The 54847-nt window shown below is 67.4% G+C and carries 61 protein-coding genes (1 of these 61 cut by a window edge); 31 read left to right on the top strand and 30 right to left on the bottom strand.

Going from position 1 to position 54847, the window contains the following annotated elements; all coding sequences use genetic code 11:
* Window positions 1-257, top strand: the 3' portion of a protein-coding gene (locus LC066_RS07325) for an AMP-binding protein (protein WP_224897615.1). It extends 1375 nt beyond the left edge of the window; only the last 257 of its 1632 coding nucleotides appear in the window; the start codon falls outside the window, past its left edge; it ends in the stop codon at window positions 255-257.
* 75 nt (window positions 258-332) lie between these two features.
* Here LC066_RS07325 and LC066_RS07320 read toward each other — a convergent pair whose 3' ends face one another.
* Window positions 333-1121 (bottom strand): exodeoxyribonuclease III, encoded by a 789-nt coding sequence (locus tag LC066_RS07320; RefSeq protein ID WP_222477219.1) that lies wholly within the window; start codon window positions 1119-1121, stop codon window positions 333-335.
* An 81-nt stretch (window positions 1122-1202) separates the two neighbouring features.
* Between LC066_RS07320 and LC066_RS07315 the strand changes: the two genes are divergently transcribed.
* From LC066_RS07315 to LC066_RS07305, 3 genes are all read left to right on the top strand, one after another.
* Complete coding sequence (locus tag LC066_RS07315; protein ID WP_224897613.1) at window positions 1203-2066, top strand: DUF995 domain-containing protein; 864 nt, start codon at window positions 1203-1205, stop codon at window positions 2064-2066.
* 78 nt (window positions 2067-2144) lie between these two features.
* A complete protein-coding gene (locus LC066_RS07310) occupies window positions 2145-2444 on the top strand; it encodes a hypothetical protein (protein ID WP_222477216.1) in 300 nt (99 codons plus the stop codon).
* On the top strand, window positions 2441-4081 hold the full coding sequence (locus LC066_RS07305; RefSeq protein ID WP_224897611.1) for a methyl-accepting chemotaxis protein: 1641 nt from the start codon (window positions 2441-2443) through the stop codon (window positions 4079-4081). The genes LC066_RS07310 and LC066_RS07305 overlap by 4 nt, the downstream gene beginning before the upstream one ends.
* Before the next feature lie 328 nt (window positions 4082-4409).
* Here LC066_RS07305 and LC066_RS07300 read toward each other — a convergent pair whose 3' ends face one another.
* Window positions 4410-5096, bottom strand: coding sequence for a response regulator transcription factor (locus tag LC066_RS07300; RefSeq protein WP_222477214.1), 687 nt, complete (start codon window positions 5094-5096; stop codon window positions 4410-4412).
* 171 nt (window positions 5097-5267) lie between these two features.
* Here LC066_RS07300 and ribA point away from each other — a divergent pair, with 171 nt between their 5' ends.
* The 3 genes from ribA (at window position 5268) to trpA (ending at window position 7745) form a co-directional block, all read left to right on the top strand.
* Window positions 5268-6359, top strand: a complete 1092-nt coding sequence (gene ribA, locus LC066_RS07295; RefSeq protein WP_224897609.1) for a GTP cyclohydrolase II — start codon at window positions 5268-5270, stop codon at window positions 6357-6359.
* On the top strand, window positions 6356-6862 hold the full coding sequence (locus LC066_RS07290) for a L,D-transpeptidase family protein (RefSeq protein WP_224897607.1): 507 nt from the start codon (window positions 6356-6358) through the stop codon (window positions 6860-6862). The genes ribA and LC066_RS07290 overlap by 4 nt, the downstream gene beginning before the upstream one ends.
* Before the next feature lie 91 nt (window positions 6863-6953).
* Window positions 6954-7745 (top strand): tryptophan synthase subunit alpha, encoded by a 792-nt coding sequence (trpA, locus tag LC066_RS07285; RefSeq protein ID WP_222477211.1) that lies wholly within the window; start codon window positions 6954-6956, stop codon window positions 7743-7745.
* Window positions 7746-7820: 75 nt separating this feature from the next.
* Here the strand turns inward: trpA and LC066_RS07280 are convergent, their stop codons facing one another.
* Together LC066_RS07280 and LC066_RS07275 are read right to left on the bottom strand one after the other, a co-directional pair.
* Complete coding sequence (locus tag LC066_RS07280) at window positions 7821-8537, bottom strand: hypothetical protein (RefSeq protein ID WP_224897605.1); 717 nt, start codon at window positions 8535-8537, stop codon at window positions 7821-7823.
* A 184-nt stretch (window positions 8538-8721) separates the two neighbouring features.
* Complete coding sequence (locus tag LC066_RS07275; protein WP_224897603.1) at window positions 8722-9693, bottom strand: bile acid:sodium symporter family protein; 972 nt, start codon at window positions 9691-9693, stop codon at window positions 8722-8724.
* Window positions 9694-9859: 166 nt separating this feature from the next.
* On the opposite strand from LC066_RS07275, the gene LC066_RS07270 reads away from it, so the two are divergent.
* Window positions 9860-11026 carry an alpha-hydroxy acid oxidase gene (locus LC066_RS07270; RefSeq protein WP_224897601.1) on the top strand — a complete coding sequence of 389 codons (1167 nt, stop codon included), beginning with the start codon at window positions 9860-9862 and terminating at the stop codon, window positions 11024-11026.
* 124 nt (window positions 11027-11150) lie between these two features.
* Here the strand turns inward: LC066_RS07270 and LC066_RS07265 are convergent, their stop codons facing one another.
* The 4 genes from LC066_RS07265 to LC066_RS07250 form a co-directional block, all read right to left on the bottom strand.
* On the bottom strand, window positions 11151-11546 hold the full coding sequence (locus LC066_RS07265) for a DUF2237 family protein (protein WP_085889295.1): 396 nt from the start codon (window positions 11544-11546) through the stop codon (window positions 11151-11153).
* Window positions 11547-11617: 71 nt separating this feature from the next.
* Entirely contained in the window at window positions 11618-12655 is a 1038-nt protein-coding gene (locus LC066_RS07260; RefSeq protein WP_224897599.1) for a DUF2332 domain-containing protein, read from the bottom strand.
* Window positions 12652-13380 (bottom strand): aminoacyl-tRNA hydrolase, encoded by a 729-nt coding sequence (gene pth / locus LC066_RS07255; RefSeq protein WP_224897597.1) that lies wholly within the window; start codon window positions 13378-13380, stop codon window positions 12652-12654. Before pth ends, LC066_RS07260 begins: the two co-directional genes overlap by 4 nt.
* A 147-nt stretch (window positions 13381-13527) precedes the next feature.
* Window positions 13528-14157: a 50S ribosomal protein L25/general stress protein Ctc gene (locus LC066_RS07250; protein ID WP_085889296.1), complete on the bottom strand. Its 630-nt coding sequence runs from the start codon at window positions 14155-14157 to the stop codon at window positions 13528-13530.
* A gap of 292 nt (window positions 14158-14449) precedes the next feature.
* Here LC066_RS07250 and LC066_RS07245 point away from each other — a divergent pair, with 292 nt between their 5' ends.
* Window positions 14450-14770 carry an antibiotic biosynthesis monooxygenase family protein gene (locus LC066_RS07245; RefSeq protein ID WP_222477205.1) on the top strand — a complete coding sequence of 107 codons (321 nt, stop codon included), beginning with the start codon at window positions 14450-14452 and terminating at the stop codon, window positions 14768-14770.
* Between the two features lie 45 nt (window positions 14771-14815).
* Here the strand turns inward: LC066_RS07245 and LC066_RS07240 are convergent, their stop codons facing one another.
* On the bottom strand, window positions 14816-15577 hold the full coding sequence (locus LC066_RS07240; RefSeq protein ID WP_224897595.1) for a potassium channel family protein: 762 nt from the start codon (window positions 15575-15577) through the stop codon (window positions 14816-14818).
* A gap of 144 nt (window positions 15578-15721) precedes the next feature.
* The gene (trpB, locus tag LC066_RS07235; protein WP_222477203.1) at window positions 15722-16984 is read right to left on the bottom strand and encodes a tryptophan synthase subunit beta; all 1263 of its coding nucleotides are present in this window, start codon (window positions 16982-16984) and stop codon (window positions 15722-15724) included.
* 275 nt (window positions 16985-17259) lie between these two features.
* On the opposite strand from trpB, the gene LC066_RS07230 reads away from it, so the two are divergent.
* Complete coding sequence (locus LC066_RS07230) at window positions 17260-18018, top strand: Stf0 family sulfotransferase (protein WP_224897593.1); 759 nt, start codon at window positions 17260-17262, stop codon at window positions 18016-18018.
* Between the two features lie 16 nt (window positions 18019-18034).
* Here LC066_RS07230 and LC066_RS07225 read toward each other — a convergent pair whose 3' ends face one another.
* The 4 genes from LC066_RS07225 to rpsA form a co-directional block, all read right to left on the bottom strand.
* The gene (locus LC066_RS07225) at window positions 18035-18709 is read right to left on the bottom strand and encodes a phosphoribosylanthranilate isomerase (protein WP_224897591.1); all 675 of its coding nucleotides are present in this window, start codon (window positions 18707-18709) and stop codon (window positions 18035-18037) included.
* 111 nt (window positions 18710-18820) lie between these two features.
* Window positions 18821-19159, bottom strand: a complete 339-nt coding sequence (locus LC066_RS07220; RefSeq protein ID WP_222477200.1) for a lipopolysaccharide assembly protein LapA domain-containing protein — start codon at window positions 19157-19159, stop codon at window positions 18821-18823.
* Window positions 19156-19446 (bottom strand): integration host factor subunit beta, encoded by a 291-nt coding sequence (gene ihfB / locus LC066_RS07215; RefSeq protein ID WP_222477199.1) that lies wholly within the window; start codon window positions 19444-19446, stop codon window positions 19156-19158. The genes LC066_RS07220 and ihfB overlap by 4 nt, the downstream gene beginning before the upstream one ends.
* 367 nt (window positions 19447-19813) lie before the next feature.
* Window positions 19814-21496, bottom strand: a complete 1683-nt coding sequence (gene rpsA, locus LC066_RS07210) for a 30S ribosomal protein S1 (protein ID WP_222477198.1) — start codon at window positions 21494-21496, stop codon at window positions 19814-19816.
* 336 nt (window positions 21497-21832) lie between these two features.
* Between rpsA and LC066_RS07205 the strand changes: the two genes are divergently transcribed.
* Both LC066_RS07205 and LC066_RS07200 read left to right on the top strand, forming a co-directional pair.
* Window positions 21833-22909, top strand: a complete 1077-nt coding sequence (locus LC066_RS07205; protein ID WP_224897589.1) for a GSCFA domain-containing protein — start codon at window positions 21833-21835, stop codon at window positions 22907-22909.
* Window positions 22906-23739 carry a hypothetical protein gene (locus tag LC066_RS07200; protein ID WP_224897588.1) on the top strand — a complete coding sequence of 278 codons (834 nt, stop codon included), beginning with the start codon at window positions 22906-22908 and terminating at the stop codon, window positions 23737-23739. Before LC066_RS07205 ends, LC066_RS07200 begins: the two co-directional genes overlap by 4 nt.
* Window positions 23740-23819: 80 nt before the next feature.
* On the opposite strand, the gene LC066_RS07195 is transcribed toward LC066_RS07200, so the two are convergent.
* Complete coding sequence (locus tag LC066_RS07195) at window positions 23820-24104, bottom strand: DUF6525 family protein (RefSeq protein ID WP_224897586.1); 285 nt, start codon at window positions 24102-24104, stop codon at window positions 23820-23822.
* Window positions 24105-24118: 14 nt separating this feature from the next.
* The gene (locus tag LC066_RS07190; protein WP_224897584.1) at window positions 24119-25351 is read right to left on the bottom strand and encodes a GTP-binding protein; all 1233 of its coding nucleotides are present in this window, start codon (window positions 25349-25351) and stop codon (window positions 24119-24121) included.
* Window positions 25352-25456: 105 nt separating this feature from the next.
* Here LC066_RS07190 and LC066_RS07185 point away from each other — a divergent pair, with 105 nt between their 5' ends.
* From LC066_RS07185 to LC066_RS07160, 6 genes are all read left to right on the top strand, one after another.
* A complete protein-coding gene (locus LC066_RS07185; protein ID WP_224897582.1) occupies window positions 25457-26122 on the top strand; it encodes an SDR family NAD(P)-dependent oxidoreductase in 666 nt (221 codons plus the stop codon).
* Window positions 26123-26205: 83 nt separating this feature from the next.
* Window positions 26206-27546 carry a 3-phosphoshikimate 1-carboxyvinyltransferase gene (gene aroA, locus LC066_RS07180; protein WP_224897580.1) on the top strand — a complete coding sequence of 447 codons (1341 nt, stop codon included), beginning with the start codon at window positions 26206-26208 and terminating at the stop codon, window positions 27544-27546.
* The gene (locus LC066_RS07175) at window positions 27543-28034 is read left to right on the top strand and encodes a hypothetical protein (protein ID WP_224897578.1); all 492 of its coding nucleotides are present in this window, start codon (window positions 27543-27545) and stop codon (window positions 28032-28034) included. Before aroA ends, LC066_RS07175 begins: the two co-directional genes overlap by 4 nt.
* A gap of 79 nt (window positions 28035-28113) precedes the next feature.
* Window positions 28114-28725 carry a (d)CMP kinase gene (locus tag LC066_RS07170; RefSeq protein WP_224897576.1) on the top strand — a complete coding sequence of 204 codons (612 nt, stop codon included), beginning with the start codon at window positions 28114-28116 and terminating at the stop codon, window positions 28723-28725.
* A gap of 333 nt (window positions 28726-29058) precedes the next feature.
* Window positions 29059-29691, top strand: a complete 633-nt coding sequence (locus LC066_RS07165) for an NAD(P)H-dependent oxidoreductase (protein ID WP_224897574.1) — start codon at window positions 29059-29061, stop codon at window positions 29689-29691.
* Between the two features lie 418 nt (window positions 29692-30109).
* Complete coding sequence (locus LC066_RS07160; RefSeq protein WP_224897563.1) at window positions 30110-31690, top strand: 2-isopropylmalate synthase; 1581 nt, start codon at window positions 30110-30112, stop codon at window positions 31688-31690.
* Between the two features lie 81 nt (window positions 31691-31771).
* Here LC066_RS07160 and LC066_RS07155 read toward each other — a convergent pair whose 3' ends face one another.
* From LC066_RS07155 to LC066_RS07145, 3 genes are read right to left on the bottom strand one after another with little or no spacing between them, the layout of a single operon-like run.
* Window positions 31772-31951 (bottom strand): hypothetical protein, encoded by a 180-nt coding sequence (locus LC066_RS07155; RefSeq protein WP_224897561.1) that lies wholly within the window; start codon window positions 31949-31951, stop codon window positions 31772-31774.
* Window positions 31952-31975: 24 nt separating this feature from the next.
* Window positions 31976-32404, bottom strand: coding sequence for a hypothetical protein (locus LC066_RS07150; protein ID WP_224897559.1), 429 nt, complete (start codon window positions 32402-32404; stop codon window positions 31976-31978).
* A gap of 8 nt (window positions 32405-32412) precedes the next feature.
* Window positions 32413-33375, bottom strand: a complete 963-nt coding sequence (locus tag LC066_RS07145; RefSeq protein WP_224897557.1) for a DUF808 domain-containing protein — start codon at window positions 33373-33375, stop codon at window positions 32413-32415.
* 234 nt (window positions 33376-33609) lie between these two features.
* Here LC066_RS07145 and LC066_RS07140 point away from each other — a divergent pair, with 234 nt between their 5' ends.
* Window positions 33610-33996, top strand: a complete 387-nt coding sequence (locus LC066_RS07140; RefSeq protein ID WP_224897555.1) for an acyl-CoA thioesterase — start codon at window positions 33610-33612, stop codon at window positions 33994-33996.
* Between the two features lie 28 nt (window positions 33997-34024).
* Here the strand turns inward: LC066_RS07140 and LC066_RS07135 are convergent, their stop codons facing one another.
* The gene (locus tag LC066_RS07135) at window positions 34025-34597 is read right to left on the bottom strand and encodes a sugar O-acetyltransferase (protein ID WP_224897553.1); all 573 of its coding nucleotides are present in this window, start codon (window positions 34595-34597) and stop codon (window positions 34025-34027) included.
* On the bottom strand, window positions 34594-35373 hold the full coding sequence (rlmJ, locus tag LC066_RS07130) for a 23S rRNA (adenine(2030)-N(6))-methyltransferase RlmJ (protein WP_224897551.1): 780 nt from the start codon (window positions 35371-35373) through the stop codon (window positions 34594-34596). The genes LC066_RS07135 and rlmJ overlap by 4 nt, the downstream gene beginning before the upstream one ends.
* A 220-nt stretch (window positions 35374-35593) precedes the next feature.
* Here rlmJ and LC066_RS07125 point away from each other — a divergent pair, with 220 nt between their 5' ends.
* From LC066_RS07125 to LC066_RS07080, 10 genes are all read left to right on the top strand, one after another.
* On the top strand, window positions 35594-36640 hold the full coding sequence (locus LC066_RS07125; RefSeq protein ID WP_224897549.1) for a rod shape-determining protein: 1047 nt from the start codon (window positions 35594-35596) through the stop codon (window positions 36638-36640).
* 68 nt (window positions 36641-36708) lie between these two features.
* Complete coding sequence (gene mreC / locus LC066_RS07120) at window positions 36709-37677, top strand: rod shape-determining protein MreC (protein ID WP_224897548.1); 969 nt, start codon at window positions 36709-36711, stop codon at window positions 37675-37677.
* The gene (locus tag LC066_RS07115; RefSeq protein WP_222477180.1) at window positions 37670-38218 is read left to right on the top strand and encodes a hypothetical protein; all 549 of its coding nucleotides are present in this window, start codon (window positions 37670-37672) and stop codon (window positions 38216-38218) included. Before mreC ends, LC066_RS07115 begins: the two co-directional genes overlap by 8 nt.
* A complete protein-coding gene (mrdA, locus tag LC066_RS07110; protein ID WP_224897545.1) occupies window positions 38215-40164 on the top strand; it encodes a penicillin-binding protein 2 in 1950 nt (649 codons plus the stop codon). Before LC066_RS07115 ends, mrdA begins: the two co-directional genes overlap by 4 nt.
* Window positions 40161-41300 carry a rod shape-determining protein RodA gene (rodA, locus tag LC066_RS07105; protein WP_222477176.1) on the top strand — a complete coding sequence of 380 codons (1140 nt, stop codon included), beginning with the start codon at window positions 40161-40163 and terminating at the stop codon, window positions 41298-41300. The genes mrdA and rodA overlap by 4 nt, the downstream gene beginning before the upstream one ends.
* Window positions 41301-41616: 316 nt before the next feature.
* Entirely contained in the window at window positions 41617-41994 is a 378-nt protein-coding gene (gene rplS, locus LC066_RS07100; RefSeq protein WP_085889247.1) for a 50S ribosomal protein L19, read from the top strand.
* Window positions 41995-42005: 11 nt separating this feature from the next.
* Window positions 42006-42227, top strand: coding sequence for a 50S ribosomal protein L31 (gene rpmE / locus LC066_RS07095; RefSeq protein ID WP_085889248.1), 222 nt, complete (start codon window positions 42006-42008; stop codon window positions 42225-42227).
* 240 nt (window positions 42228-42467) lie between these two features.
* Window positions 42468-43550 (top strand): hypothetical protein, encoded by a 1083-nt coding sequence (locus tag LC066_RS07090; protein WP_224897544.1) that lies wholly within the window; start codon window positions 42468-42470, stop codon window positions 43548-43550.
* Between the two features lie 188 nt (window positions 43551-43738).
* Complete coding sequence (locus LC066_RS07085) at window positions 43739-44548, top strand: division plane positioning ATPase MipZ (RefSeq protein ID WP_222477175.1); 810 nt, start codon at window positions 43739-43741, stop codon at window positions 44546-44548.
* 34 nt (window positions 44549-44582) lie between these two features.
* A complete protein-coding gene (locus LC066_RS07080) occupies window positions 44583-45107 on the top strand; it encodes a DinB family protein (RefSeq protein WP_224897542.1) in 525 nt (174 codons plus the stop codon).
* A gap of 17 nt (window positions 45108-45124) precedes the next feature.
* On the opposite strand, the gene LC066_RS07075 is transcribed toward LC066_RS07080, so the two are convergent.
* From LC066_RS07075 to LC066_RS07065, 3 genes are read right to left on the bottom strand one after another with little or no spacing between them, the layout of a single operon-like run.
* Window positions 45125-45949: a metal ABC transporter permease gene (locus tag LC066_RS07075; protein WP_224897540.1), complete on the bottom strand. Its 825-nt coding sequence runs from the start codon at window positions 45947-45949 to the stop codon at window positions 45125-45127.
* Window positions 45949-46749 (bottom strand): ATP-binding cassette domain-containing protein, encoded by an 801-nt coding sequence (locus LC066_RS07070; protein ID WP_224897538.1) that lies wholly within the window; start codon window positions 46747-46749, stop codon window positions 45949-45951. Before LC066_RS07070 ends, LC066_RS07075 begins: the two co-directional genes overlap by 1 nt.
* Entirely contained in the window at window positions 46746-47225 is a 480-nt protein-coding gene (locus LC066_RS07065; RefSeq protein ID WP_085889254.1) for a Fur family transcriptional regulator, read from the bottom strand. The genes LC066_RS07070 and LC066_RS07065 overlap by 4 nt, the downstream gene beginning before the upstream one ends.
* 98 nt (window positions 47226-47323) lie before the next feature.
* On the opposite strand from LC066_RS07065, the gene LC066_RS07060 reads away from it, so the two are divergent.
* Window positions 47324-48463, top strand: coding sequence for a zinc ABC transporter substrate-binding protein (locus LC066_RS07060; protein ID WP_224897536.1), 1140 nt, complete (start codon window positions 47324-47326; stop codon window positions 48461-48463).
* Window positions 48464-48604: 141 nt separating this feature from the next.
* Here LC066_RS07060 and LC066_RS07055 read toward each other — a convergent pair whose 3' ends face one another.
* The 4 genes from LC066_RS07055 to ectA all read right to left on the bottom strand — a co-directional run bounded on the left by LC066_RS07055 (window position 48605) and on the right by ectA (window position 52454).
* Complete coding sequence (locus LC066_RS07055) at window positions 48605-50086, bottom strand: aspartate kinase (protein WP_222477171.1); 1482 nt, start codon at window positions 50084-50086, stop codon at window positions 48605-48607.
* A gap of 89 nt (window positions 50087-50175) precedes the next feature.
* The gene (locus LC066_RS07050; RefSeq protein ID WP_085889257.1) at window positions 50176-50568 is read right to left on the bottom strand and encodes an ectoine synthase; all 393 of its coding nucleotides are present in this window, start codon (window positions 50566-50568) and stop codon (window positions 50176-50178) included.
* Between the two features lie 5 nt (window positions 50569-50573).
* On the bottom strand, window positions 50574-51860 hold the full coding sequence (gene ectB, locus LC066_RS07045) for a diaminobutyrate--2-oxoglutarate transaminase (RefSeq protein WP_224897533.1): 1287 nt from the start codon (window positions 51858-51860) through the stop codon (window positions 50574-50576).
* 54 nt (window positions 51861-51914) lie between these two features.
* Entirely contained in the window at window positions 51915-52454 is a 540-nt protein-coding gene (gene ectA / locus LC066_RS07040; RefSeq protein WP_222477168.1) for a diaminobutyrate acetyltransferase, read from the bottom strand.
* Between the two features lie 237 nt (window positions 52455-52691).
* Between ectA and LC066_RS07035 the strand changes: the two genes are divergently transcribed.
* Complete coding sequence (locus LC066_RS07035; protein ID WP_085889260.1) at window positions 52692-53171, top strand: MarR family winged helix-turn-helix transcriptional regulator; 480 nt, start codon at window positions 52692-52694, stop codon at window positions 53169-53171.
* Window positions 53172-53219: 48 nt separating this feature from the next.
* Here the strand turns inward: LC066_RS07035 and LC066_RS07030 are convergent, their stop codons facing one another.
* Both LC066_RS07030 and LC066_RS07025 read right to left on the bottom strand, forming a co-directional pair.
* The gene (locus LC066_RS07030) at window positions 53220-53729 is read right to left on the bottom strand and encodes an acyloxyacyl hydrolase (protein WP_224897531.1); all 510 of its coding nucleotides are present in this window, start codon (window positions 53727-53729) and stop codon (window positions 53220-53222) included.
* 71 nt (window positions 53730-53800) lie between these two features.
* Window positions 53801-54652, bottom strand: coding sequence for a hypothetical protein (locus LC066_RS07025; protein WP_224897530.1), 852 nt, complete (start codon window positions 54650-54652; stop codon window positions 53801-53803).
* Window positions 54653-54847: the final 195 nt, after the last annotated feature.

The raw sequence follows: 54847 nt of genomic DNA, 5'->3' as shown, positions 1-54847 counted from the left end.
GCGTGCTGATGGCCCACCCGGCGGTGATGCTCTGTGCGGTGGTCGCCATGCCGGACGAGAAATGGGGCGAGGTGCCCTGTGCCTTCGTCGAGTTGAAGGATGGCAAGCAGGTAACGGAAGAGGCGCTGATCGCCTATGCCCGCGACCACCTTGCCGGATTCAAGACGCCGAAGGCCGTGCGCTTCGGCGAGTTGCCGAAGACCCCGACGGGCAAGATCCAGAAGTTCCAGCTGCGCCGCAGCCTGCGCGAGGGCTGAGGCGCCCGGGAACCCAAAGGGCCGGCCCCGTCAGGCGCCGGCCCTTGAAACAGGGGGGATGCCCCCTGCCCGTGATCACAGATCGAAGGTGGCGAAGACCGGTACGTGGTCCGAAGGTTTTTCCCAGCCGCGGGCCTCGCGCAGAATGCGCGAGCCATGGGCCGCGTTCGAGATGTCCGGCGTGGCCCAGACGTGATCCAGGCGCCGGCCCTTGTCGGCGGCATTCCAGTCGGGGCTGCGGTAGGACCACCAGGAGTAGAGGTTGCCCTCCGGGATGTCGGCGCGCGTCACGTCCACCCAGGCCCCGGCCTCCTGCGCCGCGCCCAGATGCTCGACCTCGACCGGCGTGTGGCTGACGATCTTCAGCAGCTTCTTGTGATCCCAGACGTCATCCTCGCGCGGCGCAATGTTCAGATCGCCCACCAGGATCGCCTTCTCGGGGCGTTCGCTGTGGAACCAGTCCCGCATCTCGGTGAGATAGTCGAGCTTCTGGCCGAACTTCTCGTTGATCTCGCGGTCCGGCTTGTCGCCGCCGGCGGGGACGTAGAAGTTGTGGATGGTCACGCCGTTTTCCAGCCGCGCCGCCACATGGCGGGCATGGCCCAGCTGCGCGAAATCCCGGTCGCCCGCATCCTCCAGCGGCAGTTTCGACAGGATGGCCACGCCGTTGTAGCCCTTCTGCCCGCGCGCCACGATGTGCTGGTAGCCCAGCTCGCGGAACCGCTCCATCGGGATCTTGTCGACGGGGGATTTGCATTCCTGCAGGCAGAGCACGTCGGGCCCCTCAGCCTCCAGCAGCTGGCAGACCAGCGGTTCGCGCAGGCGGACGGAATTGATGTTCCAGGTGGCCAGGGTAAATGACATCTTCTTTCACTTGCCTCGTTCAAGGGGGGACGCGTAGCCTTTCGCTAGCATCTGACGCCAGCCAATGAAAGCGATCCGACCATGAAGGCCGCCCTTTTTGTTCTCGCGATGTTCCTGGCCCTGCCCGGAGCCGCGCGGGCCACCGACTGGATCGCCTTCAACGATCACGACGGCGCCGGCGTCAGCACCTGTCAGCCCGAGGCGGGGGGCAGGGATCCCTTCTTCTGCCTCTTCCTGACCTGCGCACAGCCCGGCGCCGCGATGGAATGGATCATCCGCTACGAAGGCACGGCCCTGGGCCAGGGGGTGCTGCCCATGACGCTGGCGGTGGATCACGGTCCGGCGCAGGAGATCGCCCTGCACCGGCGCGACGAGGGCACCGGGATGCAAGTCTACGCCGGGTCCTTCGACCGCAAGGCTCATGGCCTGCTGCTGACCCGGCTGGCCAAGGGGCTGCGCGCCCGGCTGACCCTTGGCGAAGGGGCCGGGGCGGTCACACATCACCTCGGTCTTGCGGGCTCGAACAAGGCGATCTCCCAGCTTGGCACGCTCTGCCCCGATCCGCTGACCCGCGGCACCGCCATGCCAGAGGCCACACCGCGCCCCTACCACCCGCAACCCCCTGAAGAACCGGCGAATTACACGCTGACCGCGGCCCAGGTACAAGAGCGGCTGATCGGGCGCACGCTGAGTTGGTCGAATGGCGCGGGGACCAGCCGGATGCTCTTCCGCCCCGACGGCACGCTGGTGGGAGCCACGACCCTGAACGGCACGGAAACCGCTCTGCACGGGCAGTGGCAGTTGCACACGGGCGGGCAGCTTTGCTGGACGACACATGCGGCGGGCTGCTTCACCTTCCACGAGACGCCTCTGGGCCTGCGCGTCTATCGCAGCGACGGCGGCCGCGCCCTGGATCTGGGCGCGGTGCAGATCGCCCCGATGTAGCGGGCAAAGACCGCAGGCGTTAACGCGGCAGCAAGGGGAATCCCCTTATCGGCTGAACCGGTAAGGAGGACATGCCCCGTGCAGGTCATGCAGATCACCCTGACAGTCCTGATGCTGGCCCTCGGCGGCCCGGCGGTTGCGCTGATGTCGCTGCCACCGGCGGACAACGGGCTGGTGCTGGTCGTTTCGCCCCCCTGGGTGGACCGCGACAGGGCGATCGCCCGCGCGGGTGCCCGGGGTCTGGGGACGACGGTCAGCCTGCTGGGCACGCTGGTCCAGGCCGACAGCCCCGGCTTCGGGGCCAGCCTGCGTGCGGCGGGACCGTTCCTCGTCCTTGACGGGGGCGCCCTTGCGTCCCTCTGCGGAGACAGCGGATGACACCCAAGAACACAGAGTTCAAGGAGGCCCAGGTTCGGGCCATGACGCGCCTGGCGCAACTGACCGTCGCGCTGGTGCCGCTGGCGCCGGGGGCGGCGCTTGTGGTGGGCAACGCCTGGTTCCCGGTGGGCGTCTTCGCCGTGCTCATGGCCGCCGTCGCCATCTTCGGCACGATGACCGGCGGGCGGCACGGGCGGGTGCTGATCGGGCTGGGCCTGACCGGCCAGGCCATGGCGTTCTCCGCATCGCTGACCGGCCATCCCTGGCAGATGGACAGCCACATGCTCTATTTCGCGCTGCTGGCGGTGACGATGTCGCTGTCGGATGCGCGGGTCATCCTGACCTCCGCCGCGGCCATCGCGGTGCAGCACGTCGTCCTGACGGTGGCGATGCCGGCGCTGATCTACCCCTCCGTCGACCTGGTGGAAAACCTCGCCCGCACCGGGTTGCACGGCACCATCGTCGCGCTGGAGGCGGCCGTGCTCTACCTGTCGATCCGCGAACGCCATCGGCTGGACGCCCATGTGGCCGAGGCGACGGAGGCCAGCGCCCGCGCCGCCGAGCGCGAACAGAAGATGCAGCGCGACGCGGTGCGCGTGCAGGAACAGGTGGTGCAACAGCTGGGCGATGCCCTGACCCGCCTGGCGCGGCGCGACCTGTCGGTTTCCATCCAGACGGCCTTCGATCCGGCCCACGACAGCCTGCGCCAGAACTTCAACGACGCCATCGCGGAACTGCGGGGCACCGTGCAGCAAGTGATCCGCAACGCCCGATCGGTGTCCGAGGATGCGGATTCCATCGCCAATGCCTCGGATTCTCTGGCCCACCGGACGGAACGCCAGGCCCACTCCCTGCAGGAAACCGCCAACGCCATCCAGGAGATCAACCAAAACGTCCGCTCCACCGCTGAGGCCGCGCGCAGCGCCTCCGGCGTGGCGGAGGAAGCGCGCTCGCGCTCGGCGGCTTCGGACACGGTGGTGCAACGCACGGTCAACGCCATGGCCGCCATCGAAACCTCTTCGTCGGAGATCCACAAGATCATCCAGGTGATCGAGGACATCGCTTTCCAGACCAACCTGCTGGCCCTGAACGCCGGGGTCGAGGCCGCCCGCGCGGGCGAGGCCGGGCGCGGGTTCTCTGTCGTGGCAACCGAGGTGCGGGCTCTCGCCGCGCGCTCCTCCACCTCCGCCCGCGAAATCTCGCAGCTGATCGCCAGATCCTCGGAGCAGGTGCAGAACGGCGTCGACCTTGTGAACGAAACCGGCGAGGCACTGCGCAGCATCGCCGAGGCGGTCTCGGACGTGGCCGAACTGGTGGCGCAAATCGCCTCCTCCGCAAATGAACAGTCCGGCTCAATCGCGCTGATCGATCAGACCATGAAGGAGTTGGACCAGGTCACGCAACAGAACGCCGCCATGTTCGAGGAAACCAACGCCGCCTCCTCGGCCCTGAACCGCGAGGCGGAGGCCCTGTCGACCCTGATGCTGCGGTTCCAGACCGGCGAAGACCATGCAACGGGCGACGAGAGCATGGGAATCTTTACGCCAATGGACAGCGCTCCCCGCGCCCCCATGGCGCAGAAGAAGGTGGTCAACGCCCCGCCTCCCGCGGCCAGCGACGAATGGAGCGAATTCTGACGCGCCCCCCGATTTTCTGACGCGCCAACCTAGCCCGGGCATCGCCCTGCGCCTATCCGGTCGGACCACCAGGCGAGGGCACCGGTTTGCTGATCCCCACCCCGCGGATCCACGAGATATCACGGCCCTGCGCCCAGGCATCAAGAGCGGTGCGAGACGGTCTGCGCGGGGGCCGGGCAAGAAAAAGCCCGGGCAAAGCCCGGGCCAGTCCAACAGGGAGGTACATATCTAACCCGGATATGTGCGGGTTGGTTCCCGGGAGCCTTTCTCTTGTTACGCGGCACAACCTAAAGAAGAAAGTCCGGAATCCCTTACATTCGAAGCGATATCACGCCACAAGCCGATATCCGCCGCTTTCGGTCACCAGAAGGCGGGCATTTGAGGGATCGGGCTCAATTTTCTGGCGCAGGCGATAGATATGCGTCTCCAGCGTGTGGGTTGTAACCCCGGCGTTGTAGCCCCAGACCTCATGCAGCAGCACATCGCGCGGCACCACGCTCTCGGTCGAGCGGTAGAGGAACTTCAGGATATTGGTTTCCTTCTCGGTCAGGCGGATCTTCTTGTCCTCCTCGGTCACCAGCAGCTTCATCGCCGGGCGGAAGGAATACGGGCCCAGCTGGAACACCGCGTCCTCGCTCTGCTCATGCTGGCGCAGCTGCGCCCGGATGCGGGCCAGCAGGACCGGGAACTTGAAGGGCTTGGTGACGTAGTCATTGGCGCCGGAATCCAGGCCCAGGATCGTGTCGGCGTCGCTGTCATGCCCCGTAAGCATCAGCACCGGGCTCTTCACGCCCTGCTTGCGCATCAGCCGGCACAGCTCTCGCCCGTCGGTGTCGGGCAGGCCCACGTCGAGGATGATCAGCTCGAACAGGCCTTCCTTGACCTTCTGCATCGCCTCGGCGCCCGACCCGGCCTCGAAGACGTCGAAATCCTCGGTCATCACCAGCTGTTCGCTCAGCGCCTCGCGCAGGTCATCATCATCGTCGACCAGCAGGATCTTCTTCAGTTGTGCCATGGCGCGCGCCTCCGCTGCAATTTCATCTGTCCTGTCAGGCAGATGGACGGGGGTAGCAAGGGTGACAAGATTTGCTGCAAATATCTCACGCATCCGTGTCCCCCACGCGGGGATTGTTTCAAAGCCCGTCAAGTCAGGCTATGACAACCGCCAGTTTCAAGGAAGCGCCCGATGAGTCTCGCCCCCGACATCACCGAATGCCTGGCCCGCGCACGCACCGACCTGCGCCTGGGCGTGCCGGTGGTGCTGGCGGCCCATGGCGGCGGGGCGCTGGTGCTGGCGGCGGAAACCCTGACACCGGCCCGACTGGCCGAGGTGCAGGGCCTGCCCGGCACCGCCGACCTGGCCCTGACCGCCCGCCGCGCCGAGACGCTGAAGGCCCGCCCCTATGACGGCGACCTGGCCCGCCTGCCCCTGCCGAAGGGCGCCGAAACCAGCTGGGTCCGGGCGCTGGCCGATCCGGCGGATGACCTGCGCCACCCGATGAAGGGCCCGCTGATGGCGCGCCGCGACGGCGAGGCGGCGCTGCACCGCATCGCGCTGAAGCTGGCGAAGACCGCGCGCCTGCTGCCCGCCGCCCTGCTGCTGCCGCTGGACGCGCCCGAGGCCTTCGCCCGCAACTGGAACCTGACCCTGCTGGCGGCCGATGACGCGGCGCTGCACCTCGACCGGTTCAGCCCGATGCGCCCGGTGGTCTCCGCCCGGCTGCCGATCGAGGTTTCGGAGGCCGGGCGCCTGCACATCTTCCGCCCAGAAGACGGCGGCGAGGAACACTACGCAGTGGAAATCGGCCGCCCTGCCCGCGACACCCCCGTGCTGGCGCGGCTGCATTCGGCCTGTTTCACCGGCGACGTCCTGGGATCGCTGAAATGCGACTGCGGCCCGCAGCTGCACGCGGCCCTGGCCCAGATGGGCCAGGAAGGCGCGGGCGTGCTGCTCTACCTCAACCAGGAGGGACGCGGCATCGGCCTTGCCAACAAGATGCGCGCCTATTCGCTGCAGGATCAGGGCTTTGACACGGTGGAGGCCAACCACCGGCTGGGCTTCGAGGATGACGAGCGGGACTTCCGCCTGGGGGCGGAACTGCTTGACCGGCTGGGCTTCTCCTCCGTCCGGCTGCTGACGAACAACCCGCGCAAGATCGCGATGATGGAAAAGAACGGCATCGAGGTGGTCGACCGCGTGGCCCTGAAGGTCGGCGAAAACGCCCACAACCGCGGCTACCTGGCCACCAAGGCCTCGAAATCGGGGCACCTTCTGTGAACCTTCGCGCGCGCCTCACCCCGCAGGGCCTGCGGATCGGCAACTGCACCTTCCCCTGCGCCATCGGCCGCGGCGGGCTGAGCGACGCAAAGCACGAAGGCGACGGCGCCACCCCGATCGACACACTGCGCGTGGGCGAGCTGTGGTATCGCGCCGACCGCCTGGCCCGCCCGGCCCCCTGGGCCCGAGCCATCGGACCGGGCGACCTGTGGTGCGACGCGCCCGACCACCCCGACTACAACCACCACGTCCGCGCGCCCTTCGCCGCCAGCCACGAACGGCTGCGCCGTGCCGATCCGCTTTACGACCTGATCTTCGTGCTGGACTGGAACTGGCCCGAAGCGACGCCGGGCCGGGGCTCGGCCATCTTTCTGCACCAGTGGCGCCGTCCGCGCTTTCCGACCGAAGGCTGCCTGGCCCTGCGACGCGACCACCTGCACGCCCTGGCCCGCGCCCTGCCCCCGGGCACGGAAATCACCATCCCGCCCCTGTCCGGTCTCTGACACCTCATCGGGGCAGGGACTCCCCAGCTACCACCCTTGCCAGAGCAAAGGTTTTCCGCCAAACCCGACGGGACGAAACAAGGGGGCCGGAATGAGCCGTATCGACGCGAAATTCGCCGATCTGAAGGCGCAGGGGAAGAAGGGCTTCGTCGCCTACATCATGGCCGGCGACCCGGACGAGGCACGCTCGCTCGCGGTGATGAAGGGGATGCCCGCCGCAGGGGTCGACGTGATCGAACTGGGCCTGCCCTTCACCGATCCCATGGCCGACGGCCCGACGATCCAGCTGGCCGGTCAGCGCGCGCTGGAAGCGGGGATGACCCTGGACAAGACCTTGGCGATGGCCAAGGCCTTCCGCGAGGAGGACGACACCACCCCGATCGTCCTGATGGGCTACTACAACCCGATCTACTCGCGTGGCGTGGACACCTTCCTGGACGAGGCCAAGGCCGCCGGCATCGACGGGCTGATCATCGTCGACCTGCCGCCCGAGGAAGATGACGAGCTTTGCCTGCCGGCCCAGGCCAAGGGGCTGAACTTCATCCGCCTGGCGACGCCCACCACCGACGACAAACGTCTGCCGAAGGTGCTGACCAATACCTCGGGCTTCGTCTACTACGTGTCGATCACCGGGATCACCGGCTCGGCCGAGGCCTCCGCCGAGATGGTCGCGCCGGAAGTGCAGCGGATCAAGGCGGGCACCGACCTGCCGATCATCGTGGGCTTCGGCGTGAAATCCCCGGAAACCGCGAAGAACATCGCGGGCGTGGCCGATGGCTGCGTCGTGGGCTCCGCCATCGTGAACGAGATCGCCTCCGGCAAGCCGGTCGAGGATGTGCTGGCCTTCATCAAGGGCCTGGCAGACGGCGCCCACAGCGCCTGAGCGTCGGTGGCCTCATTGCCGGACAGACCGAAGGCCGCCCCAGGGGCGGCCTTTTTCATGACATCCGAGGCGCGTCTAGTTGCAGGTGCAATACTGCTGGTACGACGGGCCTTCGGGATTCAGGTGCCGGCACAGCAAGCTGTTGTCGACGACCTTGGAACAGGCATCCATGCCGCCCAAGACCAGCGGCCCCTGCGGCAGGGTGCCCGGCACCTGCGACGGCACGCCGGGCGTGCCCGGGTCGGGATTGCCCATGCCGCGCCGATAGAGCTCCTGCATCTCGGCCAGCTGGTCGAAGGTCAGCGTGGATACGCCCCGTGACAGCTCCTCGTAACGCAGCAGCTCCGCCGGCGAGAGGTTCAGCAAGGGTTCGTTCCCGCCCAGCTCCGCCACGTTGCCCGACAGGGAGGTCAGCGGGTTGCTCTGCAGGCGATAATCATCGACCACCGCGCGCGCCTCGGCGGTCAGGGACCCCGGGTAGCCCGCGCCGAGCGGCCCCGGCGTACTGTCGCGCTGTGCCCGCAGGACGGCCGTGCGCCGATAGGGATCGACCTCGCCCGAGGTCAGACCGTGGCCCGTGACCTCCGGCGGCAGGATGCTGTGACCCGACAGGGCCCGCACCGAACCGATCACCGCGGCGCCATAGTCGCGCTGCGTGACGGCGGAGGGATCAAAACGGATGTCGACCCCCTGGGGCACCATGATCTCCACCCCCAGTTGGGCCCGCGCCGCGCCCGTGCCGAAAAGCGCAAGAGAGACACCCAGTAGAAACGCCGCAATTCTGCCCATCATTCGACCCCTCGTATCTGACACCTGTTCGGCCGCAGCCTAGCACGGCCCGGGCGCCCGGTCAGCGCCGCAGTGGCCCCGAAGGCACCCCCTAATCAGGTGAAAATGCAGGTTTTTCGAGTGATTCCGGCCCAATCTCGGCCCGCCAACGGGGCGCGCCCCCCGCCGGGCGCGCGCCGAATGCGCCTCAGTCACGCAGCGGGGAGCGCGCCCAGCGTTGCGCCAGGATGGAGCTCAGCAGCAGCTGCGACAGGTGGAACAGCATCGTCGGCAGGACAATGGCGCCCACGGCCGCCGCCGGGAACAGGGCCGAGGCAATGGGCAGCCCGCTGGCCAGGCTCTTGGTCGAGCCGCAGAACAGCAGCACGATCCGGTCCTCCCCCGGCAGGCCGAAGCGCCGGCCCATCCCCGCCATCAGCCCGAAGGCCAGCGCGAGGAAAAGCCAGACCACCGCCAGCAGGATCACCAGGCTGAGCGCCGGGATCTGCGTCCACAGCCCCGCCACGGTGCCCGCGCTGAAGGCGGAATAGACGATCAACAGGATCGCGCCCCGGTCCACCAGCATCGTCAGGAATTTGTGACGCGCGACGAAACCGCCGATCCAGCGGCGCAGCAACTGGCCGATGACGAAGGGCAGGACGATCTGTTCGCCAATGCGGATCACCGCGTCCAGCGACACGCCGCCGCCCTCCTGGTGCAGCACCAGCGCCGCCAGCAGGGGCGTCAGCACGACCCCCACCATGTTCGACACCGAGGCGGCACAGATGGCGGCGGGCACGTTGCCCCCGGCGATGGAGGTGAAGGCGATGGAGCTTTGCACCGTGGAGGGCAGGATCGACAGGAACAGCAGCCCGGTCGTCATCTGCGGCCCCAGAACCCCGCCGAAAAGCGCGGCCATCAGCAGCCCGAGCGCCGGGAACAGCAGGTAGGTGGCAGCGAAGGTCAGCCCCTGCAGCCGCCAGTTCAGGAACCCCGCCCGGACCGACCCCGGGTCCAGCTTCGCCCCGTAGAGGAAGAACAGCAGCGTGACCGCCCAGTAGCTGGCGATGCCCAGCCCTTCGGCGGCGATCCCGCGCGCGGGCAGCAGGGCGCCGGCCAGCACCATGACGAACAGCAGGATCATGTAGGTGTCGATCCCGATACGTTTCAGAAAGCTCACGCGCCTCTCCCCATCTTTGGTCCGGCTCTCGCCTGCGGCATCGGCGCGGCCAAGTCAATCTCTGCCGCTCTTGCGGGGGTGTCCGGGCCTGTGCGCCCCTGTCACCTTGCCGCGTCGCGGCAGGATTGGTAAGAAAACCTGACCACCTATCCCGGGGAGCCTGCCCATGCCCGTCATCACCTGCATCGACGACCTGAAACGCCTGCACAAGCGGCGCACGCCGAAGATGTTCTACGACTACTGCGAAAGCGGCTCCTGGACGGAACAGACCTTCCGCGAGAACACCACCGACTTCCAGAAGATCCGCCTGAAACAGCGGGTCGCGGTGGACATGACGAACCGCAGCCTGGAGACCGAGATGATCGGTCAGAAGGTCGCCATGCCCGTGGCCCTGGCCCCTGTCGGCCTGACGGGGATGCAGCACGCCGATGGCGAGATCCTGGCCGCGCAGGCGGCCGAGAAGTTCGGCGTGCCCTTCACCCTCTCCACCATGTCGATCTGTTCAATTGAGGACGTGGCCGAGAACACCTCGGCCCCCTTCTGGTTCCAGCTCTACACGATGAAGGACGAGGATTACCTGCGCCGCCTGATCGAACGGGCCAAGGCGGCGAAATGTTCGGCGCTGGTCATCACGCTGGACCTGCAGATCCTGGGCCAGCGGCACATGGACCTGAAGAACGGCCTCTCGGCCCCACCGAAGCTGACCCCGAAATCCATGGCCGACCTGGCGACCCGCTGGTCCTGGGGGCTGAAGATGCTGCAGACGAAACGGCGCGGCTTCGGCAATATCGTCGGCCACGTGGACGGGATCACCGATCCCTCGTCGCTGATGTCCTGGACCTCGGAACAGTTCGATCCGCGGCTCGACTGGAAGAAGATCGAACAGATCAAGGAGATGTGGGGCGGCAAGGTGATCCTGAAGGGGATCCTGGACCCCGAGGATGCGAAGATGGCCGCCAAGGTGGGCTGCGACGCGATTCTGGTGTCGAACCACGGCGGACGGCAGCAGGATGGCGCGCTCAGCTCGATCCGGGCGCTGGACCCGATCCTGCAGGCCGTAGGCGGCGAGGTCGAGGTGCATCTGGATAGCGGCATCCGGTCAGGCCAGGACGTGCTGAAGGCCGTGTCGATGGGCGCCACGGGGACCTTCATCGGCCGCGCCTTCGTCCACGGGCTGGGCGCCATGGGCCGCGAGGGGGTGGAAAAGGCGCTGCAGGTGATCGCCAAGGAGATGGACATCTCCATGGCACTGTGCGGCAAGCGCCGCATCACCGACATGACCCGCGACGACCTGCTGATCCCGGAAGATTTCTCGGGCCGCTGGACGGCCTGAGCGCCGGGGCCCAAGGCGAAGCGAGCGAGGGGGGCTCTGCCCCCGCCTCAGCTGGCTGAGCCTTCCCCCCGGGATATTTCCTGCAAAGAGAAGACAGAGGCGGAGGGCGCCGCCACGCGGGGCGTTACCGGTCAGACGCGGATCCGGCGCCGGTGTCGTCGTAGAGCTGCAGCACCTCCAGGGGCACGACTTCCAGCGCGCGGATATGCGTGGCCTCCAGCCGGACCTGGGGGGCGCAGCCCTCGTCATGGGCCTGCAGGAACCGCGCGGCGCAAAGGCACCAGCGGTCGCCGGGGCGCAAGCCGGGGAAATTGAACTGCGGGATGGGCGTCGAGAGGTCGTTGCCGACGTATTTCGAATAGGCCAGGAATTCCGCGGTCATCACCGCGCAGACCGTGTGGCTGCCCTGGTCCTGGGCGCAGGTGTCGCACTGGCCGTTGCGGAAGAAGCCCGTCATCGGATGGGTCGAGCAGGGTTCGAGCACGCCGCCCAAGGCGTTGATCGAGGGGTCCTTGTCCATGGCCATGGCGCTGCTCCTTTCCGGATTCCGACCCAGTTTAACAGCATGAGCGGCCTGCGGCGAGGGGGCGCTCAGGCCGCGTGCAACCAGCGGCCGTGGAAATCCATCCGCCCCAGCACCTGCACCGTGCCGTCGGGCCAGGTTGTCAGCCGCAGAAGCGCCCCGGGGCGGTTGCCGTCCGCCTCGAAGGACAGGCGCGCCAGGGGCGCCGCCTCGGTCGCCCGGGCGCCGGCGGCCTCCAGCGCGGCGAGGCAGGCGGCCTTGGTCACCTCGGGGAAATACTGCCAGGCGATGGTGTGATAGACCAGATGCAGCCGGCCTTCCGCCGGGGGCGCCAGCCGTTCGGCCAGCCAGGCGGCCGCATCGCCCCGGTCGACGCGGGGCGCCGCCACGGCCAGCGCCGCGTCGAGCAAGGCGCGCCGCCCGGGCTGATCGGGCCAGAGGTAGCTGCGCAGGCGCAGCACGTCCTCCGGTTTGCCGGGATCAAGCGGATTCAGATCGACCCCCCGGGCATCGGCCACCTGGAACCTGCCCTCGGGCGGCAGCGCCCCCTCCCAGTCGGGTGAGAGCGTCAGCACCGGATCACGCGCGCCCCAGCTTTGACCGCCGACCTGCAAGGCGTAGCGGTCGAAGGCCAGATTCAGACCCGCCGAAGCGCCCAGTTCGGACAGTTTCAGCGGCAGGCCCGGAAAACGTGCCGCGAGGACCTGTGCGCCGAGGATCAGCCCGGCGGCGCGGCGGATCTCATTGGTCTGCGGCGCGCTGTCGAGCCAGTGCAGCAGATGCGCCTCATGGGTCATGAGCGCCGGGGCCAGAGCCTCCCAAAGCGCTTCATCCGCCACGCGATACGGCGGGTACACCGCCGCCAGCGCCCGGTCGCGGCCCATCAGGACCAGTGCGTGCAGGCCACCGGCCAGCCGCAGGGCCACCGCGTCGGGCCCCAGCCGGTCGGGCGCCCAGTGGGCCACCCGCCGGGCCACGGCGCCGCCGCGCATCCGCTGTGACAGCAGGCGCAGCAGCCCGGCGGTGAAATCGGATCCCAGCCCCTCGCAGGCCTCGGCCTGGTGCAGGAAATGCGCCTGCCACGGGGCCGGGGCCGCGCCGGTCACCGGAACTTGTCCTTCAGCTTCTGCAGAGGCGTGCGGCGGTCCCTGGCATCGGCGGCGGCCTTCATCTGCTGCGCCTTCTGGGCGGCAGCGGCCTGGCTGCCGGAGGCCGGGGCCGGCTTGTCGGACGCCTTGCCGGTCGCACTGTCCTTGTTGCGCGGCGGGTTCACCCGCAGGGCCACGGCATTCTGGAACTTGCCGCCCTCGCCCGCCGCCAGCTCCGGCGCGCCATCGGCGCAGCCGCGCAGCACGTCGTCCAGCCAGCCCTGATCGGCCTTGGCGAAATCCGACAGCACGTAGGGCGCCACCTTGTCCTTGTGCCCTGGATGGCCCACGCCCATACGCACCCGCTGGTACTCCGCCCCGATGTGCTGATGGATGGAGCGCAGGCCGTTATGCCCCGCGTGCCCGCCGCCCTGTTTCAGCCGCAGCTTGCCCGGCGCCAAATCCAGCTCGTCATGGAAGACGGTCACATCCGCCGGCGTCAGCTTGTAGAAGCGCATGGCCTCGCCCACCGACTGGCCGGAGTTGTTCATGAAGGTCATCGGCTTCAGCAGCAGCACCTTCTCGCGCCCCAGCAGGCCCTCGGTGATCTCGCCCTGGAACTTGCCCTTCCATGGCCCGAACCCGTGATCTTCGGCGATCCGGTCCAGCGCCATGAAACCGATGTTGTGGCGGTTGCCGGCGTATTTGCCCCCGGGATTTCCGAGGCCGACGAAAAGCTGCATGGGAACCCTCCTTCTGCCCGGCAATATCTAGTGGAAGGGTGGGGGCGGGTCCAGCCGGGCGCGGCGGGCGGCCCCCTGAAACGCAAGACCCCCGCCGGGACTGCGCCGGGCGGGGGTCTGTCATCAGGTCCCGATGGGAGGGGAGGATTACTCCTCGCCGCCCTCTTCGGTTTCCGCTTCGTCCTCTGCATCGTCCTGGGCGGCCAGGCCGGAGGGGGCGGTGATGTTGGCGATCACGAAGTCACGCTCGATGGTGGGCTTCACGCCTTCGGGCAGGGTCACTTCGCTGATGGTGATGGTGTCACCGATCTGCTTGCCCGTCAGGTCGACGGTGATGTGATCGGGGATGTCACCGGCGATGACCGACAGGTCGACGTCGGCACGCACCACGGTCAGCACGCCACCACGCTTCAGGCCGGGGGCCGCTTCGTGGCCGACGAACTCGACGGGGATGTGCAGGTTGACGCGGGTGGTGCGACGCAGACGCAGGAAGTCGACGTGGGTCGGCAGGTCCTTCACGACGTCACGCTGAACGGCGCGGCAGATCACGCGCACGTCTTCCTGGCCCTCAACCTTCAGGTTGTAGAGGGTCGCCAGGAAGCGGCCTTTCTTCAGGCGGGTCAGCAGGTCGTTGAAGGGCAGTTCGATTGCCAGGGGCTCAACATCGCCACCGTAAACGACACCAGGAACCATGCCAGCGCGACGCGCTGCGCGAGCGGCGCCCTTGCCCGTCCCCGCACGTTCCTGGGCCACGAGATCAGGAATTTCTCCAGCCATTTTCATTCTCCTAATGGGGCGGGTATCCTCCAAGGCTGTATACCCGCGTTCAAGTTCCGCGCGCTTACACGGATTCCTGCGCGAAGGGAAGCGGGATTCGCCCCTTGGTACGTTCTGCGCCGCACATGGCGCGTTTTGGCCCCTCTCCCCCGTCCCTGCGCCCGGGTGGCAGCGGGCCGCACCCCCTGCCCTTGACCCTGCGGCGCGCCTGGGTCCATATCGCAGCTGATGCCAGCCCGGCGCCCTGTCGCGTCCTGCCCGCTCCTCCCCCCATATCAGCGAAAGACACGACATGACCTTCATTGCCATGAACCGATTCAAGGTGCGCCCCGGCCACGAAGCCGCCTTCGAGGACATCTGGGCCACCCGCGAAAGCCGCCTGAAGGAGATGCCCGGCTTCGTCGAATTCCGCATGCTGCGCGGCCCCGAGGCCGAGGATCACCGGCTCTATTCCTCCCACACCGTCTGGGACAGCAAGGAGGCCTTCGAGGCCTGGACCAAGTCCGAGCAGTTCCGCGATGCGCACAAGAACGCCGGCAACAGCAAGACCAAGGACGCCCTGATGGGCCCGCCCAGCTTCGAGGGCTTCGAGAGCTTCCTCGAAGAGAGCTGATCCCGCGTCCGGGCGGCAGATCCTGTCGCCCGGGTCCCGGCGCGCCTAGACCTCTCCGTCGGTGCGGATATGGACCAGGGCGCCGCAATGCTTGCAATGCACCGCGTCCGGGTCATGCAGCAGCAGCCCGCACTGGGCGCACTCGTGACGCACCTTCGTGGGGCGGAACAGCACCTGCAACAGGCGCAGGAACAGCGACACGCCGAAGATCATCACCCCCACGGCCAGCATCCGCCCCCAGGTGCCCATCGGGGTGATGTCGCCGAAGCCCGTCGTGGTCAGCGTGGTCACGGTGAAGTACAGCGCATCGGCATAGTTGCCGATGTCCGGGTTCACCCCGTATTGCGAGGCATAGATCAGCCCGGTCATCACGAAGAGGAAGACCGTCAGGTTGACGATGGCCAGCACCACTTCCTCGTTGGCGCGGAAGAAGGGCAGATCCTGGCGCAGGCGGATCAGCGTCTGATAGGCATGCAGCAGCCGCAGGGTGCGCAGGATCCGCAGGAAACCCAGCCCCTCGCCGGCGATCGGCGCCAGGAAGGACACCAGCGCCGCGATGTCGGCCCAGGTGGCCGGGCGCAGGAACATCCGCCCGCGCCGACGCTCCAGCCAGACCCGCACCAGGAAATCCGCCAGGATCAGCACGCCGAAGACCGCATCGGCGATCTCCACCGCCCGCGCATGGTGGAAGAAGGAGGTGACGATGACGAAGAGGATCGTCACCGCATCGAAGGCCAGAAGGGCATAGCGGAACCGATGCGCCGCCGCGCTGTGGCCTTCGTATAGCTCGCGGATCTTCGCCTTCATCGCCCCTCCGTCCTCTCGGGTCCGGCCAGTCTGCCGCCCCGCCTGCCCCTTGGCCAGTCCTGCCTTGGCGGAAGAGGGACGGGCCGAAACGAAACGACCCCGCCGGGGCGGGGTCGCAGTGGTTTCAGGCAGGCCGGCGTCGCTTCACTCGACCTTGCGACCCTCGGCGGCCCCGCCGGTGTCGGTCATGTCGAAGCCCAGGTAGTCGGCCACCGTGAAGATGTCCTTGTCGCCACGGCCCGACAGGTTGATGACGATGATGTGGTCCTTGGGCAGATCGCCCGCGATCTTCATCACATGGGCCACGGCGTGGGAGCTTTCCAGCGCCGGGATGATCCCTTCCGTCCGACAGCACATCTGGAAGGCGTCCAGCGCCTCCTTGTCGGTGACGGGGACGTATTGCGCCCGACCGATGTCGTGCAGCCAGCTGTGCTCAGGCCCGATGCCGGGATAATCCAGACCGGCGGAGATCGAGTAGCCTTCCAGGATCTGCCCGTCGTCATCCTGCAGCAGGTAGGTCCGGTTGCCGTGCAGAACGCCCGGACGCCCGCCGGTCAGCGAGGCGCAATGCTCCATCCGGTCGTCGACACCCTTGCCGCCGGCCTCGACACCGATGATCGCCACCTCCTTGTCGTCGAGGAAGGGGTAGAAGAGGCCCATGGCATTGGACCCGCCGCCGACCGAGGCGATGACGGTATCGGGCAGGCGGCCCTTGCCTTCCTGCTCTTCCAGCTGCCAGCGGGTCTCGCGGCCGATCACGGACTGGAAATCGCGGACCATGGCCGGATAGGGGTGCGGCCCGGCGACGGTGCCGATGCAGTAAAAGGTGTCATGCACGTTGGTCACCCAGTCGCGCAACGCGTCGTTCATCGCGTCCTTCAGGGTGCCGCGGCCGGATTTGACGGGCACCACCTCGGCGCCCAGCAGGCGCATGCGGAAGACGTTGGGCGCCTGACGCTTCACGTCGTGGGCGCCCATGTAGACGATGCACTTCAGCCCGAACTTGGCGCAGACGGTGGCGGTGGCCACGCCGTGCTGGCCCGCACCGGTTTCCGCGATGATCCGGGTCTTGCCCATGCGCCGCGCCAGCAGGATCTGCCCCAGCACGTTGTTGATCTTGTGCGCGCCGGTGTGGTTCAGCTCCTCGCGCTTCATGTAGATCTTGGCGCCGCCCAGCTCCTCGGTCATCCGCTCGGCGTAATACAGCGGCGAGGGACGGCCCACGTAATGGGTCCAGAGTTCCCGCATCTCCGCCCAGAAATCGTCGTCGGTCTTGGCCTTCTCGTACTCGGCCTCCAGGTCGAGGATCAGCGGCATCAGGGTCTCGCTGACGAAGCGTCCGCCATGCAGGCCGAAGCGCCCCTTCTCGTCCGGGCCGGTCATGAAGCTGTTGATGAGATCGTCCATGGAAAGCTCCTGTTTCCGGGCTGCGGGGTTTCGCCTGATGTAGCCGGAAGGACCCCACCGGGCAAGGGAAACGCCACGCTGACGGCCCTTCGGCGCCGCACGGGGACCAGCGCCCGGCCTTCTCCTTGCCGGACAAATCCTGCGCGCAAGGGGCCAGCGCCCCCGCCCCTCCGACCAGCCCATTGCGTCCGACCCCGTGCCACAAAACCGCCACAAGACGCCCTCAGGTTGATTCAAATACGAGCTGAGATGTTACGAGTAACGAGGTTAGGGTGATGATTGACGGCTATATCCTGTGCTCCTCCCCGCGCAGCGGCGCGACCCTGCTGACCAACATGCTGCGTGACAGCGGCGTCGCGGGATGGCCCGGCGCCTACGTGCGGGGTGCGGGCATGCGGGCGCGGCTGCACAGCATGGAGGCCGAGGTGCCGGGCGATGTCACCGCGGCCGAGCTGGCCCGTGACGGCTATCGCCTGGCGCGCGCGAAGGGGACCCGCGACGGGATCTTCGCCCTGCGCCTGCAACCCAGCAGCCTGGCAACCTTCCGCCTTGCCCTGAAGGCCCTGCAACCCGACCAGCCAAACGACGCCGCCCGCATCGCGGCGGACATGGGGCGCCACCGGGTCATCTACCTGAGGCGCGCCGACCTTCTGGGCCGCGCGGTGTCGATGCTGCGCACGCTGCAGACCGGCTACTGGTACGAGGATGCCGAGGGCAACGAAACCGACGGCACCGCCCCGGACAGCATCCCCGTCTACGACCGCATCGCGATCGCCGAGAAGATGGAACAGTTCGCCGAGATGGATGCCGCATGGGAGAGCTGGTTCGCCTCCGAGGGCATCGAGCCGATTCTGCTGGAGTATGACGACCTGGCGGCCGATCCCGAAGGAGTCCTCGCCCGGCTGCTGACAGACCTGGGCCTTGACCCCGCTGCGGCGGAAGGGGCGGCCCCTGCCCCGGAAGACGTCCCCGACGCGGGCGACGACGAAAGCCGCGACTGGATCCGGCGCTTCCAGCAGGACACGTTGGCCTGAGCCAAGCCCAGACGGCTTAGACGGCGGCGAGGGCCGCGGCGGTGAAGGCGGCGATCTTCTTCGCGTCCTTCTCGCCCGGGGCGGCTTCGACACCGGAACTGACATCAACCTGGCGCGCGCCGGTCAGGCGGATCGCCTCGGCCACGTTGTCGGGGTTCAGGCCCCCGGCCAGCATCCAGGGCGCCTTCCAGGTGCGGCCCGCGATCAGGCGCCAGTCGAAGGACAAGCCGTTGCCGCCGGGCAGGTCGGCACCCTTGGGGGCCTTGGCATCGACCAGCACCTGGTCGGCGACCTCCTCGTAATCCGCCAGGGCGGCAAGGTCGGCCTCCTCGGCCACGCCCACGGCCTTCATCACCGGCAGGCCGGTCCGGGCACGCACCTCGGCCACCCGTTCGGGGCTTTCCTTGCCGTGAAGCTGAATCATGTCCAGCGGCACCGCGTCGGTGACGGCCTGCAGCAGCGCATCGTCGGGGTTCACCATCAGCGCAACCTTCGCCAGCCCCAGAGGCGCCTCGACAGCCAGGGCACGGGCGGTCTCGATCTCGACGTGGCGGGGGCTCTTGGGGAAGAAGACGAAGCCACCGTAGACGGCGCCGGCGCGCGCCGCGGCCTCGACATCGGCAGGGCGCGTCAGCCCGCAGATCTTCACGCGGACGGCAGGGGCACGGTTGGGCTGGACGAGCACGGGCATGGGGCACCTCGGAAACGAAAGACCGCCGGGCGCACAAGCGCCGGCGGTCCGGTCCTACACCTGACGGCGGGGCGTGACCAGCGCGAGGGGAACGCCCTCACGCCGCGTGGATCACTCCAGCAGCGCCAGGACATCGTCCTGGCCGTGCTTCTCGCCCTTCAGCTTCTTCACTTCGCGCTTCAGCTTGTGGGCCTCGCGCGACTGGCGACGGGCCTCGGCGCGGTGCTTGTGCTCGCGCATCCATTCCCAGAGGAAACCGATCAGCAGGCCCACGACGATACCGCCGAAGATCACCGCGTAGAGCGGCAGCGTGATCCCGGTGTTGAAGGCAAAGATGTCGGCCAGACCTTCGGGCAGAAGCGTCAGCTCCACCGGCTGGCGGTTCCCCAGGGCGACGGCGACCAGCGCGATGGCGATCACGGCCCAGATGGCGTAGCGGATGTATTTCATTCGTCGGCATTCCCGTTCAGGCGATCGCGCAGCAGCTTGCCGGTCTTGAAGAACGGCACGTGCTTCTCCTCGACCTCAACGGCGTCACCCGTTCGCGGGTTCCGCCCGGTGCGCGCCTCGCGCTTCTTCACCGAGAAGGCGCCGAAGCCGCGCAGTTCCACGCGGTTGCCGCGCGCCATGGCCTCGGTGATCTCCTCGAAGATCGTGTTCACGATCCGCTCCACGTCCCGTTGATACAGGTGCGGATTCTCATCTGCGATTTTCTGGATCAGTTCAGAACGGATCATCTGGTTATGTCTCCCCGAGCGATGGTCTTTTTTTCACACCATGTTCCGGGAATATAAGAGCTTTCCGGCGACACGGGAACAAGAGAGACGTCTTGTGAGGGGGCAATTTCCGCAGAAATCCGGCGGTTCGGCGCCTTTCCCCGCGCTCGCGGCGCGGCTTTTTCCGGCAAAGGCGGCGCGGGCGCGATGCTGCGCTGCAGCCAAGAGATTGATTCGCCAAGGTTTATGACCCCCTTCGAATCCCTGCCTCGGCAGTCAAATCTAACTCCGAAAATCGAAGACGGTCAGGCACGCCCCGATCCGGCCACGAAAAAGGCCCCGCGCAAAACGCGGGGCCTTCCTGTCTTTCGCACGGTGGGTGCGATCCTTACTCGTCGTCGCCTTTCAGCGCGGCGCCCAGGATGTCGCCCAGCGATGCACCGGAGTCGGAGGAACCGTACTGTTCCACGGCCTCTTTCTCTTCGGCGATCTCGCGCGCCTTGATCGACAGACCAAGACGACGGGACTTGCTGTCCACGTTGGTCACGCGCACGTCGACGTGGTCACCGACCGAGAAGCGCTCGGGGCGCTGTTCGGCACGGTCACGCGACAGGTCGGAGCGGCGGATGAAGGACTTCATGCCTTCATATTCCACTTCGATGCCGCCGTCTTCGATCGCCGTCACGTTGACCGTGATGATCGAACCGCGCTTCACGCCACCAACGGCTTCGGCGAACTTGTCGCCGCCGACGTTCTTGATGGACAGCGAGATGCGTTCCTTGTCGATGTCGACTTCGGAAACCACGGCCTGGACCATGTCGCCCTTGCGGTAGTTCTGGATGGCGTCTTCGCCACGCTCGTCCCAGCTGAGGTCGGACAGGTGAACCATGCCGTCGATGTCGCCCGGCAGGCCGACGAACAGACCGAATTCGGTGATGTTCTTGACTTCGCCTTCGACAACGGTGCCCTCGGGGTGGGTCTCGGAGAAGACTTCCCACGGGTTACGCATGGTCTGCTTGAGACCCAGCGAAACGCGGCGCTTGGCCTGGTCGATTTCCAGCACCATGACGTCCACTTCCTGCGAGGTGGAGACGATCTTGCCGGGGTGCACGTTCTTCTTGGTCCAGGACATTTCGGACACGTGAACCAGACCTTCGACGCCCGGCTCCAGCTCGACGAATGCACCGTAGTCGGTGATGTTCGTCACGCGGCCGGCGTGGACGGAACCCAGCGGGTACTTGGCGGCGACCAGATCCCACGGATCTTCCTGCAGCTGCTTCATGCCCAGGCTGATACGGTGGGTTTCCTTGTTGATCTTGATGACCTGGACCTTGACGGTCTCGCCGATCGACAGGATCTCCGAGGGGTGGTTGACGCGGCGCCATGCCATGTCGGTGACGTGCAGCAGGCCGTCCACACCGCCCAGGTCGACGAAGGCGCCGTACTCGGTGATGTTCTTGACCACGCCTTCCACGGCCTGACCTTCCTGCAGGTTCGAGATGACCTCGGCACGCTGCTCGGCACGGGACTCTTCGAGGATCGCACGACGCGACACCACGATGTTGCCGCGACGGCGGTCCATCTTCAGGATCTGGAACGGCTGCTTCAGACCCATCAGCGGGCCGGCATCGCGCACGGGGCGCACATCGACTTGGGAGCCGGGCAGGAAGGCCACGGCACCGCCCAGGTCGACGGTGAAGCCACCCTTGACGCGACCGAAGATCGCACCTTCGACGCGCTGGTCGTCGGCATAGGCTTTTTCCAGACGGTCCCAGGCTTCTTCGCGGCGGGCCATCTCGCGGGAGATGACGGCTTCGCCACGGGCGTTCTCGGCAGCGCGCAGGTAGACCTCGACCTCGTCACCGACGGAGATCTCGGGCGCTTCACCGGGGTTCGCGAATTCTTTCAGCTCGACGCGGCCTTCCATCTTGTAGCCGACGTCGATGATGGCCTGGCCCGCTTCGATCGCGATGACCTTGCCTTTGACAACCGAACCTTCGTTCGGGGTGTCCATTTCGAAGCTTTCGTTCAGGAGGGCTTCGAATTCCTCCATCGATGTGTTCTGAGCCATGTGGTCTCTGGTGTCCTAACGTATATCGCTATGCTGGCCGAGCGGTTGTCTCCGCCGGTCTTGGGGTTGGTCATTTGGGTCACCGCAAAACAAAGAGGGCCGGTTTAGTCCCGACCCCTGCTCGATCCTTCGTTGCGCGGCGTTTACGCCTGTCGACGCCGGGGGAGGTAGCCAAGACGGGCCTGCAAATCAAGGGAAAAGCGACTCCATGCCCGCTCTGGGCGGGTTTTACCGGGCCTTCATGGCGCTGGCAGCAGTCGCGGCCCGAGCCGTGTTAACCCGATTGAAACCGATTCCCCGCTTGGCTTGGGACAGATCCCAGCGAAGGGCGACGAGATGACATCCCCCTATGACCAGGCTCCTCCCTCGGCCTTCTGGAGCCGGACCGCCGCCCGGCGCGCGGCCGACGAGGTGGCAGATTTCTACCAGCCCCGGCATCGGATCACCCGGGCCGACCCCATCGCCACCGCCGGATCCTGCTTCGCCCAGCACGTCGGGCGCACCCTGCGCGAGCAGGGGTTCAAGGTGCTGGATGCCGAACCGCTGCCGCCCATCGTGCCGCGCGACATCGCACAGACCTGGGGCTACGGCCTCTATTCCGGGCGCTACGGCAACATCTACACGATCCGCCAGATGCGACAGCTGCTGGAGGAGGCCTTTGCCGACCGGCGGCCCGCCGAGCGGGTCTGGTCCGGCTTCGGCGCCGCCGAGGGGCGGTTCTTCGATGCGCAGCGCCCGGGCGTCGATCCCGGGGGCATGCCCGATGCGGCAACGGTGCTGCGGCACCGCGCCTTCCACCTGTCCCGGCTGCGAGACCTGTTTACAAAGGCACGGCTGCTGGTCTTCACCTTCGGCCTGACCGAGGCCTGGATGAGCGCCGATGGCGCCACCGTCTTTCCCACCGCGCCAGGCACGCTGGCCGGCGAATACGACCCCGCGCGCTACCGCTTCCACAACTTCCGCTTTGCCGAGATGGTGGAGGATTTCCTCGCCGTCCGCAGCCTTCTGCGCGGGCTGGCGCCCGATTACCGCTTTCTGGTCACCGTCTCGCCCGTGCCGCTGACGGCCACCGCGACCGACCAGCACGTCGAGGTCGCCACCAGCCGCTCGAAGTCCCTGCTGCGCGCCGTCTGTGCCGAACTTTACGAGACGCTGGAGGATGTCGACTACTTCCCCAGCTACGAGATCATCACCGCCCAGGCGGCGCGCGGCAGTTTCTACCGGCCCAACCTGCGCTCGGTCTCCGAGGAAGGGGTGGCCACCGCCATGGGCGCCTTCCTGGCCGCCCAGACCGGCGAGGCGGCCGCCCCGGCGGTTCAGCGCACCCCGGGCATTTCGCCCAGCCCGGCCCCGGCCAGCGAGGAAGATGTGATCTGCGAGGAGATGCTGCTGGAAAGGTTCGCCGGACAATGACCCAACCGACCGTCCCGCCGCGCATCCTGGTGCTGGGATCCTCCCATACCGTCGCCCTGAAGGAGGGGCATGCCCGCCTGCCCGCGGATCTGCGGGCGGCGCTGGACGTGACCTTCTTCGCGCTCGGCGGCAGCCTGATTTCCCACTATACCGTCGATGCCACCGGCCGCTTTCGCCTGCGCGACGACGTGGCCCCGGCGCTGGCCTCGCAATGTCGCGAACAGGCCCGGGCGATCAATGACGGCGCCGAGGAGGTCGACCTGGCCCCCTTCGACGTGATCTGCCTCGCGGGCACCTTCAACGGGCTGGACCCGATGATCCGCCTGCTGCCCCAGGTGGGGGTCGACGGCATGCACGACCCCGACACGGCCGCCGCGCGCGGCACCCTGCTGTCACCAGAGGCCCTGGAGGGGATCGCCGCGCGGATGATCGACCGGGCGATCCCGGCCTGGGATTTCACCGCGCTGGCGGGCAAGCGGCTGTTCGTCATGTCCCCGCCCCAGCCCTTCGAGAAGGTCCTGCGGCCGGAGGTCGGCGGACGCCTCGGCGCCCAGATCGCGGAAGAGATCCAGTCCAACCCCGCCTATGTGCCCTGCATCCAGGCCTACCTGGCCGATCTGACCGAGGCCCTGCAGGCGCGCGCCGGGATGACCCTCCTGCCGCAGCCGCCCGAGACCCTCTCTCCGCATGGCATCCTGTCTGCGGACAGCTATGCCGACGGGGCGAAGCGGATCGGCGGCGGCGACCAGCCCGACCGCGACTTCCTGCACGGCAATGCCCGTTGGGGAGAGCTGTTCTGGACCCGCTTCGCCCCGCTCTGCGCCGCCTGAGATCAAGGTGCATCGGGGCCAAGCCTGCGCGCCCGGCCCCGTCCGGGCACCCCGGTCCCGGGACGGCGCCCGCTGAGGCCTCACCCCGGCGCGATCCCGTCCCGGGTCAGGCGCTGCTGCTCGACCGCCGAAAGGCGCGCCAGGGCGGCGGCCTCATCCCCGCCGTTTTCCGCCAGGGCACGGGTGTAGACGCGCCGCACCGAGCGGGCCGACCAGGGCAGCGCGGCCTCGGCCAGCCAACCGCGCAGGACAGGAGGCAGTTGGTCAAACTCCGCCATCGGATCCGCCGCCCGTCGGCGCCGCGCCAGCCCCGTGCGCAGGTTGCCATCCGCGCGCTGCCGCATGTCCGTCTGTCGTCCGCCCATGGGTGCCCCCGGTCTCATCCGGCCCGGCGCCAGCCGGGGAAGGGATCGGGAAGGCTCGCCCAGGCCTTCGGGGTGAAATCCTCATCCGGCATCAACGCCGCGTCCAACGCCGCGGTGATTGCCGCGCGGTCCAGACCCGCCCCGATGAAGACCAGTTCCTGCCGGCGATCGCCCCAGGGCTCGGCCCAGTGCTGCGCCAGATAGGCGCGAGCCTGGGGATGATCGGGCCGCCGTGCCTCGGGCACCGTGGCCCACCACTGACCAAGCGGCGCCACGCGGCTGAGCGCGCCCGCCAGAGAGAACTCCGCCAGCCAGTCGGGGCGCGTGGCGATCCAGAAATGCCCCTTGGCGCGGATCACCCCGGGCAGCGGCCCATTCAGCACCGCGTGCAGCCTTTCCGGGTGGAAGGGCCGCCGGGCCCGGTAAACGAAGGAGCTGACGCCGTACTCCTCCGTCTCGGGCACATGGTCGGTGAAACCGTAAAGCTCCTTCGCCCAGAGCGGATGGTCGTGGGCCGTCTCGAAATCAAACAGCCCGGTGTCGAAGATCCGTCCCTGGTCGACCCGGCCGAAATCCGTTTCCAGGATCTGCGCATCGGGGTTCAGGGCGGTGACGATGGCCCGCGCCGCCCCCAGCCGGTCGGGACCGGCATCGCTGACCTTGTTCAGCACCACCACATCCGCGAACTCGATCTGATCGACCAGCAGATCGACCAGCGTGCGATCGTCCGCCTCGCCCAGGCTTTCACCCCGGTCGCGAATGAAATCATGGCTGGAATAGTCGTTCAGCAGGTTCACCGTATCGACCACGGTCACCATCGTATCCAGCCGCGCCACGTCCGACAGGCTGTCCCCGGCCTCGTCGCGAAACTCGAAGGTGGCGGCGACGGGCAGCGGCTCGGCAATGCCGGTGGATTCGATCAGCAGGTAGTCGAACCGCCCCTCGGCGGCCAGGCGGCGGACCTCGGTCAGCAGATCATCCCGCAGGGTGCAGCAGATGCAGCCGTTGGTCATCTCGACCAGCTTCTCGTCCGTATGGCTCAGCGCCGCCTCGCCGCCGCGCACCAGGTCGGCGTCGATGTTCACCTCGGACATATCGTTGACGATGACCGCCACGCGTCGCCCCTCGCGGTTGGTCAGCACGTCGTTCAGAAGGGTGGTCTTGCCCGCCCCGAGAAAGCCCGACAGCACGGTAACGGGCAGGCGCGGGTCGGTGGGGGCGGAGGTATTGGAGGGGCCGCGCGGCATTTGGATCTCCCGATTTACGTTACTGTATAACATTACATATCCAAATCCTCCCCCGGACTGCAATCCCTCATTGATCCGCTCGGCCCTGCGGGGCGTACCCTTGCCATGGAAAACGCACTTATCCTCGGCGCCTCGGGCGGGATCGGCGCGGCGCTGGCCGCGGCACTGGAAACGACCGGCACCCGCGTCACCTGCCTGTCGCGCAGCGCGGACGGCTTCGACGTGACCGACGAGGCCTCGGTTGCGGCACACCTCGGCGCGCTCGACCCCGGCTTCGACCTGATCTTCTGCGCCACCGGCGGGCTGCAGATCGGCGACCATGGGCCGGAAAAGGCCCTGTCGCAGCTCACGCCGGAGGCGATGGCGGCGCAATACGCGCTGAATTGCATCGGCCCGGCGATGATGCTGAAACACTCCACACGGCTGCTGCCCCGCGACCGGCCTGCGCGTTTCGCCGCGCTGTCGGCCCGGATCGGGTCCATCGGGGACAACCGGCTGGGTGGCTGGACCAGCTACCGCGCGGCGAAGGCGGCGCTGAACCAGGTGATCCGCTGCGGCGCGGTGGAACTGGGCCGCACCCACCCCCAGGCGACCTGTGTGGCGCTGCATCCGGGCACCGTGGCCACGGACCTGACGCGGAAATACCTGGGCCGCCATCCCTCGGTTTCGCCCGAAGAGGCCGCCCAGCGCCTGCTGTCGGTGCTGGCGGGACTGACCGCCGCCGACTCGGGAGGCTTCTTCGACCAGCACGGCACACCCGTGCCCTTCTGAGCCCGCGCCGCGTGCCCTCTGAATTGGCGTGACCCGCTTCCTCGCTTGCGCTATCAGACCCGCGCAAGATGCGAGGAGTTCCCATGTCCGCCCACGGCGCCCCCAAACCGATGACCGCCCGCGCCTCCGGCCCGCTGCAAGGCGAGGCCCATGTGCCCGGCGACAAGTCCATCAGCCACCGCGCGCTGATCTTCGGCGCCATGGCCGTGGGGGAAACAAACATCTCCGGCCTGCTGGAAGGTCAGGACGTGCTGGACACTGCCAAGGCGATGCAGAGCTTCGGGGCCACCGTGGAAAACCTCGGCGACGGCAACTGGCGGGTGCATGGCGTGGGCACCGGCGGCTTTGCCGAGCCCGATCACGTGATCGACTGCGGCAACTCGGGCACCGGGGTGCGGCTGATCATGGGCGCGGTCGCCACCTGCCCGATCTCGGTCACCTTCACCGGCGATGCCTCGCTGAACGCGCGCCCCATGGCGCGGGTCACCGATCCGCTGGCGCTTTTTGGCACGCGGGCCGTCGGCCGCGCGGGCGGGCGCCTTCCGCTGACCCTCGTGGGTGCGCAGAACCCGGTGCCGGTGCGCTACACCACCCCCGTCCCCTCGGCCCAGGTGAAATCCGCCGTGTTGCTGGCGGGCCTCAACACCCCCGGCGAAACCGTGGTGATCGAGAAGGAGGCCACCCGCGACCATACGGAGCGGATGCTGGCGGGTTTCGGTGCCGAGATCACCACCGAAGAGACCGACGAAGGTCACGTCATCACCCTGACGGGCCAGCCGGAGCTGAAACCGCAGACCATCGTGGTCCCCCGCGACCCAAGCTCTGCCGCCTTCCCGGTCTGTGCCGCGCTGATCACGCCAGGTTCCGACGTGCTGGTGCCCAACATCGGGTTGAACCCGACCCGCGCGGGCCTCTTCACCACGCTGAAGGAGATGGGCGCCGACCTGACCTACGAGAACCTGCGCGAAGAGGGGGGCGAGCCTGTGGCCGATCTGCGCGCCCGTTATTCGCCCGCGATACAGGGGATCGACGTGCCCCCCGCCCGCGCCGCCTCGATGATCGACGAATACCCGGTGCTGTCGGTCGTGGCCGCCAATGCCACGGGCACCACCCGGATGACCGGGGTGAAGGAGCTGCGGGTGAAGGAAAGCGACCGCATCGACGCCATGGCGCGCGGGCTGCGCGGCAACGGCGTGACCGTGCGCGACGGCGAGGACTGGTGGGAGGTCGACGGCCTGGGCGCGGGCAACGTGCCCGGCGGCTTCACCTGCGAGACCTTCCTCGATCACCGCATCGCCATGTCCTTCCTCTGCCTCGGGCTGTCGACCCATGCGCCGGTGACGGTGGATGACGCGGGGCCGATCGCCACCTCCTTCCCCATCTTCATGGACCTGATGCGCCAGCTCGGCGCCACGCTGGAGTGATCCGGAGGGCCGGTCTTCGCTGGTCCTCCCTCGCGGTCGCGGGCCTTGTCCTGATCGCGACAGCCTGGCTCTCCTCTGCCCATGGCCCGCAGGCGGCCCCGGACCTCGACGCCTACGTGCTGGAGGTCAGCGCCCCCTTCGTGACGCTGCTGTCTCCGCCCGGCCCCATGCCTCCGTGGATGGGCGGCGCCCCCTTGCCGGTGGCCGCGCTTGCCGCCGCGGGCTGGGTCGCGCTGTGCCTGTCCCTGCCCCCGTTGATGCTCCGCCCCCTGCTGGGGCGCGGCAGCGCGGTCTTCGCACTGCCCGGCGTCGCCTTCGGCCTGGTGACCGCTCTCGGCTTCCTCGTCGCCCCCGGTGCGCCACCCCCGGCCCAGAGCAACCTGCCGGCATTGCTTTCGCAACTCTTCGCGTTCAATCTCCTGCTGATCCTGGGCGCAGGGCTGATCGCCGCCGCCGCCCTGCCGCTGCGTCGGCTGCGCCGTCGGTGACGACGGGGCGATTCGCCGTCTTCCTCTGGCCCCGTGCAGCCAGAAGCGCTAGAAAGCAGGTCCAGAAAAGGGAACGGACATGAGCTTCACCATCGCCATCGACGGGCCGGCCGCCGCCGGCAAGGGCACGATTTCCAAGGAGGTCGCGCGGCTCTTCGGGCTGGCGCACCTGGACACCGGGCTGCTGTACCGCGCCACCGGCGCCCGCCGGCTGGATGGCATGGCGCCGCTGGAGGCCGCCCAGGCCCTGCGCGCCGAGGATCTGGACCGCGACGACCTGCGCAGCCCCGACGTGGCCCGCGCCGCCTCCGAAGTGGCCGCGATCCCCGAGGTGCGCACGGCCCTGGTCGATTTCCAACGCGCCTTCGCCCGCCGGCAGGGCGGCGCCGTCCTGGACGGACGCGACATCGGCACGGTGATCTGCCCCGAGGCGGAGGTGAAGCTCTTCGTCACCGCCAGCGATTCCATCCGCGCCGACCGCCGCTACCGCGAGCTGATCGGCAAGGGCGTCGAGACCACGCCCGAGGCAGTCCTGGCCGATCTGCGCGAACGCGACGCCCGCGACAGCGCCCGCGCCACGGCGCCGCTGAAACCCGCCGCGGATGCCGTCGAACTGGACACCTCGACCATGAGCATCGAGGAAGCCGTCGCCCGCGCCTGCGAGGTGATCCGCGCGGCAATGCAGGACTAGGGCGCGCCCGCCGCCGACCCCGGCCTCTTCCCTCGACCGAGGCACAGGGCGCCCCGGCTAGTGCCCCTTCCCCCTTCCATACGCAGGCCGAAAATACTCCGGGGGAGTCGCGGCCTGCCGCGACGGGGGCAGCGCCCCCTGCCCCAAGGGATGAAAAAACCAGCGTGCGACAGACTGCGCCTGCCCTGTGCAAGGATGCGCAAAGCGCCGTTTTCCCCATGACATCAACGCATTGCCGCCAATCTCCCGTCCGGTCACCCCGCGCGATCCATTGAACTTGCCCGTTCGCTTCCGCAGATGACGGCCAGATAGCGAAACAACGGAGCTCTCCCCATGCTCAACGATGCCCTGACCTGGCGCTATGCCACCAAGAAGATGGACCCGGCGAAATCCGTCCCCGAGGAGAAGGTCGCCCAGATCGTCGAGGCGATCCAGATGGCCCCAACCTCTTCCGGCACCCAGCCCTTCGAGCTGTTCGTCGTGAAGAACCCCGAGATCCGCGCAAAGCTGCGCGAGGCCGCCTGGGACCAGGCGCAGCTGACCGACGGCTCCCACGTCCTCGTCTTTGCCGCCTGGGACAACTACACGCCCGAACGTATCGACGCCGTGCTGGCCCAGGCCGAGGCGGAACGCGGGACCAACCCCGGTCTGCAGGCCTATTACGAGCGGCTGAAATCCATGTACCTGCCCCGTCCGGCAGAGGTGAACCACGACCACGCCGCGCGCCAGGCCTATATCGCCCTTGGCTTCGCCCTGGCTGCCGCCGCCGAGCTGAAAGTGGATTCGACCCCGATGGAGGGCTTCGACGCCGCCGAGGTGGGCGCCATTCTGGGCCTGCCGGAAAAGGGCCTGCATGCCGTACTGATCCTGCCGCTGGGATACCGCGATGAAACGGGGGGCGACTGGCTGCTGCCGATGAAGAAGGTGCGCAAGCCGCTGGATGAGCTGGTGCACGAGATCGCCTGACCCCAGGCCCCTGCGAGGGGCGGAACAGCCCGCCCCTCACCCGCCGGATCAGACCGATCCGGCACAGACCTTCAGGGCCCGCAGCGGCTCGGAATCAATCTAAGTAACTGATATATATAACATTCAAGATCATCACGAGATTTGTCAGCATTACTGACCGATACGCCTTTCCCTGATCTATCAACAAACATCCGGGCGCATTTCCCGCTTTTTGCCTTCCCATCAGACGGCGCATCCGCTAAGGAAGGCCCCATGATGACCCAGGCCCATATCCCCACCGCACAGCGTCCGATCTCGGGCGCCGCTCTGGCTGCTGGCCTGCTTCTCCTAATCCGCCTCTGAGCGTGCCGTTTCGGCGCGACTCGCTCAGAGGACACGCCTTTCGCGCCCAGGCATCAGGAGAAAAGAGAGAGATCCCATGACATCGAACATCGTCCCCAGCGACCCCGGCCGCGTGCTCATTTTCGACACCACCCTGCGTGACGGCGAGCAATCGCCCGGCGCCACCATGTCCCACGAGGAAAAGCTGGAGATCGCCCAGCTTCTGGACGAGATGGGCGTCGACATCATCGAGGCCGGCTTCCCCATCGCCTCCGAGGGCGATTTCAACGCCGTGTCCGAGATCGCGAAACTGTCGAAGAACGCGACGATCTGCGGCCTCAGCCGGGCCAACTTCAAGGATATCGACCGCTGCTGGGAGGCTGTGAAACACGCCAACTCGCCGCGGATCCATACCTTCATCGGCACCTCGCCGCTGCACCGCGCGATCCCCAACCTCGACCAGGACCAGATGGCCGAGCGGATTCACGAGACGGTGACCCATGCGCGCAACCTCTGCGACAACATCCAATGGTCGCCGATGGACGCGACCCGGACCGAGCATGACTATCTCTGCCGCGTGGTCGAGATCGCCATCAAGGCCGGCGCCACCACGATCAACATCCCCGACACCGTGGGCTACACCGCGCCGAAGGAATCGGCCGAGTTGATCCGCATGCTGATCGAACGCGTGCCGGGCGCCGACGAGATCGTCTTTGCCACCCATTGTCACAACGACCTCGGCATGGCGACGGCCAACTCCCTCGCCGCCGTCGAGGCGGGCGCGCGGCAGGTGGAATGCACGATCAACGGCCTGGGCGAACGTGCCGGCAACACCGCGCTGGAAGAGGTCGCCATGGCGCTGAAAGTGCGCCACGACATCATGCCCTACACCACGGGGATCGACACGCGGAAGATCATGAACATCTCGCGCCGCGTGGCCTCGGTTTCGGGCTTCCCGGTGCAGTTCAACAAGGCCATCGTCGGCAAGAACGCCTTCGCGCATGAATCCGGCATCCACCAGGATGGTATGCTGAAGAACGCCGAGACCTTCGAGATCATGCGCCCCGAGGACGTGGGCCTGGCCGCCACCAACCTGGTGATGGGCAAGCACTCGGGCCGCGCCGCGCTGAAGGACAAGCTCAAGCAGCTTGGCGTGGAACTGGCCGACAACCAGCTGATGGATGTCTTCACCCGCTTCAAGGACCTCGCCGACCGCAAGAAGGAGGTCTACGACGACGACATCCTGGCCCTCGTGCGCGTCTCCGACGATGCGACGCCCGACTACCTGGCGCTGAAGGAGCTGACCGTGGTCTGCGGCACCGGCGGCCAGTCGGCGGACATCACCATGATGGTGGACGGCGAAGAGAAGACGGCGAAGACCACCGGCGACGGCCCCGTGGACGCGGCTTTCAACGCGGTGAAGGAGATCTTCCCGCATGAAGCCAAGCTGGAGCTTTACCAGGTCAGCGCCGTGACCAAGGGCACCGATGCCCAGGCCACCGTGTCGGTCCGCCTGAACGAGGACGGCCGCATCGTCACCGGCTCCAGCGCCGCGACGGATACCGTGGTCGCCTCGGTCGAGGCCTATATCCACGCGCTGAACCGCCTGATCCTGCGCCGTGGCAAGGTCGGCGCGGGCGCAGATTCGCGCGAGATCAGCTACAAGGACGTCAGCTGAGGCCCTGCCCACTGACCCCTGATGCGACGAAGCCGGCCCCGGGGCCGGCTTCTGTCGTTTCAGGGTCGCGGGATCGGTGGCTCAGCCGGTGGTGATGCGGAACTCCGCCGGGACGCTTTCCTCCGCCACGGTGCGGGCATTGGGCAGGTCGTTGCCCTCGACCTTCTCCCGCGCCACGGCCTCCGGCAGACCCAGGTCCAGCCAACGCGCCATCAGCCGCGCCTCCAGCACCTCCAGCGGGCAGCTCAGCTCCACCGTCACGTCGAAGAGCGGGCGCAGCCGGTCTCAGGGGGCGCGGTTCAGCAGCAGGTAGTTGCCCTCGACCAGCAGCACGCGGGTCTCGGCCGCAATGAGGCGTGCAGAGCCGCGCGACAGGTCCAGGGCCCGGTCGAAGACCGGTACTGCCAGGTCCGGCGCGCCCGGTGCCGTCAGCGCCCGCAGCGACAGGGCCAGCCCGGCGGCGTCGAAGGTCTCGGGCGCGCCCTTGCGTGCCAGCAGCCCCCGCACCTCCAGCACGCCATTGTCGTAGTGGTAGCCATCCATCGGCAGGATCTCGGTCGCCAGGCCGCGGGCGCGCAGCGCCCCGCACAGCGGCTCGACGATGGTCGACTTGCCCGCACCGGGCGGCCCGGCCAGCGCCACCACCAGCCGGCCCGCGCGCGCCTCGGCGCGCAGCGCCAGCTGCCCGGCCAGCGCGTCCGCGTCGGTCGCCACCGGGGCGGTCAATGCGCCCCCCGCGGGCGGAAGATCGGCGCGATCGCGTTGTAAAGCGCGACGATCACCGCGCCCAGAACAAGGCCGATCACCCCGTCCAGCGCCGCCGTCACGATCCATTCCACCGCGCCCTGCCATTGCTCGGCCAGGCCTGCGGCCGTACCGACGGCGACGTGATGGATGCTCTCGTAGGGCCAGTGCCAGCCCAGCTCATGCAGCCCGTGCACGATGATCGAACCCCCGACCCAGATCATCGCCGCCGTGCCCACGATCATCAGCAGCTTCAGCAGCAAGGGCATGCCCCGGACGATCATCCGCCCCAGCCAGCGGGTGATCCCCAGCCGCCCGGAGGAGGCCATCAGCAGACCCAGATCATCGGCCTTCACGATCACCGCCACGGCGCCATAGACCACCAGGGTGATCAGAACACCGGCCACCGCGAGCGCCCCGGCCTCCATCCAGAAGGACAGGTCGGGCGGCAGGGCCGAGAGGGTGATCGTCATAATCTCCGCCGAGAGGATGAAATCCGTCTTGATGGCGCCCTGCACCTTCTGCTCTTCCAGACCGATCTCGCCGTGGGTCTTCTTCTCCACCTGCTCGTCGATGTCATGGTGGGCCGGGCTGATCACGTGCCAGACCTTCTCCGCCCCCTCGAAACTCAGGTAGGCGCCGCCGATCATCAGCAGCGGATAGATCAGCATCGGCGCGAAGGCCGCCAGCAGCAGGGCCACGGGCAACAGCAGCACCAGCTTGTTGAACAGCGAGCCGCGCGCGATCTTCCACACGATCGGCAGTTCGCGCTCGGCCGAGAAGCCCTGCACGTATTTCGGCGTCACCGCCGCGTCGTCGATCAGCGCGCCCGTCGCCTTGGTCGAGGCCTTCACCGCCTGTCCCACCACGTCGTCCACAGACGATGCCGCCACCTTGGCGATGGCCGCCACATCATCGAGAAGTGCCAGAAGTCCGCTCATGCCGTTCCCTCTCTGCCTCGCGCGGAAGATAGCGCGAGGGGCGGCCAGTACCACCTGAAATCGCCCCGCGCCATGGCGACCGGGCGAAGGGGCGCCGAATTGCCCAGCCATTCCCGCCGCTTGGCCAGCCGCGCTGGCCTTGGGATGCATAACACCCTTGCAGGCGCCGCGCCTGTACCTTCGCCGGATCAGGGCCTATTCCGACGCCGGGGAGGGCAGCAACGGAGGCCCGAGATGCCGGACCAAACGCCCGAGGGAATGGAACTGACCCTCAGAACCCTGGCCATGCCGGCCGACACCAATGCCGCCGGCGACATCTTCGGCGGCTGGGTCATGTCCCAGATGGACCTGGCCGCGGCGATCCGCGCCAACGAGCGCAGCAATGGCCGCACCGTGACCATCGCCGCCGATCAGATCGTGTTCAAGAAGCCGGTGAAGGTGGGCGATACCCTGTGCGTCTACACCGCCGTCGATCACGTGGGCCGTACCTCCATGGTGATCCGGATCGAGGTCTGGGCCCGCCGCGCCTATGCCGCCGTGCGCGAGCATGTGACCGAGGCGAAATTCACCATGGTTGCCGTCGACGAAGCCGGCAAGTCGCGCCCCGTCGACCCGGCCTGAAGCCCAACGGGGTCCGGTCGGGGAGTCGCTACATCTGCCGCGCCGGCACGCCCGCGACCTTGGCCCCCGGGGCCACGTCGCGGGTCACCACGGCCCCGGCGGCCACGATGGCCCCGTCGCCGATGGTCACGCCGCCCAGCACGATGGCCCCGGCGCCGATCCAGACATCCGCGCCCAGGGTGATCGGCCAGGCGATCTCCTGCCCCTCGCCGCGCAGTTTCGGGTCGTGGTGGTGTTCGGGGCACAGCAGTTTCGCCTGCGGGCCCAGCATGGTGCGATCCCCGATGCGCACCGGCGCGCAATCCAGCACCACGCAGCCGCTGTTCATGTAGACGTCCTCGCCCAGCGACAGGTTGAACCCATAGGCACAGTGGAACGGCGCCTCCAGAAAGGCGCTGCCCGCGTCGCCCAGCAGGGCCCGCAGCTCCGGCGCCATGGCGCCGCGCGCCTCCGGGTCCATGGTGTTATGCGCCCAACAGGCCCGCCGTGCAGGGGCGCGCAGGGCGTCGATCTCCGGGTCCATGCCGTCGTACCAGGTGCCGCCGGCGCGGAACTTCTCCAGCTCGCTGCGCCCGTCCTGGCTGATGCCGTCCCCGCTCATGACGCCTCCGCGAAGAGGGCGGCCAGACGCGCGGCCTCTTCCTCGGTGCCGAAGGGCGTGTTCACCACGAACATCCCCGATCCGACCATGCCGTGCCCCTCGCGCACGGGCGGGAAGCCCACCTCGCTGCGCAGGACCTTGGGCAGATCCAGCGCCTCCAGCGCGCGCAGCATGGGGGCATGGCGACCGTCGCGCAGGATGGGATACCAGATCACAAGAACGCCGACGTTCCAGGCCCGGTGCAGTTTCTTCACCACGTCGGGGATGCGGACATATTCCGCCTTCACCTCATAGGAGGGGTCGATCATCAGCAGGCCCCGGCGCGGCTCCGGCGGACACAGCGACATGGCCATCTCATAGCCGTCCTGCAGGTGCACCTTCGCCCGGCGCCCCATGGCGGCCTGAAGGGCGGCGCCCTCCTGCGGGTGCAACTCGGCCAGATGCAGGGAATCACCCTCGCGCAGCATCTCTGCGGCGATCAGCGGCGAGCCGGGATAGGCCGTACCCCCATGATCGGCCCGGACCCGCGTCAGCACCTTCACGAAGGGGTGATCGGGCGGCAGGCGGCCCGCCAGCGCGCCGACGCCCGCCGCGGCCTCCCCGGTCCTCAGCGCCTCGGCGCTGGACAGGTCGTAAAGGGCCCGCCCCGAATGAGTTTCGAGGTATGTCAGGGGCTTGGGCTTCTCCGTCAGCCGCTCCAGCATGGTCGCCAGCAAGGCGTGCTTGTGCAGATCGGCGGGGTTCCCGGCGTGGTAGATATGTTGGTACGACAGCATGACCCCGGATACGACGCCCGCGCGCCCCGGGCAATCCCTGCCGCTTGCCCCGTCCCAAGGGCGATCACAGGGTCAGCAGATCAGGGTGTTCACGGCAAAATGGCGCTTATTCGGGCAGGGGCGCCCCTTTCCACGCGCGGCGCCTCTGAATATAAGGGCGAACGGACAGGACGCCGCCGGGGGCGCGGCGCCTGCGGGGTTACCACTATCGGGACACGACATGGCAATATTTGACAAGATGCCGGGGCTCTTCTCCTCGGACATGGCGATTGACCTCGGCACGGCGAACACGCTGGTCTACGTGAAAGGTCGCGGCGTGATCCTGTCGGAACCGTCGGTCGTGGCCTACCACGTCAAGGACGGCGTGAAGAAGGTGCTGGCCGTGGGCGAGGACGCCAAGCTGATGCTTGGCCGGACGCCGGGCAGCATCGAGGCCATCCGCCCGATGCGCGAAGGCGTGATCGCTGACTTCGACGTGGCCGAGGAGATGATCAAGCACTTCATTCGCAAGGTGCACAAACGCTCGACCTTCTCGAAGCCGAAGATCATCGTCTGCGTCCCGCATGGTGCCACCCCGGTCGAGAAACGCGCGATCCGCCAGTCGGTCCTCAGCGCCGGCGCCCGCCGCGCGGGGCTGATCGCCGAACCCATCGCGGCGGCCATCGGGGCCGGCATGCCGATCACCGATCCGACCGGCAACATGGTCGTCGACATCGGCGGCGGCACCACCGAGGTAGCCGTGCTGTCCCTGGGCGATATCGTCTATGCCCGCTCCGTCCGCGTCGGCGGTGACCGCATGGACGAGGCGATCATCAGCTACCTGCGCCGCCAGCAGAACCTGCTGATAGGCGAATCGACCGCCGAACGCATCAAGACCTCCATCGGTACGGCCCGCATGCCCGACGACGGGCGCGGTGCCTCGATGCAGGTACGTGGCCGCGACCTGCTGAACGGCGTGCCCAAGGAAACCGAGATCACCCAGGCCCAGGTGGCCGAGGCGCTGGCCGAACCCGTCCAGCAGATCTGCGAAGCGGTGATGACCGCGCTGGAGGCCACGCCCCCGGACCTGGCCGCCGACATCGTCGACCGCGGCGTCATGCTGACCGGCGGCGGCGCCCTTCTGGGCGACCTGGACCTGGCGCTGCGCGAGCAGACGGGCCTGGGCGTGTCCATCGCTGACGAAAGCTTGAACTGCGTGGCGCTTGGTACCGGCAAGGCGCTGGAGTATGAAAAGCAACTCCGCCACGCGATTGACTACGACAGCTGAGCACCCGAAGCTGAGGACCTGACAACGGGCCTCGCACGGGCCGTTTCCCTGTCTTTCTGGGGGTCCACATGGCCAAGGACAGACCACAGGACGAGGATTACATCACCCCGCTCCGGCGGCTGATCCTGTCCGTGATCGTGCTGCTGCTGATCGGGATCTTCCTGGTCTGGCGCATCGACAGCCCGCGCGTGGAACGGTTCCGCGCCGAGGTGATCGACCGCGTCGTGCCCTCGATGGACTGGGCCATGGCGCCGGTGACCGGGGCGGTGAACCTGATCCGCGATTTCCAGAGCTACCAGCGCATCGTCGAGCAGAACAACGAGCTGCGCCGCGAGTTGCAGCAGATGAAGGCCTGGAAAGAGGCCGCCCTGCAGCTGGAACAGGAAAACGCCCGCCTGCTGGACCTGAACAACGTGCAGCTGGATCCGCGGCTGACCTATATCACCGGCGTGGTGATGGCCGATTCAGGCTCGCCCTACCGGCAATCGGTGCTGCTGAACATCGGCGCGCGCGACGGCATCGTCGACGGCTGGGCGGCGATGGACGGGATCGGCCTGGTCGGCCGGATTTCCGGCGTCGGCGACAAGATCAGCCGGGTGATCCTGCTGACCGATACCTCCTCGCGCATGCCCGTCACCATCCAGCCTTCGGGCCAGACCGCCATGGTCATGGGTGACAACACCGCCGCCCCGGCGCTGGATTTCATCGAGGACAACGACCTGGTGCGCCCCGGCGACCGGGTGGTCAGCTCGGGCGACGGCGGGGTCTTCCCGGCGGGTCTGCTGGTCGGCCAGGTGGCCGAGGACAAGGCAGGCCGCCTGCGGGTGCGCCTGGCCGCCGATTACGAGCGGCTGGAGTTCCTGCGCGTGCTGCGTCACCTGGGCACCGAACACCTGACCCAGCCCGGCGGCATGATCCTGCCCGGCGGCAGTGCCGCCCTGCCCCCCGTGCCCGCCCCGGGCCAGGAGGGCGCGCCCGACGCCGGCACCGCCCAGCCCGAAACCCTGCCCCTGGCCGCGGGAGGGTTGGATGGCTGACGCGATCCGCGCCTCCGCCCCCCGCCAGTGGGCCCTGCGCGTTGCCTATGCGGCGCTCTGTCTTGCGCTGATCATGTTCGCCCTGCTGCCGCTGGAAACCGTGCCGCGCCTCTGGGCCGGACCGGACCTGTTGCTGGGGCTGACGCTGGTCTGGTCGCTGCGCCGCCCGGAACTGGCGCCGCTGCCGCTGATCGCGGCGATCTTCCTGCTGTCGGACCTGCTGCAAATGCGTCCGCCGGGGCTGATGGCCGCCATCGCCACCTATGTGATCTACCGCACGCAACGCCGCGCGCGCCCCATGCGCGACCGTTCCTTCCTGGCCGAATGGATGACCGCCAGCATCGCCGCCGCGCTGGTCCTGCTGGGCTACTGGCTGGCGCTCGGCCTGTTCTTCCTCGACAAGCCGCCGGTGCCGGTGGTGCTGACACAGCTTGTCATGACCGCCCTCTTCTATCCCGTCCTCGCCGCCTTCTCCTCGGCCGTCTTCGGCCTGCGTCGCGCGGCCCTGGGCGAGGTCGACAGCCTTGGACACCGGATATGAGAAGCCACCGCAACGCCCGCGATCAACAGGCCTCCGGCCGCCGCCTGACCCGCCGCGCCGCCCTTCTTGGGGGCGCGCAGCTGAGCTTCATGGGTCTGCTGGGTTGGCGCATGCGCCACCTGCAGGTGGACCAGGCCGATGAATTCCGCATGCTGGCCGAGGAAAACCGGATCAACATCCGCCTGATCCCGCCGTCGCGCGGCGAGATCTTCGACCGCAACGGCGCGGCCATCGCCAGCAACGAACCCGCCTACCGCATCACCATCGTGCGCGAGGACGCGGGCGACGTGGACGCGGTGCTGACCCGCCTGTCGCAGCTGATCGACCTGGACCCGGCCGACATCGAACGCGCCAAGGCGGAGATGGACCGCTCCGCCCCCTTCCTGCCGATCACCCTGGCCGAGCGTGTCAGCTGGGAAGACGTCAGCAAGATCGCCGTGAACACCCCCGCCCTGCCCGGCATCACGCCGGACGTGGGCCTGTCGCGCTTCTACCCGCTGGCGAAGGATTTCGCCCATGTCGTCGGCTACGTTGGGCCCGTCTCCGACTACGACCTGTCGAAGATCGAGGACCCGGACCAGCTGCTGCGCATCCCGCGGTTCCAGATCGGCAAGGTCGGGCTGGAGGCCCGGATGGAGGACGACCTGCGCGGGTCCGCCGGCACCCGCCGGGTGGAGGTCAACGCCGTGGGCCGCGTCATGCGGGAACTGGACCGCCAGGAGGGACAGCCGGGCGCGAACCTGCAGCTGACGACCGACGTGATGCTGCAGAACTACGTGCAGGCCCGCCTGGGCGACGAAAGCGCCGCGGCGGTGGTGATCGACACCACCAACGGCGACCTGCTGGCCGTGGGCTCGGCGCCCAGCTTCGACCCGAACCTCTTCGTGCGCGGCATTTCGGTCAGCGACTACCGCGCCCTGACGCAGAACAACCACCGCCCGCTGGCGGCGAAGTCGGTGCAGGGGATCTACCCGCCCGGCTCGACCTTCAAGATGGTGGTCGCGCTTGCCGGCCTCGACGAGGGGCTGATCACGCCGGAGGAAACCTTCTGGTGCGGCGGCTACCTGGAAGTGGCGAACCGCCGCTTCCACTGCTGGAAGCGCGGCGGGCATGGCCACGTCAACATGGCGCAATCCCTGCGCGAAAGTTGCGACGTCTACTATTACGAGCTGGCCAGCCGCATCGGCATCGAGAAGGTGTCGGCCATGGCTAACCGCCTCGGGCTCGGCATCCGCCACGACTTGCCGCTTTCGGCGGTGGCGGCGGGCCTGGCGCCCACGAAGGCCTGGAAGAAGGAAGTGCGCGGCGAGGACTGGCTGATCGGCGATACCGTCAACGCCTCGATCGGCCAGGGGTTTGTCCTGGCCTCGCCGCTGCAACTGGCGGTGATGACCGCCCGCGTCGCCACCGGCCGCAGCGTCACGCCGCGGCTGATCAAGTCGATCGACGGGGTCGAACAGCCCTCCGGCTCGGGAGAGAGCCTGGGCCTGAACCCCACCCATCTGAATTATGTGCGCGACGGCATGTACGAGGTCTCCAACAGCCGCAAGGGCACCGGGTACTCCAGCCGCATCATCGCCGAGACGATGCGCATGGCGGGCAAGTCGGGCACCAGCCAGGTGCGCAACATCACCGCCGCCGAACGCGCGGCCGGCGTGACCTCCAACGACGATCTGCCCTGGGAACGGCGCGACCATGCGCTCTGGGTCGATTTCGCGCCCTTCGACGATCCCAAGATCGCCGTGGCCGTGGTGGTGGAACATGGCGGCGGCGGCTCCTCCGTCGCGGCCCCGATCGCGCGCGACATCACCCTGCAGGCGCTCTACAACGGCGATCCGCCGCTGGACGCCTACCCGGCAAAGGACCGTGACCGTATCGCCGAGCAGCAGGACCGCCTGCGCGCCCTGCGCCCCGATCTCGGCCAGGACAGCAAGAGCCGCGCATGAGCTATCTGGAATATGCCGTAAAGACGACGCCTTCGGGGCTGCGCAAGGTTCTCTACCTGAACTGGCCGCTGGTGCTGCTGCTGACGGCGGTGGCCTCGGTCGGGTTCCTCATGCTCTATTCCGTCTCGGGCGGCAGCCTGTCCCCCTGGGCGGAACCGCAGATGAAACGCTTCGGCGTGGGTCTGATCGGCATGTTCATCATCGCCATGGTGCCCGTCTGGTTCTGGCGCAATGTCTCTGGCGTGGCCTACGGGCTGTCGCTGCTGCTGCTGCTCTACGTGGAATTCTTCGGCCATGTCGGCATGGGGGCGCAGCGCTGGATCAACCTGGGGTTCATCCGCCTGCAACCCTCGGAGCTGATGAAGATCGCCCTGGTGATGTTCCTGGCCGCCTACTACGACTGGCTGCCGGTGAAGAAGGTCAGCCATCCGCTCTGGGTGCTGATCCCGGTGCTGATCATCGTGTTGCCCACCTTCCTGGTGGTGAAACAGCCCGACCTGGGCACCGCCATCCTGCTGCTGACCGGCGGCGGGGCGGTGATGTTCCTGGCCGGTGTCCACTGGGCCTATTTCGCCACCGTCATCAGCGCGGCCGTCGGCCTGGTCTGGGCGGTGTTCCAGAGCCGGGGCACCGACTGGCAGCTGATCAAGGATTACCAGTTCCGCCGCATCGACACCTTCCTCGACCCGTCGCAGGACCAGCTGGGCGCCGGCTATCACATCACCCAGTCGAAGATCGCCCTCGGCTCCGGCGGCTGGACCGGGCGGGGCTACATGCAGGGCACGCAATCACGGCTGAACTTCCTGCCGGAAAAGCACACCGACTTCATCTTCACCACCCTGGCGGAGGAATTCGGTTTCGTGGGCTCGGTCTCGCTGCTGGCGCTTTATGCCCTCATCATGGTCTTCTGCGTCGGCTCCGCGATGAACAACCAGAACCGCTATGCCTCGCTGCTGACCCTGGGCATCGCCACCACGTTCTTCCTGTTCTTCGCGGTGAACATGTCGATGGTCATGGGGCTGGCCCCGGTGGTGGGCGTGCCCCTGCCGCTGGTCAGCTACGGCGGCTCGGCCATGCTGGTGCTGATGCTGGCCTTCGGCCTGGTGCAAAGCGCACATATCCACAAGCCGCGCTAAGGGCCGCACCACCCCCGCCGACCCGGCGCAGAGCGCGCGAAATAAGGGGCCGGAGCCCCTCAAACCCCTTGCCCTGCGGGGGGGCATCGCCTATACGCCGCCTGTCCGGGGCCGGAATCGGCCAGCCGGACCTGTCCCTTGTGACCCATGGCCCCGCGTCTTCGGTGCGGCCGGTCGGGACAGAGCAAGCAAACGGCGACCTGTACCTCCGCCGGGCTGCCCCTGATCCGATCAGGGCCGGGACCCGGACGAAGAGCGGAGCTCTGGGGCGGAAATGACCTTCGCGGACCAACCGCGAGCAGATAGGAGACATGCGATGGACCTGATCGCAGAACTGGAAGCGGAGCAGATCGCTTCGCTGGGGAAGACCATCCCCGACTTCAAGGCCGGTGACACCATCCGCGTCGGCTACAAGGTGACCGAAGGCACCCGTACCCGTGTGCAGGCCTACGAAGGCGTGTGCATCAGCCGCAAGAACGGCGACGGCATTGCCGGTTCGTTCACCGTCCGCAAGATTTCCTTCGGCGAAGGCGTGGAACGTGTGTTCCCGCTCTACTCGACCAACATCGACAGCATCGAAGTCGTGCGTCGTGGCCGCGTTCGTCGTGCCAAGCTGTACTACCTGCGTTCGCGTCGCGGTAAGTCGGCTCGTATCGCCGAAGTCACCAACTACAAGCCCAAATCCAACGCCTGAGGAGCCGCGTCATGAAAAAGGATATCCATCCCGACTACCACTTCATCGACGTGAAGATGACCGACGGCACCATCGTCCAGATGCGCTCCACCTGGGGCGCCGAAGGCGAAACCCTGTCGCTCGACATCGACCCCTCGGTGCACCCCGCCTGGACCGGCGGCAACTCGCGCCTGATGGACGCCGGTGGCCGCGTGTCGAAGTTCAAGAACAAGTACTCCGGCTTGGGCTTCTAAGCTTCGCGCCATGTGATGTACGGAAGGGCTCGCCAGTGGCGGGCCCTTTTTGCATTCCAGGGGCGCGCGCCGGGCGCGACGCCCGGCCCTCTTGCCTCTGCCGGCCCCAGGTCGTAGGCCCGGATCACCATCCGCCGCAGAAGGCCCAGGCCCCTGACCCTTTCCATCCTTGCCCTGACCCTGATCGCCGGTGCCCTTCTGTGGCTGCCGCAGCTGCGCCACTGGCCCACCTGGCGGGCCATGGTCACGCCGCTGGCCTCGATCATCGGCTCGGGCTTCCTGGTGCTGGGGCCGATCCTGGCCCATGGCTTCGGTGCCTGGGCGCCGGCGATGATGGGCGTGCTGTGCCTGGCCGCCTGGGGGTTCGGCGCCGCGATCCGGGCCAATATTGCCCGCCTCGGCGACACGCCCGGCCCCGAAACCCGGATGGAACAGCTGGCCTCGGCCCTGCTTGCCTTCGCCTACGTAATCTCGGTCGCCTACTACCTGAACCTCTTCGGCAGCTTCGCGGTGCAGCTTGGCCCCTGGCAGGACCAGTGGGGCGCGCGGCTGGTGACCTCGGTCGTCTTCGTCCTGATCCTGGTGCTGGGCTATGGCCGTGGCTTCGCCATGCTGGAGCGCGCGGAGTACCTGACCGTGACCCTGAAACTGGCGATCATCGCCGGCTTGCTGGCGGGGCTGACCGTCTTCTTCGGTGGCGCGGTGCAGACCGGCGGGCTGTTCCTGCCGCAGGGCAGCGAACAGGGCTGGGGCGCGCTGACCCTGGGCTTCGGCCTGCTGGTGACGGTGCAGGGGTTCGAGACCTCGCGCTACCTGGGCGACAGCTATGACGCCGGCACGCGGATCCGCTCGATGCGGCTGGCGCAAGGCGTGGCGACGGCGATTTACGTCGTCTACGTGCTGCTGCTGGTCTACGCCCACCACGTCCCCGAAGGCGCCCTGAGCGAGACAGCAGTGATCGAGATGATGCGCGATGTCTCCCCGCTGCTGCCCTGGATGCTGATCGGCGCGGCCCTGGCGGCGCAGTTCAGCGCGGCGGTGGCCGACACCGGCGGATCGGGCGGGCTGATCGCCGAACTCAGCGGCCAGCGCATCAGCGCGCGCCAGGGCTACCTGGTGCTGTGCCTCGCTGGGCTGGCGCTGACCTGGTCGGCGGATGTGTTCCAGATCATCAGCTACGCGTCGCGGGCTTTCGCGCTGTACTACATGGTGCAGGCGGCGATCGCGGCGCGCCATGCCACCGGCGCCCGCCGGATCCTCTGGGGCGCGCTGGCCCTGCTGGCCGCCACCATTGCCCTTTTCGGCCAGCCGGTCGAGGGCTGACGCAGAGGCAGATCAGCCCGCCTGACGGCCCTCCTGCCTCTCCCTGATGCCCACATGATGCAGGTGTCGGGAAATCGGTTTTCCTTCCCAGCGAGATCTTGCCGTCCCCGCCCCCGATCCCGTATGCGGAAGGAAAGACCCCGCGGCGCCCAGGGCGGCCGCGACCCCTCTCTTCCCGGGAACGGAACGTGGCACATATCATCGTCGTCGGAAACGAAAAGGGCGGGGCGGGCAAGTCCACCGTCTCCATGCACATCGGCACCGCGCTGTCCCGGATGGGCCATCGCGTGCATGCCTTCGATTTCGACCTGCGCCAGCGCAGCTTCGCGCGCTATACCTCCAACCGCATGGCAACGCTGGACAAAGCGGGGCTGAAACTGCCCTCGCCGCTGTTCTGCGAACTTCCTGAAATCGACGCATCGACCCTGGCACCGGGCGAGAACATCTTCGACGTGCAACTGGCCCGCGCGATGGAGCTGCATGAGGCGCAGGCGGATTTCATCCTGATCGACTGCCCCGGTTCGCACACCCGCCTCAGCCAGAACGCCCATTCTCTGGCCGACACGCTGGTGACGCCGCTAAACGACAGTTTCGTCGACTTCGACCTGCTGGCCCGGATCGACAGCGAGGGGGAGAAGATCCTCGGCCCCTCCGTCTATTCCGAGATGGTCTGGGCCGCGCGCCAGCTGCGCGCCAAGGCCGGGCTGAAGCCGATCGACTGGGTCGTGCTGCGCAACCGGGTCGGTGCCCAGGCGATGACCAACAAGAAGAAGATGGAAGCGGCCATCGAACGGCTGGCCAAGCGGATCGGCTTCCGCGTCGCCCCCGGTTTCTCGGAACGAGTGATCTTCCGCGAACTGTTTCCCAAGGGGCTGACCCTGCTGGACCTGAAAGACGTGGGCGTCAGCAGCCTGAACATTTCCAACATCGCGGCGCGCCAGGAAATGCGCGACCTGATCAAGGCGCTGGATCTGCCCGGCGTGAAGGTCGATTTCTGACGCCGCGCCCCCTGCCGTCGAAAGGGACATCGACATGACCGACGCCACCCGCCCCTACCGCCTGATGGCGCTGAACAATGCCTGGTCCAATGCCCGGTTCTACCACGCCATGCGCGGCATGGGCCCGGTGGAGTTCCGCCAGAAGCGCCCCGGCTTCTTCCCCTCGCTGCGCGCCACGATGAACCATATCCTGACGGTCGACCTTTACTACATCGACGCGCTGACCGGGGGAGGCCAGGGCCGCGCCCTGCGCGACCGCGAGGAAACCCGCGATGTCGCAGAGCTGGCCGTGGCGCAGGCCGAAAGCGATGCACGCCTGACCGCCTTCTGTGAGGCGCTGACGCCGGAAATGCTGGCCGAGACCCGCGTGACCGAGCGCGAAAGCGGGCCCGTGCCGGAAAAGGTCGAGATGCTGCTCCTGCACCTCTTCCAGCACCAGATCCATCATCGCGGCCAGGCCCATGTGCAGTTGCAGACCACCGGCATCCTGCCGCCGCAGCTGGACGAGTTCTACCTGGACTACGAGCGCGCGCCCTCGGCCCGCGACTACCTGGCCTGACAGCTGGCCCGCCCGGCCTAGCCTGAGGTGCGGCCGGCCCGGCGCTGCGCCAGGTCCCTGCGCAGACCGTCCAGCAACAGCGTGACCAAGAACAGCAGCGCCGCGATGCAGACCATGCTGGGCCCCGTCGGCGTGTCGAACCACAGGGATCCCTGAAGCCCGCCCAGGGCGGACACCGCGCCGATGCCGGCCGCGGTCAGGGCCATGCCCTCGGGCGTACGGGCCAGGGGCCGCGCGGTGGCCGCCGGGATGATCATCAGCGCCGCGATCAGCAGCGAGCCCACGACCTTGATCGCCACCGCGACCACCAGCGCCAGCGCCACGGTCAGCACCAGCTGTTCACGCCGCGGATCGAGGCCCGAGGCCTGGGCCAGGTCCGGGTTCAGCGTCGCCGTCAGCAGCGCCTGCCAGCGCCAGGCCAGCAGCGCCAGCACCAGCGCGGCACCGCCCCAGATGATCGCGAGATCCCCCTTGGACACCGCCAGGATGTCGCCGAAGAGATAGGCCATCAGGTCGATCCGCACGCCGCTGAGGAAGGACACGGCGACCAGCCCGAAGGCGATGGCGGAATGGGCCAGCACCCCCAGCAGGGTATCCATGGCAAAGCCCCGCCCCGACAGGGTCGAGACCAGCGTCGCCATCAGCATCGACACCACCAGCACCCCGGCGAAGATCGACACGTCGAAGGCCAGGGCCAGGGCCACCCCCAGCATGGCCGCATGGGCCGTGGCATCGCCGAAATAGGCCATGCGGCGCCAGACCACGAGGCACCCCAGCGGACCCGCCGCCAGAGCCACCCCCAGCCCGGCCAGGGCCGCGCGTACCAGGAAATCGTCAAGCATCAGCGGGCCTCGTGGCTGTGGGTCTTCGGCGCATCGGCGTCGTGGTCATGATCGTGGGCATGGTCATGGTCGCCGTGGCTGCAGCCCTCATCGTGGTGATGGTCATGCTGGTGGCGATAGAGCGCCAGCGCGCCCTGGGTGCCGGTGCCGAACAGCGCCCGGTACTCCGGCGCGCTGGCCACGTGCTCCGGCGCACCCTCGCAGCAGACATGATGGTTCAGGCAGATAACCCGGTCGGAGGCGGCCATGACCACGTGCAATTCGTGGCTGACCATCAACACGCCACAGCCCAACTCGGTCCGCAGCTGTTCGATCAGCCGGTAGAAGGCGGCGGAGCCGGGCTGGTCCAGCCCCTGGGTCGCCTCGTCGAGGATCAGCAGGTCGGGCCGGTTCAGCAGGGCGCGGGCCAGCAGCACGCGCTGGAACTGCCCGCCCGACAGGTCCGACATCTGCCGCCCGGCCAGCCCGGCGCCGCCGGCGTGGGTCAGGGCCTCCGCCGCGGCGGCATCGCTGACCCGGCGCGGCAGCGACAGGAAGCGGCGCACGGTCATCGGCAGGGTCGGGTCGATATGTAGCTTCTGCGGCACGTAGCCGATACGCAGGCCGGGCGCATGCTCCAGCCGGCCCTGCCGCAGGGGCACGGCGCCGATGATGACCCGCATCAGCGTGGACTTGCCCGACCCGTTCGGGCCGACGATGGTGACGATCTCGCCCCGGTCGATGCGCAGGTCGACGCCGCTCAGCACCTCCTGGGCGCCAAGGCTGGCGGAGGCTCCCGTCAGGCGGACAAGGGGGCTCACGCAGCGGCGTCCCGGCAATTGGGGCAGAGCCCCTCGGCCTCGACCACGGCGCGTTCGATGACGAAGCCCAGATCGGCGGCGCTGGCGCCCAGGCGCCCCTCGCGCATGTCCAGCTCGGCCTCGGCCACGGTGTCGCAGCTGCGGCAGATCAGGAAGGCGGGTGCGTGATGTTCGCCGGGATGGGCGCAGGCGATGAAGGAATTCAGCCGCTCGATCTTGTGGGCGAAGCCGTGTTTCACCAGGAAATCCAGCGCGCGGTAGGCGACGGGCGGCTGGCTGCCCAGCCCCTCTTCGCGCAGCCGGTCCAGGATGTCGTAGGCGCCCATGGCGCGGTGCCCTTCCAGCAGCAGTTCCAGGACCCGGCGCCGCACCGGTGTGAACTGCCAGCCTTCCTCGCGGCAACGCGCATCGACAAGGGCAACCCCCTCGCGGATGCAGGCTCCGTGATCGTGACGTGCGAATCCGGTCGCTTCCATGACAGCCTCCTGTGCTCACTCCTCCTCTTGATATGTTATAGTATCTTCGCTATCAAGATGCGGTACGTTATACTATCACACACTCAAGGCAGGCAAACATGAAACTCAAGACGCTGAACGTGTCCCTGGCGGCACTGATCGCCGGCACCGGGCTGGCCGCGGCCGAGACGCCGCAGGTGGTGACCGACATCGCCCCGGTGCATTCGCTGGTGTCGATGGTCATGGGCGATCTGGGCGAGGCCGATCTGATCCTGCCGCCGGGCGCCTCGCCGCACGGCTACGCCATGCGCCCCTCCTCGGCGCGCGCCCTGCAGGACGCCGACCTGGTGTTCTGGGTGGGCGAGGCCCTGACCCCCTGGCTGGAACGCCCGCTGAGCACCCTGCCCGACCACGGCCATGTGGTCGAACTGATGGAGCTGCCGGAGGTGATTCACCTGGAATTCCGCGAAGGCGCCGACCTGCACGCGGCGCACGGGGACGCAGGCCATGACCATCATGAGGATGAGGATCATGGCCATGATGAGCACGATCACGACGATCATGGGCACGACGATCACGGGCATGACGATCACGGGCATGACCACGACGACCATGAGGATCACGATCACGGCGACGATCATGCCCAAGATGAGCATGGGCACGACGACCATGCCCATGACGATGACCACGGCCACGATGATCACGACCATGCCGCCGAAGCGGGCCATGAAGGCCATGTACACGACGGCCTGGACCCGCACGGCTGGCTCGACCCGGAAAACGCGCGCATCTGGCTGTCGGGCATCGCCGAGGCTCTGGTAGAGGCCGACCCGGAGAACGCGGCGACCTACCGCGCCAATGCCGATGCGGCCCGCGCGGCCCTGGCGGAGCAGAGCGCCCGCATCGCCGCCGATCTGGAGGCCATCGCGCCGATCCGCTTCCTCGTCTACCACGACGCCTACCAGTACTTTGAGAACCGGTTCGATCTGACCTCCTCCGGGGCCGTGTCGGACAGCGACGCCACCGCCCCCGGCGCCGCCCGCGTGGCAGAGCTGCGCGACAAGGTGACCGAGGCGGGCGTCGACTGCCTGTTCACCGAACCGCAGTTCGGCGACGGCCTGGCCAGCAGCATCTTCGAGGAAAGCGATGGCCACCTGGTGGAGATCGACCCGCTGGGCACCGAGCTGACCCCGGGCGCCGACCTCTACCCGCAGCTGCTGGACGGCATGGCCGCCAGCTTCCTCGCCTGCAAGGGCTGACACCTAGGCCGCCGCGCCCCCGCATCGGGGGCGGGCGCACAAAATGAAGCCGCCCGCAGGCGGACCCACGGACGGCTTCTCCCCCAACGGGGGCCCGGGCAGCGCGGAACTGGAAAGCGCCGGCCCGGGCTATGGGGTGGCTCAGGCCGCTTGCAGGGCCCGCGCCGTTTCCTTCTTCTTCGATTCTGCCGCCTTTTCGCTGTGCGCCTCGCCGCCCGCAGAGGCGGGGGAGACGAAGGCGTCATGCAGCAGCTTGATCGCGCGGTCCTCGGCCTCTTGCGAAACCAGGAACTGCACGTCGACGCTGCCCGGCAGATGTTGCACGGCGAGGCATTTCACCTCGCCCGCGCGCAGCGCGGTCAGGCCGCGCTCGGTCACGTCCAGCCCTTCCAGCGACCGGCCGATGGCCGACACAAGGCCCAGGCGGTTGATCTTCACGCTGGCGTTCGGGAAGGCTTCCAGCAGGTCGCGTTCGACCCGGCGGATCGTCTTCAGTGGCGCATCCAGGTAATGGGTGATCGTGTTGGCGTTGGACGCCTTGGACACGATGCGCACCTTGTGGCGCGCCAGCACCTCCAGGATCTTCTGGTCATAGCCCTTCACGCCGACCATGTCCTGTTCGAACACCTCCAGCGCCACGACGCCCAGGCCGGTGACGATGTCGACGGTCGCGGCTTCGGCCTCGGCCTCGTCGATCAGCGTGCCCGGATCCTGCGGTTCAAACGCATTGGCCACGCGCAGCGAGATGCCGGCCTTGCGCAGGATCTTCGCCGCCTTGGGGTGGATCGCCTCCATCCCGAGGTTCGACAGCTGGTCGGCCACGTCGTAGTTGGTATGGCCCAGCTTGCGCACGTTCTCGGCGCCAACCAGGTTCGGGTCGGCCGAGGACAGGTGGAATTCCTTGTGGATGATCGCCTCGCGCGCGCCGGTGATGGCGGCGATATTGGCAAAGGTCACCTCGGAATAGCCACGGTCGAACTCGCGCATCAGGCCCTCGGTGCACTGGGCATAGCCGGTGACGATGGGCAGCTCGGTCTCGAAATCGACCTGGTCGAAGCCCGCCTTGATACGCTGTTCCAGCGTCAGCTCGCTTTCGTCGCGCCAGCCGCTGAGGTCCACCAGGCGTGCGTTCACGCCGGCGCGCTGCAGCATCAGCACGGTGACGAAGGCCGAGTGGCTTTCACCCAGGCCCGACAGCAGTTCGCGGATGTCCATCATGTGGTCCGACAGCCGGAAGTGCCCGTAGGAGCACAGGCGCTGCAGGTCGAAGAGGCACGAGCGCGCGCCCTCGATCCGCTCGCGGACGAACTCGTCGGCGGCATGGATGTCGGCGGGATGGTCCAGCACGGCACCGTGCGCCTCGCGCATGGCGCCGGCCACGTCGCTCAGGGCATCCAGCCAGCCGTGCGCGTTGTCGTCGTTGGAGAACAGCGCATAGACGCCGGGCTGGCCCGACTTCTTGTGCTCCAGCAGCAGGTTGGTGATGCCACCGAAGGCCGAGACGACGAAGACCCGACCATAGGGGTTCTCAGTGTTACCGATCAGCAGGCTGTCACGCAGCTCGTGCACCTTCGACATGGAGGTGCCGCCGATCTTCTCAACAGTATGATTTGCAATAGTCACTTGGGGGTCTCCCGGCCCTTGTCTCTGGCCGAGCTCCTTGTTTGGGGGGGAAGAAAAGGGGGCCGGGGCCGCATGCCCCGGCCCGCGCCTTATGCGTCTTCCAGCGCGTAGGAGCCGTCTTCGCGGTGCACCTCGTTGCCGGTGACCGGCGGGTTGAAGCAGCAGGCCATGACCAGCTCTTCGTCGGCGACCAGCGTGTGCTTGTCATGCTCGTTCAGCGCGTACATCACGCCCGGCACGATCTCGTGGGTCTCGCCGGTGGCCAGGTCGGTGATCCGGCCCTTGCCCTTCATGCAGTAGACGCTTTCGAAGTGGTTCTTGTAGTGGAACGTATGCTCCGAACCGGCGTCCAGGAAGGTGATGTGGAACGAGAAGCCCATGCCGTCGTCGGCCAGCAGCATCCGGACCGAGGTCCAGTTGGCGTCCGACACGACGCGGTCTTTTTCGTCCTTGGTGATCTTGTTGAAGTCGCGAACAATCATGGGGGTTACTCCGCTGCGATTTGCATCTGGTTCTGTTTGGCGGCCGCTTCCAGCAGGATCTTCAGACCCTTGCGGAAGGTTTCCACCGGCGTGGTCAGGGGCGCCAGCACCTTGACGACTTCGTCATGGGCGCCCGAGGTCTCGATGATCAGGCCGTTGCGGAAGGCTTCGGCACAGATGTCGCCGGCCAGATCGCCCGATCCGACGTCGACACCCATCATCATGCCACGACCCTTGATCTTGGCACCGGGAATTTCCTTCGCCATTTCGTGCATGGCTTCGGACAGGATGGCGGCCTTGGTCTCGATTTCCTTCTGGAAGGCATCGTCGGCCCAGAACTTCTCGATCGCCACGCGGGCGGTCACGAAGGCATGGGTGTTGCCGCGGAAGGTGCCGTTGTGTTCGGCGGGCTTCCAGACGTCGTGCTGCGGGCGCACCAGCAGCGCGGCGAAGGGCAGACCCATGCCCGACAGCGACTTGGCCATCGGCACCAGGTCCGGCTCCACGTCCATCTCCTCGAAGGAGAAGAAGGTGCCGGTGCGGCCGATGCCGGCCTGAATGTCGTCGAGGATCAGCAGCGCGCCGTGCTTCTTCGCCAGGCGGCCGATGCCTTCGATCCATTCCTTGGAAGCGGCGTTCAGGCCACCTTCGCCCTGCACGGGCTCCAGGATGAAGGCCGCGGGGGCGTCGATGCCCGAGCTGGGGTTGTCCAGCATCTGCTCGATGATCGACAGGGTGTCGACATCATCGCCAAAGGCGCCTTCGTAGGGCATGCGGGTCACGCCGTGCAGGTCCATGCCGGCACCGCCACGCTTGCCTTCGTTGCCGGTCGCGGCCAGGGCGCCCAGGGTCATGCCGTGGAAGCCGTTTGTGAAGGAAATGATGTTGGTGCGGCCAGTGACCTTGCGGGCCAGCTTCATCGCCGCCTCGACGGCGTTGGTGCCCGTGGGGCCCACCATCATCACCTTGTGGTCCATGCCGCGCGGCTTCAGGATGTTTTCCTCGAAGCTTTGCAGGAAGGCCGACTTGGTCTCGGTGTACATGTCTAGGCCATGCGCGATGCCATCATTGCTGATGTGCTCGATCAGCGCCTGCTTCATGTCCGGGTCATTGTGCCCGTAGTTCAGCGAGGAGCAGCCGGCGAGGAAGTCGATGTACTCGTGCCCTTCCGCGTCGGTCATGATCGACCCGCTGGCCTTGGTGAAGACGGTGTCGAAGCTGCGGCAGTAGCTGCGCGCCTCGGACTCACGTCGTGCAAAAATCTCTTTGTCGGCTGTCGTAACAGTCGTCATGGGGGGTACCTCTGGGGGTTCGATTTGGGGGGAGTAGAGTCGAGCGCGCGGGGCTCAGGCGGCTTTAGCCGCCTCGCCCTCGTCGGAACGCAGGTCGATCGTGACCATGTGCTCGGTGTCGTGATGACCGTTGAAGTGGTCATCCTCAGTATAATGGGGCACATCCGTCAGGCTGCCACCCATGCGTTCGGTGAAACGGCGGAACAGCGCCCAGGAGGCGTCGTTGTCCTCGGTGATCGTCGTCTTGATCCGCTTCACGCCAAGCTCTTCGCGATTCACGAGATGGGACAGCATCTTGCCGCCCAGGCCCATGCCACGCGCTTTCGCGGAAACAGCCACCTGCCAGACGAACAGCGTCCCCGGCTCGGTCGGGACCATATGGCCCGAGATCCAGCCGATCACGCCCTTCTCTGCCTCCTCGGCCAGCACGCAGGTGTCCGCGAAGTGATCGCATTGCACCAGGTTGCAGTACATCGAGTTCTCGTCGAGCGGTTTGCACGCGCGCACGAGCTCCCAAATGTCGGAGCCATCCTCGGAGGTGGGCTTCCGCAGGGTCAGGTTCGTCGGTCGAAGTGTTCCAGTTCCGTCAAGCATGTGTCTCGCACTCTTTTTGCTTCGATGAACAAAATAGTGATGCTGAGAGATATTTCAACCACTCAAAGTATTTTTTGCTAAGAACCCTTATTTATAGGGACCTGTACCTTGATTTCCGGGTTGAGACAAAGAATATCGTAAAGCATGCGAAAGCGGATTGATATGGATAAGCAAAGAATTGCCTTCGCCGGCTCAGGATGCGATCCTTCGAGGACTGCAAGATTGGGGCTGACGGGTATGGACCGGACGGATGACAGCCTGATCGCGCTGCGGAGGATCCTGCGCGCGACAGAGCTTTTCGGCAAGGAATTGGCGCAGGCGGCGGGTTTGTCGCCCGTACAGTTCCGCGTGATGCAACTGGTGGCCGAGAAGGGCCTGACCACGCCGAAGGCGTTGTCGGTCCAGATGGGCGTGACCCAGGGCACGATCACGGCCCTGCTGGACAAGCTGCAGAAGCAGGGGATGCTGACGCGCGAACGGTCCGAGGTGGACCGCCGGCAGATGAACATCGCCGTGACCGAGCGCGGACGCGAGACTCTGGCCAATGCCCCCGACCCGCTTCAGCAGCGCTACGTGAGAAAGTTCGAATCGTTGAAGGACTGGGAACAGGCCCAGCTGGTCGCCTCGCTGGAACGCGTGGCGTCGATGCTGGATGCCGAGGACCTGGATGCCTCGCCGGTTCTGGATACCGGCGATTTCAAGGGTCGTCCCTCCTGAGGCGGCCGGACGTGCGCAGCGGGCCCCCGCTGCGCAGATGCGCCCCGATTAGCGCAGCGGAACACTGACCCGGAACTGGACGGTTTCCATCCCGGGATTCGTCCCCGAGATCTCGGCGTTCGACCGGTGGTCGTAGACCAGGCCATAGCGCCAGCCGTTCCGCGCCTCGAAGCCCACTTCGATGCCGGACCGGAATTCTACCACATGACCCAGATCGGGCCCGTCGCCCTGCGCATAGAGGCCCGGCATCAGCGAAAGCTGCAGGTACAGCTGGTCCAGCTCTGCCGTCCAGGACGCACCCAGGCCGACCCAGGCATCTCCCTCGTCGGTCACCGACAGGCCGAAGCTGGGTTGGAAGGGGCCATAGCTGGTCCCGAAATCATATTTCATGAAGATCTCGTTCGAGATCTGGTCTTCCTGGAACCAGACATTGCCCGCACTGAACGACAGGCGTTGCTCGGCCGGCGACTCGGCCAGACAGCCGGTGGTGCCGCAATGGCTTATCCCCATGTCGGTCAGGCCCGCGGCCAGAAACAAGACAGCTAGTGCTCCGTCCATTCCACTTCACTCCTCTACCTGCCCCGGTCCTAGCCTACGGCGCCGTTGGTGTCATCCGTTGTCCGCCCAACTCAGAACAAATCGCGCAGCGACGGGTCTAGGAGAATACGAAAATCATGCGCCCGCACAGCTGGTACGCTGAACAGGTGGGTGTGACCCTTGGTCTTGCGCGCGCCCTCCAGCACGGCTCGCGCCCGATCTGCGGCCTGCGAGGACGGCACATCCTCCGCCGCGGCGAAGCGCGTGGCGATCTTCTGACGGATCTCCTCTCCCTTGCGCCAGCCGCGCAGGAAGCTGCCCTTCGTTCGCTCGCTGCCCACTGTGGCCTCCTCCGCAATGCGCAGCCGCTCCTCGCGTCGCTGCAACTGCTCCTCCGTGTTAAGGAACCGCAAATGCAGCAACGCAAGCTGCGGGCGCAAATCAAAGCGTCCCTTGCACCCATGTCCACCGGCCGACAGCCGCGCCGGCGCGGTCAGCAGGCACGGCTTTGAATATGTTGCACTGAGAAGGCCGCGGGGACACTGGTCGAGAATGGGGCGTGACAAGTCGAGAGGGGTCTCGTCTTCCGGGACAATCTCGTAGCCAGCGGGAGCGGTGACCGGGCCCAGGTCTGCCTGCTGCAGATGCGCGGCGAGGCTTTCGCCCGGCTTGAGGGAGAGGATCAGCTCGTCGACGTCGCCGACAATCACGCGGTCGTAGTAACGAGTGAGCCCCGACGCCCAGTCGGAGAGCATGTCCCAGCGGGTCTCATCGAACCGCTCGTCCGGGGGATCGCGGGGAATGGCGATGACATTGCAGCCGCTGGCGATCTCCGCCACCTCCGGCGCACCTCCATGGCTGATGACATAGAGCGCGTCACGCCCGAAAAGCGCGCCGTAGTAGCGGACCCAGAGATCGAGGAAGAAGTGATCCTTCCACACCATGGTAACGCAGGCGGTTCTCATCGCTGTCCCTCGTATCAACCGCACCAGTGGTACAGAGCGGCCTTTCCCCTGGCAACCGCGGGTAGCTCCCGGCGTTCTGGGGGCCGGAGGCTCGGTGCTGGCTGCGGGTCCGTGCGCGCGCCGCTGGCTTTTGCCCGATCGCGTGCGGCTCGGTCGGGGTCTGGGGTAGGCTGG

It is taken from the genome of Pseudooceanicola marinus, assembly GCF_020177265.1.
GTDB lineage: Bacteria > Pseudomonadota > Alphaproteobacteria > Rhodobacterales > Rhodobacteraceae > Pseudooceanicola > Pseudooceanicola marinus_A.
The sequence above is the reverse complement of the archived record's forward strand: the minus strand, read 5'-3'. Positions and strand labels throughout refer to the sequence as shown.

Bases quoted from the DNA above. Each gene is read 5' to 3' on its own strand.
- LC066_RS07225 (WP_224897591.1), bottom strand. From the start codon at position 18,709: ATGCCCGTGCTCGTCCAGCCCAACCGTGCCCCTGCCGTCCGCGTGAAG.
- LC066_RS07305 (WP_224897611.1), top strand. From the start codon at position 2,441: ATGACACCCAAGAACACAGAGTTCAAGGAGGCCCAGGTTCGGGCCATG.
- LC066_RS07320 (WP_222477219.1), bottom strand. From the start codon at position 1,121: ATGTCATTTACCCTGGCCACCTGGAACATCAATTCCGTCCGCCTGCGC.
- LC066_RS07280 (WP_224897605.1), bottom strand. From the start codon at position 8,537: ATGATGGGCAGAATTGCGGCGTTTCTACTGGGTGTCTCTCTTGCGCTT.
- ribA (WP_224897609.1), top strand. From the start codon at position 5,268: ATGAGTCTCGCCCCCGACATCACCGAATGCCTGGCCCGCGCACGCACC.
- mreC (WP_224897548.1), top strand. From the start codon at position 36,709: ATGGCCAAGGACAGACCACAGGACGAGGATTACATCACCCCGCTCCGG.
- LC066_RS07265 (WP_085889295.1), bottom strand. From the start codon at position 11,546: ATGGACAAGGACCCCTCGATCAACGCCTTGGGCGGCGTGCTCGAACCC.
- LC066_RS07185 (WP_224897582.1), top strand. From the start codon at position 25,457: ATGGAAAACGCACTTATCCTCGGCGCCTCGGGCGGGATCGGCGCGGCG.
- LC066_RS07125 (WP_224897549.1), top strand. From the start codon at position 35,594: ATGGCAATATTTGACAAGATGCCGGGGCTCTTCTCCTCGGACATGGCG.
- trpB (WP_222477203.1), bottom strand. From the start codon at position 16,984: ATGGACGATCTCATCAACAGCTTCATGACCGGCCCGGACGAGAAGGGG.
- rodA (WP_222477176.1), top strand. From the start codon at position 40,161: ATGAGCTATCTGGAATATGCCGTAAAGACGACGCCTTCGGGGCTGCGC.
- LC066_RS07050 (WP_085889257.1), bottom strand. From the start codon at position 50,568: ATGATTGTTCGCGACTTCAACAAGATCACCAAGGACGAAAAAGACCGC.
- LC066_RS07240 (WP_224897595.1), bottom strand. From the start codon at position 15,577: ATGAAGGCGAAGATCCGCGAGCTATACGAAGGCCACAGCGCGGCGGCG.
- pth (WP_224897597.1), bottom strand. From the start codon at position 13,380: ATGCAGCTTTTCGTCGGCCTCGGAAATCCCGGGGGCAAATACGCCGGC.
- LC066_RS07065 (WP_085889254.1), bottom strand. From the start codon at position 47,225: ATGGAAGCGACCGGATTCGCACGTCACGATCACGGAGCCTGCATCCGC.
- LC066_RS07035 (WP_085889260.1), top strand. From the start codon at position 52,692: ATGGACCGGACGGATGACAGCCTGATCGCGCTGCGGAGGATCCTGCGC.
- LC066_RS07190 (WP_224897584.1), bottom strand. From the start codon at position 25,351: ATGCCGCGCGGCCCCTCCAATACCTCCGCCCCCACCGACCCGCGCCTG.
- LC066_RS07140 (WP_224897555.1), top strand. From the start codon at position 33,610: ATGCCGGACCAAACGCCCGAGGGAATGGAACTGACCCTCAGAACCCTG.
- LC066_RS07220 (WP_222477200.1), bottom strand. From the start codon at position 19,159: ATGAAATACATCCGCTACGCCATCTGGGCCGTGATCGCCATCGCGCTG.
- LC066_RS07165 (WP_224897574.1), top strand. From the start codon at position 29,059: ATGCTCAACGATGCCCTGACCTGGCGCTATGCCACCAAGAAGATGGAC.
- LC066_RS07170 (WP_224897576.1), top strand. From the start codon at position 28,114: ATGAGCTTCACCATCGCCATCGACGGGCCGGCCGCCGCCGGCAAGGGC.
- LC066_RS07115 (WP_222477180.1), top strand. From the start codon at position 37,670: ATGGCTGACGCGATCCGCGCCTCCGCCCCCCGCCAGTGGGCCCTGCGC.
- LC066_RS07250 (WP_085889296.1), bottom strand. From the start codon at position 14,157: ATGGCTGGAGAAATTCCTGATCTCGTGGCCCAGGAACGTGCGGGGACG.
- LC066_RS07030 (WP_224897531.1), bottom strand. From the start codon at position 53,729: ATGGACGGAGCACTAGCTGTCTTGTTTCTGGCCGCGGGCCTGACCGAC.
- trpA (WP_222477211.1), top strand. From the start codon at position 6,954: ATGAGCCGTATCGACGCGAAATTCGCCGATCTGAAGGCGCAGGGGAAG.
- mrdA (WP_224897545.1), top strand. From the start codon at position 38,215: ATGAGAAGCCACCGCAACGCCCGCGATCAACAGGCCTCCGGCCGCCGC.
- aroA (WP_224897580.1), top strand. From the start codon at position 26,206: ATGTCCGCCCACGGCGCCCCCAAACCGATGACCGCCCGCGCCTCCGGC.
- rlmJ (WP_224897551.1), bottom strand. From the start codon at position 35,373: ATGCTGTCGTACCAACATATCTACCACGCCGGGAACCCCGCCGATCTG.
- LC066_RS07300 (WP_222477214.1), bottom strand. From the start codon at position 5,096: ATGGCACAACTGAAGAAGATCCTGCTGGTCGACGATGATGATGACCTG.
- LC066_RS07060 (WP_224897536.1), top strand. From the start codon at position 47,324: ATGAAACTCAAGACGCTGAACGTGTCCCTGGCGGCACTGATCGCCGGC.
- LC066_RS07205 (WP_224897589.1), top strand. From the start codon at position 21,833: ATGACATCCCCCTATGACCAGGCTCCTCCCTCGGCCTTCTGGAGCCGG.
- LC066_RS07075 (WP_224897540.1), bottom strand. From the start codon at position 45,949: ATGCTTGACGATTTCCTGGTACGCGCGGCCCTGGCCGGGCTGGGGGTG.
- rpsA (WP_222477198.1), bottom strand. From the start codon at position 21,496: ATGGCTCAGAACACATCGATGGAGGAATTCGAAGCCCTCCTGAACGAA.
- ectB (WP_224897533.1), bottom strand. From the start codon at position 51,860: ATGACGACTGTTACGACAGCCGACAAAGAGATTTTTGCACGACGTGAG.
- LC066_RS07135 (WP_224897553.1), bottom strand. From the start codon at position 34,597: ATGAGCGGGGACGGCATCAGCCAGGACGGGCGCAGCGAGCTGGAGAAG.
- rpmE (WP_085889248.1), top strand. From the start codon at position 42,006: ATGAAAAAGGATATCCATCCCGACTACCACTTCATCGACGTGAAGATG.
- LC066_RS07200 (WP_224897588.1), top strand. From the start codon at position 22,906: ATGACCCAACCGACCGTCCCGCCGCGCATCCTGGTGCTGGGATCCTCC.
- ihfB (WP_222477199.1), bottom strand. From the start codon at position 19,446: ATGATCCGTTCTGAACTGATCCAGAAAATCGCAGATGAGAATCCGCAC.
- LC066_RS07145 (WP_224897557.1), bottom strand. From the start codon at position 33,375: ATGAGCGGACTTCTGGCACTTCTCGATGATGTGGCGGCCATCGCCAAG.
- ectA (WP_222477168.1), bottom strand. From the start codon at position 52,454: ATGCTTGACGGAACTGGAACACTTCGACCGACGAACCTGACCCTGCGG.
- LC066_RS07090 (WP_224897544.1), top strand. From the start codon at position 42,468: ATGGTCACGCCGCTGGCCTCGATCATCGGCTCGGGCTTCCTGGTGCTG.
- LC066_RS07245 (WP_222477205.1), top strand. From the start codon at position 14,450: ATGACCTTCATTGCCATGAACCGATTCAAGGTGCGCCCCGGCCACGAA.
- LC066_RS07270 (WP_224897601.1), top strand. From the start codon at position 9,860: ATGCCCGTCATCACCTGCATCGACGACCTGAAACGCCTGCACAAGCGG.
- LC066_RS07315 (WP_224897613.1), top strand. From the start codon at position 1,203: ATGAAGGCCGCCCTTTTTGTTCTCGCGATGTTCCTGGCCCTGCCCGGA.
- LC066_RS07230 (WP_224897593.1), top strand. From the start codon at position 17,260: ATGATTGACGGCTATATCCTGTGCTCCTCCCCGCGCAGCGGCGCGACC.
- LC066_RS07195 (WP_224897586.1), bottom strand. From the start codon at position 24,104: ATGGGCGGACGACAGACGGACATGCGGCAGCGCGCGGATGGCAACCTG.
- LC066_RS07160 (WP_224897563.1), top strand. From the start codon at position 30,110: ATGACATCGAACATCGTCCCCAGCGACCCCGGCCGCGTGCTCATTTTC.
- LC066_RS07025 (WP_224897530.1), bottom strand. From the start codon at position 54,652: ATGGTGTGGAAGGATCACTTCTTCCTCGATCTCTGGGTCCGCTACTAC.
- LC066_RS07080 (WP_224897542.1), top strand. From the start codon at position 44,583: ATGACCGACGCCACCCGCCCCTACCGCCTGATGGCGCTGAACAATGCC.
- rplS (WP_085889247.1), top strand. From the start codon at position 41,617: ATGGACCTGATCGCAGAACTGGAAGCGGAGCAGATCGCTTCGCTGGGG.